Origin of the sequence: Vibrio sp. 10N.261.46.E11 (assembly GCF_041472735.1) — a bacterium.
In the GTDB taxonomy this organism is placed as follows: domain Bacteria; phylum Pseudomonadota; class Gammaproteobacteria; order Enterobacterales; family Vibrionaceae; genus Vibrio.
In genome coordinates this window covers 1-57,671 of the sequence record NZ_JBFRQW010000002.1, presented here as the reverse complement: position 1 = coordinate 57,671, position 57,671 = coordinate 1, and the positions used below count along the sequence as shown (strand labels likewise).

The 57,671-nt window shown below is 43.6% G+C and carries 44 protein-coding genes and 3 pseudogenes; 17 read left to right on the top strand and 30 right to left on the bottom strand.

The window, feature by feature from the left end; translation table 11 throughout:
* Positions 1 to 157: 157 nt before the first annotated feature.
* Together AB4407_RS00665 and AB4407_RS00660 are read right to left on the bottom strand one after the other, a co-directional pair.
* Positions 158 to 1,987, bottom strand: coding sequence for an SUMF1/EgtB/PvdO family nonheme iron enzyme (locus tag AB4407_RS00665; RefSeq protein WP_372117613.1), 1,830 nt, complete (start codon positions 1,985 to 1,987; stop codon positions 158 to 160).
* Between the two features lie 157 nt (positions 1,988 to 2,144).
* Positions 2,145 to 3,254: a PEGA domain-containing protein gene (locus tag AB4407_RS00660; RefSeq protein WP_372117611.1), complete on the bottom strand. Its 1,110-nt coding sequence runs from the start codon at positions 3,252 to 3,254 to the stop codon at positions 2,145 to 2,147.
* Between the two features lie 498 nt (positions 3,255 to 3,752).
* Here AB4407_RS00660 and AB4407_RS00655 point away from each other — a divergent pair, with 498 nt between their 5' ends.
* From AB4407_RS00655 to putP, 4 genes are all read left to right on the top strand, one after another.
* On the top strand, positions 3,753 to 4,577 hold the full coding sequence (locus AB4407_RS00655; protein ID WP_372117609.1) for a helix-turn-helix domain-containing protein: 825 nt from the start codon (positions 3,753 to 3,755) through the stop codon (positions 4,575 to 4,577).
* Positions 4,578 to 4,758: 181 nt separating this feature from the next.
* Positions 4,759 to 7,914 (top strand): bifunctional proline dehydrogenase/L-glutamate gamma-semialdehyde dehydrogenase PutA, encoded by a 3,156-nt coding sequence (putA, locus tag AB4407_RS00650; RefSeq protein ID WP_372117607.1) that lies wholly within the window; start codon positions 4,759 to 4,761, stop codon positions 7,912 to 7,914.
* 11 nt (positions 7,915 to 7,925) lie between these two features.
* Complete coding sequence (locus tag AB4407_RS00645) at positions 7,926 to 8,630, top strand: 1-pyrroline-5-carboxylate dehydrogenase (RefSeq protein ID WP_372117605.1); 705 nt, start codon at positions 7,926 to 7,928, stop codon at positions 8,628 to 8,630.
* Between the two features lie 187 nt (positions 8,631 to 8,817).
* Complete coding sequence (putP, locus tag AB4407_RS00640; RefSeq protein ID WP_372118027.1) at positions 8,818 to 10,308, top strand: sodium/proline symporter PutP; 1,491 nt, start codon at positions 8,818 to 8,820, stop codon at positions 10,306 to 10,308.
* A gap of 661 nt (positions 10,309 to 10,969) precedes the next feature.
* On the opposite strand, the gene AB4407_RS00635 is transcribed toward putP, so the two are convergent.
* Positions 10,970 to 11,140, bottom strand: coding sequence for a hypothetical protein (locus AB4407_RS00635; RefSeq protein WP_372117603.1), 171 nt, complete (start codon positions 11,138 to 11,140; stop codon positions 10,970 to 10,972).
* Between the two features lie 279 nt (positions 11,141 to 11,419).
* On the opposite strand from AB4407_RS00635, the gene AB4407_RS00630 reads away from it, so the two are divergent.
* Positions 11,420 to 11,908, top strand: a complete 489-nt coding sequence (locus tag AB4407_RS00630) for an Lrp/AsnC family transcriptional regulator (protein WP_372117600.1) — start codon at positions 11,420 to 11,422, stop codon at positions 11,906 to 11,908.
* A gap of 111 nt (positions 11,909 to 12,019) precedes the next feature.
* Here AB4407_RS00630 and AB4407_RS00625 read toward each other — a convergent pair whose 3' ends face one another.
* Positions 12,020 to 12,724, bottom strand: a complete 705-nt coding sequence (locus tag AB4407_RS00625) for a DUF445 domain-containing protein (RefSeq protein WP_372117597.1) — start codon at positions 12,722 to 12,724, stop codon at positions 12,020 to 12,022.
* A gap of 297 nt (positions 12,725 to 13,021) precedes the next feature.
* Positions 13,022 to 14,872, bottom strand: a complete 1,851-nt coding sequence (locus AB4407_RS00620; protein ID WP_372117594.1) for an ABC transporter ATP-binding protein — start codon at positions 14,870 to 14,872, stop codon at positions 13,022 to 13,024.
* Between the two features lie 566 nt (positions 14,873 to 15,438).
* Here AB4407_RS00620 and AB4407_RS00615 point away from each other — a divergent pair.
* Complete coding sequence (locus AB4407_RS00615) at positions 15,439 to 16,413, top strand: arginine deiminase-related protein (RefSeq protein ID WP_372117591.1); 975 nt, start codon at positions 15,439 to 15,441, stop codon at positions 16,411 to 16,413.
* Positions 16,414 to 16,563: 150 nt separating this feature from the next.
* On the opposite strand, the gene AB4407_RS00610 is transcribed toward AB4407_RS00615, so the two are convergent.
* The 10 genes and pseudogenes from AB4407_RS00610 to AB4407_RS00565 all read right to left on the bottom strand — a co-directional run bounded on the left by AB4407_RS00610 (position 16,564) and on the right by AB4407_RS00565 (position 28,940).
* The gene (locus AB4407_RS00610; RefSeq protein ID WP_372117588.1) at positions 16,564 to 17,196 is read right to left on the bottom strand and encodes an esterase/lipase family protein; all 633 of its coding nucleotides are present in this window, start codon (positions 17,194 to 17,196) and stop codon (positions 16,564 to 16,566) included.
* 133 nt (positions 17,197 to 17,329) lie between these two features.
* Positions 17,330 to 17,419, bottom strand: a pseudogene (locus tag AB4407_RS00605) (AraC family transcriptional regulator); the annotation flags it as partial.
* The gene (locus tag AB4407_RS00600; protein ID WP_372117586.1) at positions 17,412 to 17,951 is read right to left on the bottom strand and encodes a mechanosensitive ion channel domain-containing protein; all 540 of its coding nucleotides are present in this window, start codon (positions 17,949 to 17,951) and stop codon (positions 17,412 to 17,414) included. The gene AB4407_RS00600 and the pseudogene AB4407_RS00605, both read right to left, overlap by 8 nt.
* A complete protein-coding gene (locus tag AB4407_RS00595) occupies positions 17,951 to 18,886 on the bottom strand; it encodes a CorA family divalent cation transporter (RefSeq protein ID WP_372117582.1) in 936 nt (311 codons plus the stop codon). The genes AB4407_RS00600 and AB4407_RS00595 overlap by 1 nt, the downstream gene beginning before the upstream one ends.
* Before the next feature lie 327 nt (positions 18,887 to 19,213).
* Positions 19,214 to 20,836 carry a phosphoethanolamine transferase gene (locus AB4407_RS00590; RefSeq protein ID WP_372117580.1) on the bottom strand — a complete coding sequence of 541 codons (1,623 nt, stop codon included), beginning with the start codon at positions 20,834 to 20,836 and terminating at the stop codon, positions 19,214 to 19,216.
* 232 nt (positions 20,837 to 21,068) lie between these two features.
* On the bottom strand, positions 21,069 to 21,644 hold the full coding sequence (locus AB4407_RS00585; protein ID WP_372117577.1) for a porin family protein: 576 nt from the start codon (positions 21,642 to 21,644) through the stop codon (positions 21,069 to 21,071).
* 675 nt (positions 21,645 to 22,319) lie between these two features.
* The gene (locus tag AB4407_RS00580) at positions 22,320 to 23,990 is read right to left on the bottom strand and encodes a FapA family protein (RefSeq protein ID WP_372117575.1); all 1,671 of its coding nucleotides are present in this window, start codon (positions 23,988 to 23,990) and stop codon (positions 22,320 to 22,322) included.
* Between the two features lie 526 nt (positions 23,991 to 24,516).
* Complete coding sequence (locus tag AB4407_RS00575; protein WP_372117573.1) at positions 24,517 to 26,649, bottom strand: tRNA(Met) cytidine acetyltransferase TmcA; 2,133 nt, start codon at positions 26,647 to 26,649, stop codon at positions 24,517 to 24,519.
* A gap of 93 nt (positions 26,650 to 26,742) precedes the next feature.
* Positions 26,743 to 27,717 (bottom strand): ParB/RepB/Spo0J family partition protein, encoded by a 975-nt coding sequence (locus AB4407_RS00570; RefSeq protein ID WP_372117570.1) that lies wholly within the window; start codon positions 27,715 to 27,717, stop codon positions 26,743 to 26,745.
* Between the two features lie 5 nt (positions 27,718 to 27,722).
* Positions 27,723 to 28,940 carry a ParA family protein gene (locus AB4407_RS00565; protein ID WP_372117568.1) on the bottom strand — a complete coding sequence of 406 codons (1,218 nt, stop codon included), beginning with the start codon at positions 28,938 to 28,940 and terminating at the stop codon, positions 27,723 to 27,725.
* A gap of 1,250 nt (positions 28,941 to 30,190) precedes the next feature.
* Between AB4407_RS00565 and AB4407_RS00560 the strand changes: the two genes are divergently transcribed.
* On the top strand, positions 30,191 to 32,170 hold the full coding sequence (locus tag AB4407_RS00560) for a replication initiator protein RctB domain-containing protein (protein ID WP_372117565.1): 1,980 nt from the start codon (positions 30,191 to 30,193) through the stop codon (positions 32,168 to 32,170).
* A gap of 402 nt (positions 32,171 to 32,572) precedes the next feature.
* Here the strand turns inward: AB4407_RS00560 and AB4407_RS00555 are convergent, their stop codons facing one another.
* From AB4407_RS00555 to AB4407_RS00545, 3 genes are read right to left on the bottom strand one after another with little or no spacing between them, the layout of a single operon-like run.
* Positions 32,573 to 33,118, bottom strand: coding sequence for a transcriptional regulator (locus AB4407_RS00555; RefSeq protein ID WP_372117562.1), 546 nt, complete (start codon positions 33,116 to 33,118; stop codon positions 32,573 to 32,575).
* Complete coding sequence (locus tag AB4407_RS00550; protein WP_372117560.1) at positions 33,115 to 34,047, bottom strand: ATP-binding cassette domain-containing protein; 933 nt, start codon at positions 34,045 to 34,047, stop codon at positions 33,115 to 33,117. Before AB4407_RS00550 ends, AB4407_RS00555 begins: the two co-directional genes overlap by 4 nt.
* A gap of 9 nt (positions 34,048 to 34,056) precedes the next feature.
* Positions 34,057 to 34,881, bottom strand: a complete 825-nt coding sequence (locus AB4407_RS00545) for an ABC transporter ATP-binding protein (protein ID WP_009846021.1) — start codon at positions 34,879 to 34,881, stop codon at positions 34,057 to 34,059.
* Positions 34,882 to 35,242: 361 nt separating this feature from the next.
* Here AB4407_RS00545 and AB4407_RS00540 point away from each other — a divergent pair, with 361 nt between their 5' ends.
* Both AB4407_RS00540 and AB4407_RS00535 read left to right on the top strand, forming a co-directional pair.
* Positions 35,243 to 35,437: a PA3496 family putative envelope integrity protein gene (locus AB4407_RS00540; protein WP_004732575.1), complete on the top strand. Its 195-nt coding sequence runs from the start codon at positions 35,243 to 35,245 to the stop codon at positions 35,435 to 35,437.
* 190 nt (positions 35,438 to 35,627) lie between these two features.
* Positions 35,628 to 36,188 (top strand): NADAR family protein, encoded by a 561-nt coding sequence (locus AB4407_RS00535; RefSeq protein ID WP_372117559.1) that lies wholly within the window; start codon positions 35,628 to 35,630, stop codon positions 36,186 to 36,188.
* 180 nt (positions 36,189 to 36,368) lie between these two features.
* On the opposite strand, the gene AB4407_RS00530 is transcribed toward AB4407_RS00535, so the two are convergent.
* On the bottom strand, positions 36,369 to 37,127 hold the full coding sequence (locus tag AB4407_RS00530; RefSeq protein WP_372117557.1) for a substrate-binding periplasmic protein: 759 nt from the start codon (positions 37,125 to 37,127) through the stop codon (positions 36,369 to 36,371).
* 88 nt (positions 37,128 to 37,215) lie between these two features.
* On the opposite strand from AB4407_RS00530, the gene AB4407_RS00525 reads away from it, so the two are divergent.
* A complete protein-coding gene (locus tag AB4407_RS00525; RefSeq protein ID WP_372117555.1) occupies positions 37,216 to 39,624 on the top strand; it encodes a response regulator in 2,409 nt (802 codons plus the stop codon).
* 349 nt (positions 39,625 to 39,973) lie between these two features.
* Positions 39,974 to 40,633, top strand: coding sequence for an HAD family hydrolase (locus AB4407_RS00520; protein ID WP_372117551.1), 660 nt, complete (start codon positions 39,974 to 39,976; stop codon positions 40,631 to 40,633).
* Between the two features lie 94 nt (positions 40,634 to 40,727).
* Here the strand turns inward: AB4407_RS00520 and AB4407_RS00515 are convergent, their stop codons facing one another.
* Positions 40,728 to 40,910: a hypothetical protein gene (locus AB4407_RS00515; protein ID WP_372117549.1), complete on the bottom strand. Its 183-nt coding sequence runs from the start codon at positions 40,908 to 40,910 to the stop codon at positions 40,728 to 40,730.
* A 99-nt stretch (positions 40,911 to 41,009) separates the two neighbouring features.
* Between AB4407_RS00515 and hppD the strand changes: the two genes are divergently transcribed.
* Genes hppD through maiA form a run of 4 tightly spaced genes read left to right on the top strand, consistent with a single transcriptional unit; the run spans position 41,010 to position 45,009 of the window.
* Positions 41,010 to 42,083, top strand: a complete 1,074-nt coding sequence (gene hppD / locus AB4407_RS00510) for a 4-hydroxyphenylpyruvate dioxygenase (protein ID WP_372117546.1) — start codon at positions 41,010 to 41,012, stop codon at positions 42,081 to 42,083.
* Positions 42,076 to 43,236: a homogentisate 1,2-dioxygenase gene (locus AB4407_RS00505; RefSeq protein WP_076667470.1), complete on the top strand. Its 1,161-nt coding sequence runs from the start codon at positions 42,076 to 42,078 to the stop codon at positions 43,234 to 43,236. The genes hppD and AB4407_RS00505 overlap by 8 nt, the downstream gene beginning before the upstream one ends.
* Positions 43,237 to 43,245: 9 nt before the next feature.
* Positions 43,246 to 44,283: a fumarylacetoacetate hydrolase family protein gene (locus tag AB4407_RS00500; protein WP_372117543.1), complete on the top strand. Its 1,038-nt coding sequence runs from the start codon at positions 43,246 to 43,248 to the stop codon at positions 44,281 to 44,283.
* A 21-nt stretch (positions 44,284 to 44,304) separates the two neighbouring features.
* Positions 44,305 to 45,009 (top strand): maleylacetoacetate isomerase, encoded by a 705-nt coding sequence (gene maiA, locus AB4407_RS00495; RefSeq protein WP_372117540.1) that lies wholly within the window; start codon positions 44,305 to 44,307, stop codon positions 45,007 to 45,009.
* 783 nt (positions 45,010 to 45,792) lie between these two features.
* On the opposite strand, the gene AB4407_RS00490 is transcribed toward maiA, so the two are convergent.
* The 6 genes from AB4407_RS00490 to AB4407_RS00465 are packed head-to-tail and all read right to left on the bottom strand — an operon-like array spanning position 45,793 to position 51,385.
* Positions 45,793 to 47,061: an acetyl-CoA carboxylase biotin carboxylase subunit family protein gene (locus tag AB4407_RS00490; RefSeq protein ID WP_372117538.1), complete on the bottom strand. Its 1,269-nt coding sequence runs from the start codon at positions 47,059 to 47,061 to the stop codon at positions 45,793 to 45,795.
* Positions 47,058 to 48,233, bottom strand: a complete 1,176-nt coding sequence (locus AB4407_RS00485; RefSeq protein ID WP_372117535.1) for an acetyl-CoA carboxylase biotin carboxylase subunit family protein — start codon at positions 48,231 to 48,233, stop codon at positions 47,058 to 47,060. Before AB4407_RS00485 ends, AB4407_RS00490 begins: the two co-directional genes overlap by 4 nt.
* Complete coding sequence (locus AB4407_RS00480; protein ID WP_372117533.1) at positions 48,205 to 49,473, bottom strand: acetyl-CoA carboxylase biotin carboxylase subunit family protein; 1,269 nt, start codon at positions 49,471 to 49,473, stop codon at positions 48,205 to 48,207. The genes AB4407_RS00485 and AB4407_RS00480 overlap by 29 nt, the downstream gene beginning before the upstream one ends.
* Positions 49,474 to 49,489: 16 nt before the next feature.
* The gene (locus tag AB4407_RS00475; RefSeq protein ID WP_372117531.1) at positions 49,490 to 50,233 is read right to left on the bottom strand and encodes a hypothetical protein; all 744 of its coding nucleotides are present in this window, start codon (positions 50,231 to 50,233) and stop codon (positions 49,490 to 49,492) included.
* A gap of 22 nt (positions 50,234 to 50,255) precedes the next feature.
* On the bottom strand, positions 50,256 to 50,522 hold the full coding sequence (locus AB4407_RS00470) for a 2Fe-2S iron-sulfur cluster-binding protein (RefSeq protein WP_372117529.1): 267 nt from the start codon (positions 50,520 to 50,522) through the stop codon (positions 50,256 to 50,258).
* On the bottom strand, positions 50,510 to 51,385 hold the full coding sequence (locus AB4407_RS00465; RefSeq protein WP_372117527.1) for a hypothetical protein: 876 nt from the start codon (positions 51,383 to 51,385) through the stop codon (positions 50,510 to 50,512). The genes AB4407_RS00470 and AB4407_RS00465 overlap by 13 nt, the downstream gene beginning before the upstream one ends.
* A gap of 374 nt (positions 51,386 to 51,759) precedes the next feature.
* On the opposite strand from AB4407_RS00465, the gene AB4407_RS00460 reads away from it, so the two are divergent.
* Complete coding sequence (locus AB4407_RS00460) at positions 51,760 to 53,211, top strand: PLP-dependent aminotransferase family protein (RefSeq protein ID WP_372117525.1); 1,452 nt, start codon at positions 51,760 to 51,762, stop codon at positions 53,209 to 53,211.
* 122 nt (positions 53,212 to 53,333) lie between these two features.
* Here AB4407_RS00460 and AB4407_RS00455 read toward each other — a convergent pair.
* Positions 53,334 to 54,232, bottom strand: a pseudogene (locus tag AB4407_RS00455) (IS5 family transposase).
* A gap of 149 nt (positions 54,233 to 54,381) precedes the next feature.
* On the opposite strand from AB4407_RS00455, the pseudogene AB4407_RS00450 reads away from it, so the two are divergent.
* A pseudogene (locus tag AB4407_RS00450) lies at positions 54,382 to 54,462 on the top strand (maleylacetoacetate isomerase); the annotation flags it as partial.
* Between the two features lie 234 nt (positions 54,463 to 54,696).
* Here AB4407_RS00450 and AB4407_RS00445 read toward each other — a convergent pair.
* The 3 genes from AB4407_RS00445 to AB4407_RS00435 all read right to left on the bottom strand — a co-directional run.
* Positions 54,697 to 55,626 carry a carbamate kinase gene (locus AB4407_RS00445; protein ID WP_012601290.1) on the bottom strand — a complete coding sequence of 310 codons (930 nt, stop codon included), beginning with the start codon at positions 55,624 to 55,626 and terminating at the stop codon, positions 54,697 to 54,699.
* Positions 55,627 to 56,501: 875 nt separating this feature from the next.
* Complete coding sequence (locus AB4407_RS00440; protein ID WP_372117523.1) at positions 56,502 to 57,122, bottom strand: imm11 family protein; 621 nt, start codon at positions 57,120 to 57,122, stop codon at positions 56,502 to 56,504.
* Positions 57,123 to 57,204: 82 nt separating this feature from the next.
* A partial coding sequence (locus tag AB4407_RS00435; RefSeq protein ID WP_372117521.1) for a hypothetical protein occupies positions 57,205 to 57,671 on the bottom strand: 467 nt, incomplete at its 5' end.

Sequence of the window (57,671 nt, the reverse complement as noted above, 5' to 3'; positions counted from 1 at the left end):
ATCAGATAGATACCCAGAGTGACTTACTACTCTATCGACGAATTTACTCCTAGGCGAGATCGAATATAAGGAGGGAATTCCCCTATAAACACTGACTCAACCTGATACTAGGAGAATCTAAGGTCAATATTTGAGGGCTTTGAGTAATACCAAGAGCTTATAGCTCTCGTAATACTCGGAATCCTAAGTAGTTAGCGGCAGTAGAAGGTGAAACGTACAGTTCAGCAAACACTTTTGCCTCTTCAGGAGAGAAGCTCCACGCGCCCCCCTTAGCGATGCCTTTTGGGGTTGCAGTCCATTCCCAAACGTTACCTACCATGTCGTAGAAACCCGTTGGCGTTGGCAAGAATGATTTAACAGGAGAAGTACTGACGTTTGACCACTGTGTGCCAGACCAACCAGTATTAGCTCTACCTGAACGGAATTTGTTGCCCCACCAGAAGCTGGTATCTTGACCCGCTCTTGCCGCTGCTTCCCACTCTTGTTGTGTTGGTAGACGGTAAGTAAATCCTGTTTTTTTAGATAACCAACGTGTGTACGCTTTCGCATCGCTTTGGCTGACGCATACAACGGGCGAGCTATCGACTTGCTTGAAACCTGGATCTTTCCAGTCATTGTCTGACACAGTCGTGATCTCTGCATTGACGAAGGTGTCACAGGTGTTCATCAACTCAGCGTCTGTCTGGTAACCCGTATTTTTCACAAATGCTCTAAAATCTTGAACACGAGTTGGGGTTGCCGCTAATGCAAATGGCTGTTTGATCGTGACTTGCTCAGCGTTATTTTCACCGAGTAGATAAGTCCCGGATCCGACCACAATCATTTCTGGACTTTGAGTACCACTGCCCATTGGGTCGGCAAATTTGGTACCCACATTCAGTGAATTCTGCTTCGCTTGTAATACTGCTCTTAGGTTGTGGTCTCGGGCTATTTTCAGCTCTTGGTGGAAAGAAAGGTAACCTTCTTTCTCAATCGTAACCATGTGCTGCCCTGTAGGTAACATCACTTCAACCGGAGTGCTGCCATAGTTCACACCATTGATAGAAACCTTGTCATTATATTGATTTGAACGAACCACCAAGTTAACCCATGCAACTTCTTTCTGCTGATCATCGGCTTGCAGATCGCTCTGATCGAAACAATTTGAAGATTGAATGCCAAGTAAGCGGCAAGGAGTGTTCTTATCTGGACGAGTTTCTAAATTCGCAGCAATCACGGCTCGGTAACGGTTATCTTCGGAGAAGCCAGATGATTTCACGCTGTGTTGCAGAACATGAATATTCAAAGAAGCTGACGCCAGGTGTTCTTTTACTATTTTTGATTCTGTCGCGTTGTCTACAAGGCTATTTTGAAATTGTTTTACTGCTTTTTGAAGTGTCAAAGCCACCGTTTGTTCTGAACATTGAGCTAACGTCATGTCGCTGCTACAGCGGTTGGTAAAGCTAACGGTATGTTCTTGTGTTTGAGTGACCTCGCTTCTCAACCTTTCGGCTCTTGCTCTTAGTTTGTCTTGATTTAAATGGGCGATTGAAGTTTCTACAGCCGATTTTTCTGCTTCGATGACTTCTAGCTCCATCACTAAGCTTTGAAGCTTTTGGTCAGAATCCGAAATCGTAAGCTTGTGCTCTTTTACCGATTTCCAGGCATCTTGAAAATGGTTTTGAGCCGGTGAGATATCGAAACCTGGCTCATCAATCATGCGAGTGTAATCTTGCTCTAGGCTAGTTTTCGCCGTTGCGAGTTTTTGCTCTGATTGAGCTAATAACTTGGCTTGACGTGCCATTTGCTCTGCTTGGTTATCGACTTGATTTTGTTTGTCCGCCATCTTCTTCTCGATAGCCGTTAAACTGGCATGTTTTTCGAAAAGAGAGCTTTCAATGTCGATGACTGATGACGTGATTACTGGAGATGTCGCTTCAGCGAAAACAGCAGGCGTCATTAAGCATGGAGCAAGTGCAAATAATAGAGTAGGAAAACCTTGGCGCATGTTGGGCTACTTCAGTCGTAATTTAGGTTAATTGAATATTCTAACGAAAACGCCATTTCGTTTGAAGCTACTTTCTATAACTACAACAAGATGGCGAGTATTCATTCAGCTTTGTGAAATAGGCACGGCTATTTATATCAGGCTTAGCTTTATATATTTAGAGTTCATTTTCTTTACTAGGAAGGAGTTTCACCCAAATAGTATCGCTGCCGTTGATAGTCACTGTGCGGTTGTATGACTCGTAACCTTCTTTTGAGATGGTTACTTGATGACGACCGCTCGGTAGCGAAACCTCTAGGGGTGTGCTGCCGTATTTAATGCCGTTGATAGTGACTGAGTCATTATATTGATCAGAACGTACCATCACGTTTGCCCACTGCTTATCGCTCTTCTTTGCAACCTTAACGTCGCTGTCTGTTAAACAGTAGCGAGTTGAAACGTTCAATAAGTTACATGCTGCAATCGCTTCAGGCTTGGCTTGAAGTTGAGCTTGCATCTGCACAAAGTAAGAGTTGTTACCAGAGAAACCACTTTTGATTGATTGGCTATCTTGAACATGGATGTTCAATTGAACACCTTGTAAGTTTTGCTTAGCTAGCGTGCTTTCTGTGAGCTGTTCAAGTAATCTGCTCTTGAAGTTTTGTACTGCTTTCTGCTTCGTCAGGTGTTTACCTTGAGCAATACACTCACCCAGTGTCATTGTTGATGAACATGTGGTGGTGTAGCTCGTTTCAAGAACCGCACTTTCACGAAGTTCTGTTGCAATACGTTTAACGCGAGCTTCAACTTTTGATTCTTTCAAGTTAGCCAGCTCATTGTTCAAACGAGCTTGCTTTTGCTTGATTTGAGAAAGATAGATTTCGTTCTCATTCATCGCTTGCTGGTTATCTAGTAGAGACGATTGATTCTCTTTAACCGCAGCCCAAGCATCTTGGTATCCTTTCTGAAAAGAAACCAGATCCGTTTCTGGGTCGTCAAGTAAACGACTGTACTGTTTGTCGAGTACAGATTTAGCTCGGTTACGTTTTGCCTTTAACTCTTCACCTTCACGTAACAACTTACTGTTCTGGTTTTGTAGTTGTTTTAAGGTCTCAGTTGCCGATACTTTGGTCGCTGAAATTCGCTCAATATCTGAGTTTTTCTCTGTTAGCTTTGCATCGATAGCTGAAACGGGATCGACTTGATTCAGTTCTTCAGCAGATAACGATGCAGATACCCAAAGTGGGGATAGCGCAAGTAAAAGCGCTGAAATTCGAAAGTTAGTCATAGGTCCCTGCAACTTGTATATTTAAAATTGGCTCGTTAATAAAGTGTCTACTTCCTAGTTGTCAGTCACTAGTTATTAGCAATTAACACAGTACCCGTCTTTATACCGTTTTATTGCCCTCCAATCTACTCAAAAGCTAAGTTTCGGTACTTCGGATACACTTTTTACATATTTAGACTGAAATAATTGAGCTATATAAGAAAATATTGTCGTTATGGTGTGGTCATTTGGTTTCCATTTGTGACTTGCTTTGACTTTTGGTGTTCAGATTTATTTGCTATTGGAACAAGGAAGAGTGACCTAAAGATTGGAAGGTTGACTTTACAAAGCCCGTAGTTTGGGACCACTTGATCATACTTCCGGAGACATGATCACGAGGTTATCAATAATGATCTTTCTTTGAAAAAGAGAAAACAACTCTCATGATCATTTACAAATTCATCTTGTGCAGATTTCAGAGTATTATTCTTATCATGTCGACCTAAGTACTTTGCTGTCATGCCAAAACCTTTACCCTTTCCAAACCTAGATTTGTCTCCGCTAGGCCTTACTGGCCCTCGTCCCGCAGAGATCATTACCTTGCCTTCGCACATGGATTGTCACGATCATCATTATTCGCAGGTCGTGATAGGTTTAAAAGGTCAGGCTGAATTTGAAGTCAGCGGTAAAGGCAATCTTGTCGGCCCCGGTCAAGGTTGTGTGGTAACGGCGAGCTCTGATCATGCTTTCGGTGGTGTGGTTGGCCAGTCGGACATCCTAGTACTTAATATGCCAGTGCCAACGGATGATGACCCTCTGATGTTAGAGAAGATCAACCAGTTAGAATCATCGAATGTCTATTTTCAATTAGACGCGCAGATTCAAAAGCTTATCCATATGTTGGTGCAGGAGATGCAGGCCAGTCCTGATGATCTTCTACTAAGCCGAGCCTGTAATGACACGGTGATCGCGCTGATGCAAAGACACATCTCGGCGTTTGAAACCTCGATTAAAGACTCGCGTTTTGATCTGGAGGCATTGGATCGCTACATTGAGCAACATCTCGCGAATAAGATCTCAGTCGCTCAGCTTGCTGGCAGCGTGTTCTTGGGCGAAAGCCAGTTCCACATGTTGTTCAAAGATCAAATGGGCATTACCCCTCATCAGTACGTGCTAGGTAAGCGTATCGATCGATCTCGTCGTTTAATCGAACAAGGTAACCTCAGCCTTGGTCAGGTCGCTGAGTTAGCTGGTTTCTCTGGTCAATCTTCCTTTACTCACACCTTTTCACGCCTTCAAGGCATGTCACCATCTCAATACAAAAAACAAATTTCTGTTAAATAATGAAACAAAACGGCATATTATATTAAAGTTTCATATGTGACCTTGTTTTTGTTTTGTTAATAAAGCGAGTTTTTAGCAAAAAACTCGGAGTTTTTGACAAGTATTCCTTATATACTCTAAATACACTGCAGCCATTGTAGAGAGCCCGGGCTAATTCCGGGTGTGAGATTAAGGAAAACGCATGTTTACAGCTACTGATGTGTTAAAGCCAGAATTCAACGAGCAGTCGCTTGCTGATCTATGGTCGCTTATCTCACCATTATATATGGTGGATGAAACCCAATGGCTAGAGCAACTCCTGCCGCTAGCTACCCCTTCTGAGTCAGAAAAGCAGCAAATTACAGACAAAACGACGTCGTTGATTGAGTCTATCCGTGCGGATAAAACATCTATTCAGATGATCGACGCCTTGTTGCTTGAATACAGTTTAGATACTCAAGAAGGCATCTTGCTAATGTGTCTGGCGGAAGCCTTGATGCGTATTCCTGATTCGGCAACGGCTGATGCACTGATTCGCGACAAACTTAGCGTTGCGGATTGGAAATCTCACCTGAAGAATTCTGACTCAGTGTTTGTTAACGCATCAACTTGGGGCCTAATGCTAACAGGCAAGGTGGTTGGGCTTTCATCTAACGAGCAGAGTGCAGGTCAAGCGGTTAACCGTTTAGTGAACAAGCTTTCTGAGCCAGTAATTCGCAAAGCGATGCACCAAGCAATGAAGGTGATGGGTCACCAATTCGTTCTTGGCCGCAGTATTGCTGAAGCGCAGAAGAACGGTAAGTCTATGCGTGACAAAGGTTTTACCTATTCTTACGATATGCTAGGTGAAGCGGCACTGACTACAGCTGACGCAAACAAATACTTCAAAGATTACCTAATGGCGATTGAAGCCGTAGGTCGAGACAGCTATGTTTCTCCAAAATCGAATGTTTCTTCAAAATCGAGCCCTGCGCCATCGGTATCTATCAAGCTTTCTGCGCTTCACCCACGTTATGAAGTGGCGAACGAAGACCGCGTACTGACTGAACTTTGCGACACGCTAGAGCAGCTATTGCGCCGTGCAGTAGAGCTCGATGTTGCGATTACGATTGATGCGGAAGAAGCGGATCGCCTAGAGCTTTCTCTTAAATTATTCGAAAAACTGTACCGTACTGATCTTGTAAAAGGTTGGGGTAAATTTGGTCTGGTTATTCAAGCATACTCAAAGCGTGCACTTCCGGTTCTAGTATGGCTAAACCGCCTAGCGAAAGAGCAGGGTGATTTGATCCCGCTTCGCTTAGTTAAAGGTGCTTACTGGGACAGCGAAATCAAATGGTCGCAACAAGCTGGCTTTACTGATTACCCAGTTTACACACGTAAAGAAGCGACAGACGTAGCTTACCTTGCATGTGCGCGTTACCTATTGAGCCCAAGTGTTCGCGGCAATATCTTCCCGCAGTTTGCGAGCCACAATGCTCATACGGTTTCTGCTATTGCCGTCATGACCGACCATAAAGACTTTGAATTCCAACGCTTACACGGCATGGGTGATTCTCTGTACAACCATGCGATGGAAGCTTACCAACAGTCGGTACGTATATACGCACCGGTTGGCAGCCATAAAGATCTACTGCCATACCTAGTACGTCGCTTGCTAGAAAATGGTGCAAACAGCTCGTTTGTCCACCGTCTAGTTGATGCGCGTTGCCCTGTGTCAGAGCTGACGCAACACCCTGTCGATATGCTTCTGGCATTCGATACGCTGAACAATACTAAGATTCCTCTGCCTCCAGCGGTATTCCCTGAGCGTAAGAACTCTTACGGTGTGAACATTGATATTGAAAGCGAAGCCCATCAATTTGAAGAGCAAGTCAAAAGCTTCTTAAACAATCAATGGACTGCGGGTCCTGTGATCAACGGTGAATCTCTTGCCGAAAGCATGATCAAGGCTGATCAGAACGTTGAGCAAGTGACGGCACCTTATGATCGTCGTATTAATGTGGGTCAGGTGGCTTTCGCTAACCTTGATCATGTTTCCGCAGCGATCACTGGCGCAGACGCAGCATTCGCTGATTGGAACGCAACTTCGGTTGAAACCAAAGCGGCTGCACTTGATAAGTTGGCTGACTTGATGGAAGACAACCTCGCTGAGCTGGTGGCGATTTGTCATCAAGAAGCGGGTAAGACAATTCACGATAGTGTTGATGAAGTACGTGAAGCAGTCGATTTCTGTCGTTACTACGCAAAACAAGCGGACAACCTACAAGGTTTCGAACTAAAAGGTTTTGATGGCCAAACACGAATCGCTTCTCGACAAGGTCGTGGTGTGTTCGTTTGTATCAGCCCTTGGAACTTCCCTCTAGCGATCTTCCTTGGCCAAATTACAGCGGCACTAGTCGCGGGTAACACGGTTGTGGCGAAGCCTGCCGAGCAAACAAGCTTGATTGCAGCTCGCGCGGTTGAACTGATGAACGAAGCGGGTTTCCCTGCTGGCACCATTCAGTTACTACCGGGTCGCGGTGCTGAGATCGGCAGTGCACTAACAAGCCATGATGCGATTGCGGGCGTTGCCTTTACTGGTTCAACTCCAACAGCGCAACGCATCAATGTGTCATTGGCAAGCCGTAACGCTAAACCCGTTCCGTTTATCGCGGAAACCGGCGGCCAGAACGCAATGATCGTCGACAGTACCGCACTGCCTGAGCAAGTGGTTCGTGACGTGATTCGTTCGGCATTCGCTTCAGCAGGTCAGCGTTGTTCTGCACTGCGTGTGCTTTACATCCAAGAAGACATTGCAGACCGCGTAATTGGATTGATTCACGGTGCAATGGACGAACTGAGTGTTGGTATCCCACATCTTCATAAAACCGATGTTGGCCCTGTTATCGACCAAAACGCGAAACACAAGTTAATGGCGCATTTAGAAAACATGACCAATACCCAGAAGAAGGTGGCTCAACTTTCTCTAGGTACGGATTGTGAACATGGTGATTTTGTTCCACCAAGTGCTTTTGAAATCGATGACATCAGCTGCTTAAAAGAAGAACAGTTCGGCCCAGTGCTGCACATTGTTCGCTTCAAGGCGAGTGAGTTAGCGCAAGTGGTAGACCAAATTAACCAAACGGGCTTTGGCTTGACCATGGGTATCCACAGCCGTAACGAGACCACTTATCGTTGGATCGAAAAGCACGTGCGCGTGGGTAACTGCTACATCAACCGTGACCAAGTAGGTGCTGTTGTTGGTGTTCAACCATTTGGCGGTCAAGGCTTGTCGGGTACCGGTCCTAAAGCGGGTGGTCCTCACTACCTATATCGCTTTACTGATGTTCATTTTTCTCAATCACAAGACAAGGCATAAGGAGCAGTATCATGGTTCATCAAGTGACAGGTTTTTCTGATGCTTTTTTAGCGTGGGAACAATGGAATCTTACCGACTTTGATCATAAGAGTGCTCAGGTACTTTCATTCAAATCAGAGATCGAGAGTCAATCAAAGCCTTTGGCATCGGTGGCGACTTATCATCTAGAGCAAGCCTCAGCGCTGCTTTCTGAACATCACCTAATGGCAGGTCCTACGGGCGAAACCAATGAGTTGTATGCCGCTGGTCGCGGTGTGGCTTTGGTTATTGTTGATGATTGCGAAGAGAAAGTGCCAGCACTGCAAACTGCAATGGCTTTAATTACTGCTGCGCTATTGGCAGGTAACAGCGTTCAATTGTGCAGTGATGACGTGCAGTTCAATACCTTAGTTGCAGACGCAGCTAAGTCGGCGAACTTGCCAACTAACTTGGTGCAAGTTGCCTCGTATGACGCTGCTCAACAGTTGTTGTCTTGCGATGTACGTAGCGTGGGTTACGTAGGTAACTCGCAAACGGCACAAGCTATTAATTTACAGCTTGCTAAGCGTGACGGTGCAATCGTCGGTTTAGTCGCTGAAACGGATCTGGCGACCATGAATGTCGCTAATGATCCACACCTATCGCTGCGCTTCATTACCGAGCGTACGCGAACTATAAATATAACAGCCGTGGGCGGTAACGCGACCTTGCTCGAACTTGGAAGTGAAGCTCACTAACCTTCAGTAAAATTGGCTCTAAGTACTTTTGGTTTTTTCCATTGTTGGGTTTTATCCATCTTTGGATTTAATTCATAGTGCATTGGAGCCTCAATACCTAACTCAATGCACTCGCTTGCCTTTACGGTGAGTGTCTTGCATTGAATTAGGCATGGAAGGCTTTCTACAAAATGAGGACTATCAAATGATAGAAAACAGTTTTGCAATAACGACGACGTTCATTGCGTATCTAATTATGATGCTAGCGATCGGTGTTATTGCTTACAAACGTACATCTAACTCAACAGACTACTTCCTAGGTGGTCGTTCGTTAGGCCCATGGCCTGCTGCACTTTCTGCTGGTGCATCAGACATGAGTGGTTGGTTGCTACTTGGCCTGCCTGGTTACGCTTACGCTGCTGGCTTTGAAGCATTTTGGCTTGCTGGTGGCCTACTTGTTGGTACCTGGGCAAACTGGTTAATCAGTGCAAAACGTCTACGTACTTACAGCATTACAACTGAATCACTGACGCTGCCTGAGTTCCTATCTCGTCGTTTCAATGATAATTCTAAGCTGATCCAAACAATTTCTGCTTTCTTTATCCTTTTATTCTTTCTTTTCTACACAAGTTCAGGCTTGGTAGCAGGTGGTAAATTGTTTGAAACGGTATTCGGCCTTGATTACACAACAGCGGTAATTATCGGTACAGTCTGTGTAGTTTCGTACACTCTGTTTGGTGGTTTCCTTGCGGTATCTTGGACTGACTTGGTTCAAGGTCTACTGATGTCTGCAGCGCTATTGATTGTACCCATCGCGGCAATGAACGGTGGCCTAGGTCAGCTTTCTAGCGACCTACACAACATCAACCCAGAGCTTCTAACGCTATGGAATGATGCGAAGGGTGAGCCACTGTCTGCTATTGCGATCATCTCACTAGCGGCATGGGGTTTGGGTTACTTCGGTCAACCACACATTCTTGCGCGTTTCAAAGCAACACGCAGTAATAAAGACCTAACAGCGGCACGTCGCATTGCCGTGATTTGGACTGCACTGTCTATGGTTGGTGCAATGCTAGTCGGTCTTGTTGGTCTAATCTATGTGACGAACTCTGGCGCACCTAAGCTAGACGATGGCGAAAAGATCTTCATGCTTCTTGTGAACGCGATGTTCCACCCAGTAATCGCCGGTATCCTACTTGCTGCCATTCTAGCGGCAATCATGAGTACTGCGGATTCACAACTTCTTGTTTCTTCATCTGCAATGGCAGAAGATCTGTATAAGCAAGTTTTGAAGAAAGACGCAACGTCAGAAGAGATTGTTCGTGTCGGCCGTTTCGCGGTTGTTCTAATTTCTCTTGTTGCTCTTGTTCTGGCGATGACACCAGACAGCTCAGTACTTGGCCTTGTATCTTACGCATGGGCTGGTTTTGGTGCTGCATTCGGTCCTGCAATCGTATTAAGCCTATATTGGTCTCGTATGAACCGTAACGGCGCTCTAGCGGGTATCGTGGTTGGTGGTGTTACGATTGTACTTTGGAAACAGTTCACGGGCGGTTGGTTCGATGTATACGAAATCGTACCGGGAATCATCCTATCGACTATCTCTATCGTTATTGTAAGCCTAATCACTGGCGAGCCGGAACACGAAGTGAAAAAGCAACACGCTGAGTTCGAGAAGAACCTCGTCGAGCTAGACTAATTTACATTGTAAAACAGATGTGAATTAGCAAATGAACATTAGCTAAAAAGAAATTGTAAAATAAAAGCAATAGAGTCACTTCGGTGGCTCTATTTTTTTATATGGGTACTACCTTGGTCTTATAAAAAACCAGTAGGATACAGGAGAAGCACGGCTGTTATGAGGTTTACAATGTAAATCGAAACCAAATGATAGAAGGAAAATAAATAGAAGAGAAAGGCTTTTCATAGCGCTTGATGTCAAAAAACAACCGATAAAATGGCTATTTTTTGAACTTGGCGCTCACTTTTGTTATTAGCTCGGTGAATTATTACACTGAATTGGACATCATGTGTCAATTATCAGTAACCACTAAAGACCTATAGGACAAAGGTATGCCTGATCTCTATTGCAAAGGATGTAAAAAAACAACACTACATAAGTCTATAATGAAACGTTGTGAATCTGAGCCTGAGACAACCTCTGGCCGTATGATGCAATGGACGTCAAAGCTATTTAGTGGAAACCTGTACTACGACATGGAAACTCAGCACTTCTGTCGAACGTGCAACTGTCGTTGTGAAACAGGAACTACAGTTCCCCAAGTTGGTCTGGCTTAGATTTTAGTAAGTACTTACTAACTTAGATTTAAAAACCTCCCTAATGGAGGTTTTTTTGTTTTCTATGCCGCTTTTAGTGAAGGTTCTGCTTCGAAGACATTGCCATCAATCTTAACTTCCCAGCCATAGTTTGAGTATTCACTTGCGAGTGCTTGGGCAACATCTTTTGATACCGTTACGTGTGTCCATGACCCAATTCCGTAAGGTTTATATGCGAGTTCTTGCGTTTTCATAATAGAGTAATCCTTTCTCTTTGATAATTATATTATTCACTTTGGCCTATATCCTTTCTTTCGTTTCTAGCTCAACTTATTTGTTAATTGGGTCATTTCTATAATAATTTGTTAATAACCGGAATTTGATTTACAAGGGTTGTTATCACTCTGCGTGGTTTTATATTTAACGTGAGTGCGAATGGTCTGTTTAGTTTTCTAAATGTGTGAGCGAGGTTTTCTTCAATTGCTCTTAGTATGGAATATACTGAGCGCAATCTAGAATGTTTAAGGAATGTTATGTCTCAGCATCAACTCGATCGTATCGATAAAGAGATACTAAGAATTCTACATATGAAAGGCCGCTTGCCCGTTGTTGAACTAGCGAAACAGGTTAACTTAACGACGTCACCTTGCTCTGATAGGTTGAAGCGATTGGAAAAAGTAGGCTACATCACGGGCTACCATGCTGAGCTTTGTTCAGAAAAGCTGGGGCTCGATGTCCAAGTGTTTATCCATATTCGTCTCGATCAAACCAGCTTTTCCATTTTTGATAAATTTGCCCAAGCGGTTGAAACGATGCCTGAAGTCGAAGAGTGCTATTCGCTGTCGGGGGACTTCGACACCATGATCAAGGTTCGTGTGAAAGACATGAAGGCGTACCAAGCATTTATGGCAACTAAGTTGGGTACCCTGCCAGGGGTAATTCAGACACGCAGTGAGGTCGTGATTGAAGAGCATAAAAAGGGCTTTGGTGTTAACCCTGAATTGTTGGCAACCTTAAAGTAGGGCACCGGCTTTACTTCAAGCGTGTTTGTTTAGATATAAAAAATGGAAGCCAATAAGCTTCCATTTTTGGTGGGACGTTAGAGAAAGAGTAATCCGATAAATTTGTTCGCCTTACAGCGTAATGGCCGCAGAGATTAAGCCAATCACACCACCGAATACACCGCCCCAAACCACAAGCCAGCCAAGGTGCTTCTTGATCATGGCTTGAACCATCTCTTTCACAAGTTTTGGTGTCAGTTCATTCAAACGTTGATCGATGATCGCCTCAATGTTCTCTTTAATTTCATCCATCATGGCAGGTGATCCAAGTTCATCCTTGATGGCATTTTTTACCGAATCACTCTTGCTGATTTCAATTACAGACTCTTGCATCTTCTCTACAAATGGCGCTTTCATCGGCTGCAGGGCTTCTGTGCCGCCAACCATCGCCAACATGCCACCAAACTGTGAGTTCTCAATAACATGTACCAGTGAATCGAATGCAGGGTTAAAGTCGATCTTCTTAATCACGGGTTCTAAATTGAGCGACTTTCCAGTCATCTCGCTGCTTAGGAAGCGGTCGATGTTACTTTCAGTAAAGAACTGTTCCATCATCAGTTGCTTGATGGCTGCCTTGAACTCTTCAAAGCGTGCTGGAATAACACCAGAACCGTATAGGCCAGGAACTTTCTCGAACAACATGTGAATCGCAAGCCAGTTGGTGATGGCACCAGAAAATGCGAATAAACCTGCGTAGAGCAAGTATTGGTTTGCTGTCATATAGCCGCCAGCAAGCAGTGCTAACGCAATAACATTAGTTAAGACACTTTTGTTCATGGTTGATCTCTAAAAAGAATACTGCGCGCATTTTAAGAAAAAAACGCCAAGAAAAAAACAAAAGGATCGATGAAGTTTATAGAACCAATGAAAACAGATGAGAAAGGGGCAGAGAATAACAGGCATAAAAAAGGCTAGCCTCCCCCCGAAGTCTAGCCTTATTCCAGAACGCGCAAGCGAAGCGTCATTGCTGTTAATGTCATTATATGATTACGACATAACATTCTGCCATGTGTAATTTACCGCCAATTAACATTTTGGTGTGAATTACGCCGCACTTTTAAAATGGAATATAAATTAAGCGCTCGTTGTCTGTTCAAGATCATCACCAATAAACCCGCCTGTTTGGTGATTCCACAATTGAGCGTAGATACCGTTTTGGTGAATCAACTCTTGGTGCGTGCCTTCTTCGACGATATTACCTTGGTCGAGTACGATCAAACGGTCCATTGCTGCAATGGTCGATAGACGGTGTGCAATCGCTATAACCGTTTTGCCTTCCATTAGTTCAATCAAGCTCTCTTGAATCGCTGCTTCAACCTCAGAATCAAGTGCTGATGTTGCTTCATCCAGAACCAACAGCGGCGCATTCTTCAGAAGTACACGTGAGATAGCCACACGCTGACGTTGACCGCCAGAAAGCTTAACGCCTCTTTCACCCACTTGAGCATCGTAACCAATGTTGCCAAACGGGTCGGTTAGGGTTTCGATAAACTCATGAGCGTGTGCCTGTTTGGTTGCGGCATACACTTCTTCATCTGATGCATCAGGACGGCCGTAAAGAATGTTGTCTTTGATCGATCGGTGCAGCAGTGAGGTATCTTGAGTCACCATGCCGATATTGCTGCGCAGTGAGTCTTGTGTCACCGATGAGATCTCTTGGCCATCAATCAAAATTCGACCATTTTCTACATCGTGGAAGCGCAGTAGCAAGTTAACTAATGTCGATTTACCTGCCCCTGAACGGCCAACCAAGCCGACTTTTTCGCCCGGCTTAATGTTGAGGTTCAGGTTGTTGATCACGCCCTTGTTCTCGCCGTAGTTAAAGCTCACGTTGTCGAAGTTGATGCCGCCTTGTGGAACCTTCAATGGTTCAGCATCTTTTTTGTCTTCGATAGAGATGGGCTTAGACAGCGTTTTAATGCCATCAATCACGGTACCTAGGTTTTCAAACAGACCGCCGATTTCCCACATGATCCATTTCGACATACCGTTAATACGTAGAGCCAAGCTGACTGCAATAGCAATCGCACCGACTGTGATTGCATTATCTAGCCACAGGTAGATAGAGATACTTGCAATGCTGAACACCAATAGGTAGTTAGCAAATTCAACACAGATGTTGAAGCCAGTAACCAAGCGCATTTGGCGATGGACTGTGTCTAGAAAGCCTTCCATCCCTTCTTCAGCGTAATCGGTTTCTCTTTTGCTGTGTGAGAACAGTTTGACCGTTGCGATATTGGTGTAGCTATCCACAATGCGACCCGTCATCAACGAGCGTGCATCCGCCTGTTCTGAAGACACGTCTTTCAGCTTTGGCACGAAGTGCAGTTGAATGCCGACGTAAATGAACAACCAAATCAACATTGGAGCCATTAAGCGCCAATCCGATTCCGCGAGCATGAACAGCATTGCTGTGAAGTAAACCGTTACGTAGACAAACACATCGACCATTTTGGTCACGGTTTCACGTACCGCGAGCGATGTTTGCATCACTTTGGTGGCAACACGCCCGGCGAAGTCATCTTGATAAAAGGACAGGCTTTGCTTCAAAAGGTAGCGGTGCGCTAACCAACGAATCGACATTGGGTAGTTGCCCAGCAAAGTTTGGTGAAGCAATAGCGAATAAACACTGATCAAGATTGGCATCACGACCAACAGCAGAACGCCGAGCCCCATCAGTGTCGACTCGTTGTCTGCTAAGAAGGTGTCTGGGTTGCTTGTTGATAGCCAGTCAACCAGTTGACCCATGTAACCGAACAGCGCAACTTCGATGATCGCGATGGTCATGCTCATCAATCCGAGCAAGATCAACGGTTTTTCAAAACCACGAGTGTAATGGCGGCAGAATGCCAGTATTCCAGTAGGAGGTTGTATCGGCTCTCCCTTTGGAAAGGCTTCAGTAAAGCCTTCAAATTTCTTGTACATAGTTTTCCCTTTATAAGCTACTGCATCTTTGATGCTAGAGCATCGTGATGTGCAGCTTTGTTTTTATAGTCTTGATTTGAATTTTTCAGTTTTAGTTTGAAATTATATAAGTGCCAACGCGTTCTTATAAGTATTAAGCCATTCGATAGATTTTTGTTTAGTTCTTAAGTAAGTACTTGGTTTAAGCGACACAGAACACTTCCAAAGAGTGTCTTTAATGAAGCTAATTTTAGATTGAATTAGACAGGAAAAGTTAAGCTTATTTCAAACGTAATTGATGGTTATGCAACGATGATTATCCTAACGTTAAATGGATTAAATTGTAATCAAAACTCGTGTGGAGATGAAAAATGAAATGAGAATATTTATCCAGAAAATTCTATAACGAATATGCATACAGTTGGTTCTTTCTGATACGTTGTTATCTTGCAGTAAAAATTACCGATTAATCTAAAATCTACAGTAATTACTTGGGATAAATATTCAAATCGTTGTGATTTTCAGTGAATTTTGTCGTAACAAGTTGTTTACAATTCTGAGGTAAATAAAAGATAGGGACGGTTAAAATGTTAAACCTACACAAAAAATCACTGCATATTACTAATGTTCAAAACGCAAATTGCGTTGTTATGGTGCCGCCAAAAGAATTTAAATTTAACGAAGAAACAGCCCGTGATAACGAGTTTCAGCACAGAGTCGATCTGACTGAAGCTGAGGTAAAGTTAGAAACGATGGCTGAATTTAAGGCCATGGTGGCTTCATTGCGTAAAGAAGGTGTGCAAGTTGTAGAGTTTGATTATCCGGAACTGGGTGTTGAAACCCCTGACGCAGTGTTCCCAAACAACTGGTTCAGTACTTGTAGTGATGGAAGCCTATTCACTTTCCCTATGGCGTGTGAAAACCGTCAAAATGAAGTTAAGCCGAATGCACTTATTGAAGCGTTGGAAGCGTCTGGTCGCATTGTTAATCACAGTGAGTCTATGGAGTCGTACGTTGCTCAAGGTTCTTATCTAGAGAGCACTGGCGTGATGGTGATCGACCATATCAACAAGACCATTTATGCTGCGCTTTCACAACGTTGTGACCGCGAAGTATTGGAAGATTACGCGAAGCGCATTGGCTATTCTCGCGTGGTCTCGTTCCAAACGGCATTACCGTCTGGTCAACCGATTTACCATACCAATGTGATGATGGCGATTGGTGATAACTTCTGCGTGATCTGTGATGAAGTGATTCCAGAGTTTGAGCGCCGCTTTGTTGTGAAGTCTCTTGCCAAAGACAAGCAAGTTATCTCTATCTCAATCGATCAGATGAATCGTTTTTGTGGCAACATCCTTCAGCTTGAAACTGTGAATGGCGACAAGGTGATCGCGATGTCTCAATCGGCTTATGATGCGTTTTCTCCAGCTCAGTTAGCTCAGCTTTCGACGCATGGAAAGTTACTTCCGTTTAATGTGAAAACGATCGAAGACATCGGCGGTGGTTCGGTGCGATGCATGTTGGGTGAGGTGTTTTTACCAACGCGAGTGAATCGTCTGTAACAAGTATAGAAAGTATAACAAGCACTCACTCCCAGCATTGAATTTTTGAATACCACTCTCATCGCAGAGTGGTATTTTTGTTTTTATCTATCACAAATAAGAGAACAAGAGCTCGTTATAGGAGTCAACGCACAAAAGCTAACGCAAAAGCTATGAAGCGTTCTTGAAGGCTCTGTGCTCGATGAACTGAGTTGAGAGTGCGACCACTTCCTTAGAATACACTAGCGCCGTGTGATTGAGCTTGAGGGCGTAGGTGTCTGTTGCGCCTCGCAGGTTGGCGTCTTCAAGCGTCACCGTACCATCCCCAGGATTTCTTCCCAATACAATACGTCCTACTCCGGCGTCGTAGGTACCCGTAATCACGCCAATCGGCACATCAATATCATAATCACCCAAGCCATCGCTTAAGATCATCTTGCTCGAACCAAATATAAATCCGAGGCCATGATTCGACAGCGTTTTAGCGATAGTCGCACCATTGTGTGGAGTCCCCGCGGTAATGATGCAGGTGTCGGAAAAGTTGGGTTGGTAAAACTTAAAGTAGTGACGAATCAGCAAACCACCGAGTGAGTGACCAAAGAAATAGACCTCATCGTGCTCATCAAAGCGTGCATTCACGAAGCGGTTGAGGCGTTTAGCGGCAGAAGGGAAACGCAGCGAGTTGTAGGCGAACTTGTGCGTTGTAAAGCCGCGTTTTTTGAAGTTTCTATCCAGATATTGCATGATCAACGCAGGCATATATAGACCATGAATTAAAACTATATGTTTGTTTTTATTATTCATTTTTGTCCTCCGTCTGATGATGCCCCCAGTATATTTAGTCGCAAATTTAAACTCAATAAAACTTACGGCTTATGGGACACAATAGACAGAGGTGTGCGTTATAGACAGAGTGCTCGTTATAGATAAAGAGTGGTTACTCTGATCTCACTCCACCATATACATCTATGGTTAAGCCGCCTTGTTTGGCATAGGTATTCGGTGTTAGGCCTGTTACCTTATGAAGCTTCACTTTTAGCTTCAGGTTCAACCAAAACCTTGATTACGCCTTTTTGTAGGATCAGGTTATTAGGGTAGGTAATGATATTGCCCGAACTGTGTCGAAGAATAACGTGGAACATGGTGATATCGATGATCACACCACTGATGTCTTCGTCTTTCTCCGCGACTCTTACTCTGTCGCCAATGCGATAAGGGAATACGAAAAATATTAGTACACTGGCTGTAAGGTTACTTAGAATTGACCATTGCGCGAATAATGCAACACCTAGCACCGCAAATATGGATGATAAGAATAGCGAAATATCACCAAAACCTAAGTTAAGAACAATCGTAAACACCGCGATGAAGAGTAGAAGCAAAACAATATTGAAACACTTAATCACGAACTGCTTTCGCTTCAACTCGACTCGCTTATTTTCCGCTAATGTTTCTATCCAGTTTTTTCCCAAGCGTTTTATCACCCAATACACAGTGATAAGAAGTAGACCTAAAACCACTTGTTTAAGCCACATATTGGATTGCAAAAACTCAACCATTAAATAAACCTCAATTTTTTCAAAATAATGACCTCTGCCGCGATGACAGCGAGCAGCCCAACGCAAAATAGTGGGAATGCTATTGGGTTATCTGTTCCGGGTATTCCTGCAATATTGACACCCAGTAAACCGGTGAAAAACCCAGCAGGGAGGAAGATACCCGCAATGATTGAAAATAGGTACGTATTTCTATTCATTTTTTCAGCTTGTTGCTGACTTAGGCTCGCTAAAAATACATTGATTTGTTCGATGTAAAACTCAACAGACTCATTAATTCTCAGGATGGTATCAAGGCTGTTCTTTATATGACTGTTGTGCTTACCCAATGGAGCTGGCAATTCACTCATTAAATCCTCAAAAACGTATTTCTGTGGCTTCAAATAGCGCCTTAGTCTAAGTAACCTTGAATGCAGAGCATTGATAGACTTAATATCGATATGAGATTCAGACTCTAGCTCATCAATCAGTTGTTCGACGGGAGTCAAGAAGCTTGATATATAATGGTTAATTCCACGGATCATTCCAAGTAAGACATCTGGTAATGATGTCGGGCCTTGGTTTTGTTTGAGATCAGATATCAGATTACTGACCGCTTTTGAAGGAACTTTGCGTGTCGATATCAAAGTGCCTTTGTACCATAAGATACGTAGGCTAAGCATGTCGTCAGGGTTAGCACCTTCGTTCAGGTTAATGCCTCGCAGAATCATCAAAAAACAGTCGTGACCAAACTGCTCAAATCTAGGGCGGGTGTCATCGGTGAGTAATGAATCGATGATGGCATTTGGAACCGTATTACTGTGGAGCCATTCTCTCAAACCGTCAGCATCTCTTTGGCAGTGATACCAAGTTGATTGCTCGAATGAGGCTGGGCTGGTGGTGTGCTCATGTGCCACACCCTCAGAAAATTGCCAGCTTGAAATTATGAAAGCGTCCATTCATTTGTCCTTAATGATATGACGTAAACATTGATATTATGGCGCCATTCAGGTGCCGTATTGAACTGAGCTTAATCTTGGTAAGTTCAATGAGCGATGTGAGTGAGATAAAGTCTAATAAGACGAGTTGGTCTTTGGAGCACGACGGACTCTTCTATTATTGTCGCTATTAAATGTAGCTCATTGTTTCGTCGTTATAAATTAGCACTCTGGCTCCATGTTAGCGACGAAAAAAAGAAAAGATCGATGTCTTTTCTTTTTAGGGGAAGTTGAGGAGAGCTTGCTCAGGCAACTCGAGTTTTCCGAAGGTTTACATAAGCAAAAGCACTAGCGACACGCAACAAAGATATCTTGGCTCTCTCGGTATTCTTTGGTTTGCACGTCCATTAGGCCGAGCAGCGAGTCGAACAGGTTATCGTGAGAAAAGCTCTGCTCTTTCCCCGCCTTTCTTAAGCAGGTCTCGCTTATCCCTTTCTGCGCAGCAAAACCATGAGACATCCATAGGATCATAGGCACATGGGTTTGCTCTTTCGGGGCCAATGAATAAGGCATGCCATGCAAGTAGACGCCATTTTCTCCTAGTGACTCGCCATGGTCGGACACGTACATCAACGCCACATTGTATTTGTCGGTCAGCTTCTCAAGCTTTTGCATCGCTTGTGAGAGAAAGAAATCCGTATACAAAATCGTGTTGTCGTAGGTGTTGACCACTTGCTCTTTGGTGCAGTTTTCAATGTCTGCACGAGCGCAATCTGGCGTAAACTTCTTATGTTCGTCTGGGTAACGTTCAAAGTACGTAGGCCCGTGAGACCCCGAAATATGATAGAAAATGATGCTATCTTGCTTGAGTTCTTGAGTATCTTGTTCAAAGTTCTCTAGCATCGCAGTGTCGTAGCATATGTCGTTATTACACAATGGGTCGCTGTCTTTGGCGACGAGCGTCATCTCTTTGATTCGGTGTGCGACAGCCTTGTCTCCACCATCATGCTCCCTCCAGATAGAGTGAATGCCCGCACGGTTCATAATGTCGACCACGTTATCTTGGTTGTAGGCCTTGTCGCGATCGTAGTTGCTGCGATTCATGTTCGAAAACATACACGGCACAGAAACCGCGGTGGCGGTTCCGCACGACTGAACATCAGAGAAAAATATCGGGTTGTAAGGCTTGGTATGAGCGTTGGTTTCTCTCTCATAGCCATAATATTGGTAGTTGTATACACGTGCTGTTTCACCAAGAACAAACACCAATAACGTTGGCTTTTCTGCTTGTTTGGCTTCTGGTTTTAGCTGCGCATCTAACCCTAACTCTTGATAAGAAATAGGCTCTTTTATGTAGGTGTTATTGATGTATTTGACCGTTGATGACACATACTCGGTCGGGATAATCATCTTTTTGATGTGCGAATGATTACGACCAATTGATACGTAATCTTTGTAAAACAGTCCGGCAATAATGGCGATGACGATTAAAGAAGAGAGCAGCCCAATCGACTTCCAGACAAAGAAATCTTTCCAAGACTCTTTTTCAAGTTTGGTGAACAAGAGGGTGAACGACGGAATACCGCCCATCGCAAGTAACCATAAGATGGAGTGGGTACTTACATAGCTTGCTGCTTCACCACTATTGGTCTCGAATACGTTTTCTATCATCCCGTAGTCTACATAGATGCCGTAATTGAACATGCTGTAACTGACGAGTGTCGAGGTGATCAGCAACAAAATAAAAAACGGCTTGGAGAATATCGGCCAATTAAAAACTTGGAAGATAAAATTGAAGGCAGCAAGGAAGAAGATCGGGATAGATAGAAGAAACGCGACACTTTCAGACTTTGATGCCTGAACAATACTAAACAGTTCTAGGGAGAGAGGGATGTTGATGACAAGCAGATAATACACAGCCAACACAAAAGGCAGCTTGTTTATCGACATGTTTAAGCTTGGAAGGTTCATAGTTTTTGTTTTCCTGCGTCACTTATCCCTTTATTTTAGTCTCGCTACCAAGAAAGCTCTAATATCAATGCATAAAGCTCAAATAGACGACGCTGAGCGATAAACTGGCTAAAGTGAAATGACACTAAGGTGTGTAGATACAAAAATTCACTTTACTGTGCCGCCTGATCACAGGGCAGAGTAGCAAAGTGAATTTGATTTATTTACTTACTATGTGATCGCTAGGGACGCACTAGAAGTTGTATGAGCCGCCGAAGCTAACACTGTTGAATGCCAACGTGTGATCATCACTTTTGAACGCACCGTTACTTCCAATAGAGTAGTCATCCACACTCACCGCATCAGCTTGCGAGATCAGGCGAAGTGTTAAGTGTTCAACTGGCGTGTATTCAACGCCAACACCAAAGTGGAAACCCGTACCACTATCATCGCCATATTCTGCAGCGCTATTTGCATTAAGGTCAACAGAACTCAAACCTGCTAATACGAATGGGCGAATGGTGTTGTCGAACGTATAACCGAGGTTTGCGGATACAGAAATAGAGGTTGGAGAAAGTTCTTTTGCGCCATTTCTGTAATCTGCATAATCGTTGTAGCCAAGTTCTACGCCAACAATACGGTTGAATTGGTAACCACCGTATAGGTTATAACCCATACCATCTGAATCTAAATTACCGTGACCATCTGTATCGGAATCTTGATAGACACTAAGTCCACCACCTACATACGCTCCGCCGTCTGTACCTGCTGCAAAAGTTGGAAGTGAAACTAGACCTATTAATCCAAGTGCTAATACTGATTTTTTCATGATAATACCTTACTTACTCATCCCGTAATGCAAATCACGGTATCGCTGACGAGTGATTTATAAAACCCTCACAAATGAAACCTATTTTTTCATTGATAACGTAATTATCTGTAGCCCTTGATTTATCAAGAGGTAAGGTAATATTTGTTGGTTATATTCTTTATAAATAAATTTCACATATTGACAAAAGGTTAAACTTGCTAAATAAAACGATGTTTTTAATTATCACCTAAGATAGAGAGACGCGTTATTTACAACTGCCCTTGAGGGTTTTGAATTGGGTCATATCTGGCGAAGCAGTGACAGCATCAAAACCAAGTTGTACTAATCATCGTAGTAAGTGTTCAGAAATAGTGTAGGAATAAACCTCGGAACAAGGTGCTGCTTTTGGATAAGTCGTTTCGGAGAGTAGAATTTCTATAATCAGAAACCCTAGCAGCATGATGCCGTGTTTTTGTAAGTTTAGTGACGTGTTATCGATCTGTCTAACCGTAAATAAAGCTATCACGTGAGCAAAAAAAAGAGGCCTTATCGCTAAACGATAAGGCCTCCTAAAGTACATTTCAGTACGGGGCAGTTGATACTTAATTTACCAGCCTGAGGGTATCCCCTCCCCCTGCTAGAATTGGTTTGATTGAGTAAAAAGCACCTCCCCCCCTAATGAAAAAGGTTCAATTACAATGAAAGATCTTCTTTTTCCATTTTGAAAGAACATTGAATCTCATATTGGTTGAACGAGAAAACACTGCCGCCATGCGTCCGCTTCGTTGTCACCATCTCATCACCAAACAAAACTGATACACGGGTGTACACTTTCTCGTGCGCCTCTACTGTGCACTCAGCAAGGTTTGTCTCAAATTCAGCTTCGAGCGTTTCCAACTGCGATTTAGTATTCTCTATCGCTTGATTGTTTTTTTCTCGTTGATGTTCAATTTCCAACGCTTTCTCTTCGCTTCTTTCAGCTTTTGGTCGCTTCTTAAATTCAAGTTCTTGTCGGATGACATCCATGGTTTGTTCTTGAGCGTGTTTATAAATTTCCTTCAATTGAGCTATCTTTTTTTGATACCCATCGTAGCGTGCAAAACCATGAACCTTAGTCGCTGTATCCCCTTCAACACCTAAGAAAAGACATTCCACTTTACCGCCGACTTTAGCTTCACCGCCACTAAGTGTGCCATGCTTCTTAAAAGTATCCATCACTATGAGGTTGTTGCCACAACGAATGTCATTACTCATGCAATGTAGATTGAGTAGAATGTCATTGGCAGCTTGAAGTTCTGTATTCTGTGCATAGCTTGCGGTGATAGAGCCTTTGCTAAGTACCTTACAGCTTTTGGGCTCGTCTTCTTTAGTCGTGTGACCAATAATTCCTTTGGCGACCTTAATGTCTCCCTGAGCCTGAACTTCTGCAGATTCAATAAAACCACCAACGGTAATACTTCCGGTCGCTTTAACGATCATTCCTGGTTCTATATTTCCAGAGACAAACACATTGCCTTTGAATTTAACGTGCCCGGTAGACACATCGACATTGCTAACACATAAGGCGTCATCCACTTCGATACTTCGCTCTTTAATAATGGGCAGACCAGAGGATGAAGAGAGTAATAAATTAGGGTCGTCAGGGGAAATGTGGGTGCCTTTTCCTGGCTTAATCAAACTGTCTTGGCCCGGAAGAGGTGGGATAATTCGACCTTGGACGGTAAAGCCCGCAATACCTTTGGTGGCAGGAGTACGTTTCATTAGCGGGTCATTCTGACCGACGGTAATGGTTTCTCCGAGATCTCGCATGTCAATCTTACCGGCGTCTTTACTGCGAGGCTTCAATACTTGGTGAGTGATGTCTTCCACCAATGCTGAAAACTTAGCATCTTTACCCTTTACTGGCGGAGAACCTTTAGCTACGGGTTGAGTGAATTTTTCACCGGGCTTAAGCTTGCTACTCATCATCAAGACTTTTCTAAGTGCTAGCTTATTAATTCCTTTCGTTATGTGGGCTTGAGCCAAGCAATGAATGATGTCACTGCCACGTAGCGCCTGCCCATTATATGCTCCAGTCACAACAAGGCTTGCGAGCATCTCATCATCTGACAATTCAACAGTAACACTGGAATTGCGAACTTCAGCGATCAATATTCCTTTATAAGCTTCTCCCTTGCCTTCTTTAGCTAGAGTGACAAAACGCAGTACCTCTTCTTCGAAAACAAAGTAGTTTGATGCGTTTAAAGCTTCTAAGGTTGTTGGCAATGTCTTATTGTCAAAGCTTGCGTCGACCACAACCCCAGGAGGCAGACATGCCATCACTTGCTTCTTATCTTCCGACAATGTAACGATGCGATCCCACATTCGAATTGAATACCCTTAATAACGCTGTTTTATGCAGTCTATATAATTCGCTCTAAGCTTAGAATCACTACAGTAGAATAATCAGGGTCACATCACTTACTTTCGTTATTGCAAAGGAGACTCATAAATAAGACAGACCCATTCTAAGCTCTACTTCACCTTTACAAAAAAGATTCTTTCCCGATTTTTTCAAACCATGAGTATTGGGGGCGAGCATAAAATCGCAATACAGCGACGGAGCTCATCACCAAAGGATTCTGAATGAATGTGATAATCCGAAATCATAGCTTCCAAACAACAGCGACAATTAGATTGATAGAATTGAGATCGAAAATGAGCGTCATGGTGGATATGCTCAACAAAGGGAAAATCTACATAACGATTGGCTAATTAGAATTACTTAGATTTCTACAATCAGCGGTTCAGTTTACAGTGTAAATCCAGCATTCAAATTTACACTGTAAATCTAATTAACAGTTCAACATATGCTCTGTAGTTCCAAATTTAGTGACAACCGTTAGCCTACCTATTTACAGTGTAAATTTGATAGTAGAGCACCGACATCCTTTCTAAACTGTAGCTCAGCTTGTTTTCGGCCGATTAGATTAAACAGCTCGACACAAGTCCCCCACTCTTTCTGCTGTACGACTTTCGCGATAAGTAAGTCTGAAACAACGAAACCTGTATCGGTTACAGCGTCAGATTCAGCTATGTGAGCTTGATGACCATTACTTTGGAGAATCAAATTAAGGAGACTAAAACCAATGCTGTCATAACTATTACCACCATCGACATAATTCCTGAGGAGTTGGATTTCAGACTCAGCCATAGATTCCGCTTGCCTTGGCAATAATACGCGCACCATATCAACTTCGAGAGAAGCCAGAGAACCAGAAGCGAGGAAACAGAAACTACGCTCAAAATGACTTATCAGATTGTAGGTCCAGTTCTGAGTCTGTTCGTTAAGTGGCTTAACCATCAATACCGAGTGACAGCCACTTGCTTGATCGCGCTGGTGGCCAATATGCAAAGCGTTAAATTCACAACCACGCCAGAAAGATATCAACTCACTGGTCGCGCCAAAGCTCGTCGCAAGATAATCCGCTTGATTGGTTTGCTGAGACAACTGACCTAACATCCAGCGACCAATCCCTGAACCTTGATAACGTCTTGAAACGGCAATACGCATAACTCGAAGGCAACGACTGGTCGCCGCTTGTGTACAACCCAATTGGTTTGCGAGTAATACTGGAGCAAGGTGACCTTGAGGTCTTCGTTTTCCAACTTGAATCTGAGCAATCAGATCGCTATCCAACCCGCCTTCTTCAGTTACCAACATACAGCCTACACATTCATTTTGATGCCAAGCTGCATATAAGTGGATTGCGGGGTTATTTAAGAACTGCATTAAATCGTTTGGTGACGTCTGATAATGGGCATCCACAAGCAGAGAAAAACATTGCTGTAGCTGACCAGGGTTAGTCAAGCATTCTGCTTTTGATAACTCGACCAGATTTAATTGGTTAATTACATCAGCAGAAAAGCCATTTAATTCATTAACCGCGGAGTCACTTAGTGATGCGTTATTACCAAGTAGAAAGCAATCAAACAACCAAGCCTCTAGCAGATCGTTTTTATTCCAACGAATCGGTTGGTCAAGCTTAAACCCTTTCCACCCCGGACGATGCTCTGAAAGCCAAGATTCAAACTTGATACCAAAACCACGTCCACTGCCCTCGTAACCGTGTACCGTAGTTGAAAAAACCATGCGATGATAACTACCGACCATAGATTTAAGCATTGGAATTGGAATGGCAGCCGCTTCATCAACCAATAACAAATCGCAATCAGGCTTAGATTTAAGTAATTCATCTGGAGCGATGAACCTTAAACTTCCGCCTTGATAGCGAATGTGAGTAGCGTTAATCATTTCGTTGGATTTGAGTCGCTGACCCGCATGGAAAAAAACCGGCTCAATGGCCTTTGCTGAAGGCGCAGTCACAATGATATTTAACCCAACACGCTCAACCAAAAGTTGTGCGGCTGCAATACCCAATGTCGAGCTTTTACCGCGCCCTCTATCCGCAGTGATGATCAAAGGACGCTTACGATGACCAGACACCACTTTTTTAACTAACTCAACAGCCAGATTTTGCTGTTCAAATTTGTCCAAACCATTTTCAAAATTTTTCTTCAGAGGAAGTGCGTGAGTCGCTTGAACAATATCGTCAGCTTCATTGCATTGTGAAATAGAAATGAGCTTATCGAAATACCCCCTTAACCAACGTTGGCCAAAGCTCTCGCTATCTTCGGAGTCATCAACTTTTGGTGGCAACACAAGCATCAGCCCGCCGCCGACTAACGAACCTAGTGCGGCGCTAAAACCATTCGCATCAAACTGCTCTCTAAAATCACAAACAAGAACTTGGCACTCACGACCAAGCAATTGTTGGCCTTTTTTGACTGGAGCATGAATCACACCTTCAAATGGAGTACCGCCAATCTGGAAGATGCTCGGAGTGTACGAATTTTGAAGGAAGGTGAAAACAGCAGAGTTTTGCCAATCAAAGTCACCATCAAAGGCCACACCGTAACGGTGACCATTATGTTGGGCAATTTTAGAAAGTGTATGCAGAAAAGTATTGGTTGGGTTTGTCATAGTTAGCGTCCAGATTCATCTAGACACAGTTTATCACAGCCAAATAAAAAGCCGCATAAAGCGGCTTTAGAGGAGCAATGAAAAGTCGTCGACTTAGTCGAGCTTAGATTGAACAAATGCGAGGATTTCTTGCATTGTTGCATCATCAACTTTCTTAAGATTCAGCGCCAAGTTTGAACCCTTACGGCTATATGATGCTCGACCTTTAATAAGTTCAACTTTTGGAGAAGCTTTCTTCACGGGTGCTGGTGCTAATTCAAGAACCCAACCTTCTAAAGTCTCTGTAACGTCTTTGGTTAAACGAGTTACACCTTGAGCTTCGCTGCGCTGCCACACAAAACCTTCAGAAGCATCACACTTGGTCAGTAATGTTTGTTGCTGCTCACTCGTAAGACCGCTGAATTGTTTGTGTAGCTTAACAATTGTCGGACGGCCAAGGTCGCTCACATTTGGGTAAGCTTGTAATAATTCAAGCGGCAGAGCGGCCGCTTTCAACGCTCCACTCACCAAAGCTTCACTGCACTGGAACATTTTCGCGAGTGCTTTTTGGTCTTCAGCTTCGCCTTTATCAAGCTTTGCTTGCATCTCTTTACCCTTCTCATAGAGAGAAAGTGGTTTATGAGCGTTAGCGACATCGGATAAAAACTTAGCGTGCTCACCATTAATGTTTTCAGCGACATAGATTAGGAACTCTTTATCAGCCAAAATACATGACATACGACGACGGCTACCATCAAGAACTTCAATCTTGCCGTCTTTGTTCTTACGACCAACCGCCGGGTATTGCTGACCGCGCTCTTTAAGCGTAGTCAGTACGTCGGAAAGCGCGTGCTCATTTAAGAAAGATTGCTCACGCGCATTCTCTTCGAAAACAACCGTTCGTGTTGCTACATCAGCCGCAGGAATTCGAACTAATTCAAATGAAACTAAGTCTTCGCCCGCAACAGAAAGCTCGATCACTTGAGCTTGTTCTTTTGCCGCTGTTTGAGCTTCTTGTGGCGTAGCTACGCGACGTTTGTTTGCTTTACCAAATAGCTTTGCATTTAAGTCAGATGTTTTAATTGCCATTCTTGTTATCCCTGATTAAGTGAAGGCCAGTTGCTATGTAATACACGCTCTAATTCTAGAGCACTTTTTTGTACTGCGTCTTGAGCGACAGCCAGAGTTTTCTTACCACCCTCAAAGTCGCTGACCGTGAGGTCGAAAACCGTGCTGTAAGTATCGGCACAAGTTTCAAAGGCTCGACTTCTTGGAATCGTGGCCATCATAACTTGGTCATTCAACAGGTAGTTCATCTCAGTCAGAACAGATACCTGTTTTTTGTTGTCGTCTTCAAACATGGTTGGCATTAGACGAACAAACTCAAGCCCTTTCCAATCGTCCGGGAACATCTCATAAACTGTTGGCAAATGCTGGAAGAAGTTAACCGTTGAAGCCCAATCCAAACGTTTGGCTGCACATGGAATTAAAAGTGCGTTCGACGCGTACATTGCATTCCACACTAACGGGTCAACGTGTGGCCCAGTATCAATCATTATCACATCAAAATCATCGGCGATTTTGTCGATAAGCTTTTCTTTCAAAAGACGAACGATATCAAGTGATTGGTCTCTAGACAGGCTTTGCCATGCTTCAGCGTTAAACATCGCATCTTCTGGGAACGCAGAAATAGTCTTCAAGTTTGGATACTGAGTTGGCAACAGCACGTTCTTACGTAAGAATTCTAGGTCAACATCCTGATCTTCTGGCACATTATCCAACATGATGTCGACTGCAGAATAAATACTGTCGTGCTCTGCACCACTAATTTGTGGGTTCAAGAACAGACGTAAAGAGCCTTGTGGATCCAAGTCAATCAGACAGATACGGTAACGCTTATCTAAATTCAGAGACAAACAAGCAGCCAAGTGAACTGCCGTCATCGATTTCCCCGTACCACCCTTTTGGTTTTGTACATTGATAATCCATGGTTTGTTGTCAGCATGCTGTTTACGTTGATGGAACTTTGGCACTTCTGCCGCGTCCATCAACATATGAGCTTCTGTCAATGAAATCGAGTAGTGATTGGCGTTGTTCTTTGTAAACTGATGGCCATCAGCTTCAAGTTTAGTGATCGCTTCATCGAGTTTACGACGCGTTAAACCAGAACGAGTCTCCATCATAGCTTTAGACATTGGAGGGAAATGTTCATCACTTCGCTCTTCCAAAATAATCTCAATTCGGTCAGCCTGAACTTGTTGAGTTTGTTCGGCTAGCTGATAGAGCTTATCAATCGTTTGTTCTCTTTTCATTGCCAGTTTCCGTAATGATTAACTAAGCACAAATTGTACAGCGATTAATAGAAAATACAACAAAAACATGAACATTCATTTATGAGCAAAATCACATAAAATAGACAGTGTTTTTACAATTTGATGAAACACCACATCAAAGTAATACTAAAAGTCATCATTTTTATCATGCATAATCATGCTATTTGTACCTTACATTTAAAATGTTACAGCATCACTTATTTACAATGTAAATGTAATTACAACTAAAAATCTTCGGAACGATTGAAACACAAGCATAGATTACGGTTCGTGTGATTTGCATTCGAAATTATAGATTTTCAATTCAATAAAATTTAAAAAACGCTCAATGGACAAAAAATTCAAAACATAAGAGAAGAGGAGAGGCAAAAAAACAACAAAGGATTCTAACCTGAGCGGAAGAATGATCATGGAACACATCTAATGTAAGAGAATTAATAACACCAAATTATGAAGCATGATCAAGGCGCAAACTTAGCAATATTGATCCGAGCAACTGCACATTACAAATGATCAAACTCCGGAAAAATGATCAAGTAAAAATCGTTCCGGAAGCATATAAATTTAGGGCTAACTTACGGACAAATGCTTTTGCAATGGGGATCCAAGCTCTATAAGGCCTGATTGGTTGGAAATTCAATCGACACGGAATGGAAATGCAGAAACATGACAATTTCATGATCATGCTTCCAGATTTATTATGTTGCGAGCTAAAAGTGCCCAACCACTGACTGTGTGACCAATCTCGACCGATTTTTAAACATAAAAGGAGAGGAACGCTATAAAAGCCCCATTACTTGATCATTGTTCCGAAAGAATACCTAACGGAAATATCCACATTGATGATTTAAAACTCGTCGATCAATTCTGGACTGTGGATAAGCTGTATAAGTACAATGATCATGCTTTCGAACCAATAATGATCATGCTTACAATGACTTAATGATCATAGTTCTGATGTTCTGTGATCATGCTTTCTTATCTTTTATGATCATCCTTTCGCTATCTTTATGATCATGCTTTCCAAACGGTTTTTTTTAAACACTTTAAATTCAGCAACTTAAAAGCTAATGATCGTCCGGATCATTAGATCACTTAATCATTTAAGATCATATTAATCAGAAAGATCAGTTATTTAAAAGCCAATAAATTCTCTTTATTTATGATCATTCTTTCTTTATCATTCAGGAACTATAGTGAAATTACGGTTAGTGTGATACGGATCAAAAATGAAACCAGAAGAGAAATTGTTAATTAAGGCACGAAGCCACAAAGATGGTCATTTATTTGAGGTATCTGAAACAGCCGTTGAATGGATAGAACAATATCAACACTTCAAAGGTGTCACCAAAAGCATCGTTGAACTTCTTAACCTAATTTCACTTCGTGGGTTTAGCAGCAAAGACGGTTACGTTTCAACTACCGAGATTATTGAATCCACCGATGGCCAAGTTACTCGTGCAGCCTTACAGCAAAGATTAAGAGCTGCGGTAAGTATAGGTCTTTTCAGACAAATTCCGGTTCGCTTTGAAGAAGGTCTTGCTGGTAAAACTATGCTGCATCGCTTCGTGAACCCAAACCAATTGATATCGGTACTGGGTGCGACTAGCTTAATGACAGAAAGCGTGAAACAAAACGAAAAGCAAAAGCGTTCTAAAGCCCTCGCTCAAACCAAAGTAAACAAACGTTTATTGAATGAACACGGTCTTAATACTCCACCAACGATGAAAGATGAAGCGGATCAATTCATTGTCTCACCAACCAATTGGGCTGGTATTATTGATCAAGCGTTAGCGCCACCTAGAACACGTAAGAGCTACCAGAAATCGATGGTTTCGATCTCGGGAACTCGAGCGGTGATCGAAACACGATCTTCAAAAAACATTATGACGGTTGATGATCTGATGACGCTATTCGCGTTATTCACGCTTACTGTTCAGTATCATGATCATCACCAAGATGATTACCATCTAGACGCGAAACACACACCGAACAAAACACCACTTTACATAACGGATATTTTGTCTTTGCGTGGCAAGAAAGATAGCGGACCGGCACGTGATTCGATTCGCGATAGTATTGATCGTATCGAATTTACTGACTTCCAATTGCATGAGCTCACAGGCCGTTGGCTTAGCGAGAATATGCCAGAAGGCTTTAAGAGTGATCGTTTCCGATTCCTAGCTAGAACCATTACCGCATCGGAAGAAGCGCCTACAGAAGGCTCTGACGGCGAAATTCGCATTAAACCGAACCTGTATATCCTTGTTTGGGAACCGTCGTTCTACGAAGAGCTGCTCACTCGTGATTATTTCTTCCTATTTCCGCCAGAAATCCTGAAGCAACATACCTTGGTTTTCCAAATGTATTCGTACTTTAGAAGCCGTATGGCACGTCGCCATTCAGATTGTATGCTGCTCAGCGAGCTCAACCAGAAGTTAGCTCGTAACATTGATTGGCGTCGTTTTTCGATGGATCTGATCCGCGAGCTCAGAAAACTAGGTGAGGTAGGGGAGCAAGAAGATACTTTCCTGGTTAATCTTTGGGGTTATCACTTGACGATCACCGCGTTGATCGAAAAAGGCAAAACGACTGATTATCAGGTTGATATCAAATGTAATGTGGAAGAAGTCTTACGTTACTCACGAGCACGCACGACCAACGCTGGTAAACGTAACATGGCGCCAACGCTGCCAAACCCACTTCGTAACGAGATGGTATCTAAGCAGAAGCTGGAAGAGCTGTCTGAGATTATCGATGGTGAGTTTGAACCCATTCAGCGTAAGGCACCGTCGCCAAGAGGTAAATTAGGGCGTAGAGTTAAGCAACGTAAGCACTCTGTTGAGATCAATGCTGACGAGATCATGATAACGCTCTCTAAATATACCTCTGCAGAGGCTCTAGAACGCAGTATAACGGCTTTATCTGCTATGACCGGGCATTCACATGCCTCAATCAAAGAAGAGTGCTCAGAGCTCATTGAGAAGCTTGATTGGTTGAGAGTAGGGGAGGACGTTATCCCATACGAAACACTGAGTCGCTTGATTGAGCTGTACAACGACCGTGACAGCACCAGTAATCGACACTTGTCTATTGAGCGTTTGATCTCTGGCTTAGCTGTGCGTCGTAAAGTGTGTAAACAAGTTCACGAAGGTCATTTAGACGAAAACGTGTTCTTAGCGCTCGATGAAATGGCGATTGGCCACTAGTTTTTACGCCGCTTTCACTGTTATGAATAGGTCATTTAATCATCATTAGGTGCTGATAATAATCGCACCTAACGCTGACAAAGTGATGACAATGTAACGCATCCAGTTGATTATTATTTATCCCGAATAGACAACCTTTTGTCCTTTCTTATGATTAATAGATTGGCTCATATTTTGTTACATCATACTGAATAGATTTTTGCGAGTTCCCCAAGGGACTCGCTTTTTTTTGCCTGTAATTTGGCTAATCATTAACATTCAAAAGCTTACCATTTAAATTCTACAGATTTTGAAGTCCGTTCCTGAAGCATGATCAAGGTGAGATCATGCTTTCTACGGTGCTTATTTTTGATGGGGTTCAGCTTTGATGCTTGATCGAACAGGGGTTGAACAAGGAGTGGATCAGTGCAGTTGACGTAGAGCCATACCTTGATCATCGTTCTGATGTTGATTTGCCATAAAGCGTACATGCGATTCGATCAATTTTTCTGATTCTTCTTTCCAGCGCGGTTCTTGTTGTTGGTTGGTAAACTCCAAAGCCAATACACACAAGTGCTGTAGCCGCTGTGTACACCACTCTTGTAAGTCAGGTTCTGATTTTGGATTACAAGACACAGCTTGAAGCTTGCTATAGGCAAACATCAGGTATTGGAAAGCTTTTTCCTGATGGTGCGAGCCACTAAGTTCGTTTGAGATAGATGGTGGGCTTTGTGGTGGAAGCTTTGTCGATGCCGTCAGAATTTCATCTTTATATCGATAAAACGTAAAGATTCTCAAGCATCCGTCTAACCAACATGCGATGCCTTTGCTCTGTTCATCCGTGATCAAAGGCCCCCAGAGTGCATCTGGAGGCGTTAAGATCAAAGGCTCTAACTTCTCCACTTGATCATGCTTTCGGTCTTTATACCAATTTCCGATCCGCTCTAACCAAGTGTCTAGTTCATTCATGCAACGTTATCCCACTGTTTAACATAGTGATTATCTGAAACTTGCTTTATCTCATGCTGTATTTCACTGCTTTGTTCACGAATACGATCAGCGTCTATTGAATAGTTTGGCTCATTTTTCACGAGTTCGCCAAATGGTAGGTCTGGATCGGGCACAGCAGAGATCAACAACTTAGTGTAAGGGTGTTGTGGGTTGGTTAAGATCGACTGGGTTGATCCCCACTCAACGATCTGTCCCTTGTACATAACAGCCGTCTCTTCTGCGATGTAGTGTGCTGTTGCGAGATCATGCGTAATGTACAAAAAACCTATCCCTAACTCTTTCTTCATCCTCTGCATTAGGTTCAAAACACCGAGTCGTATTGAAACATCCAACATCGAGGTGGGTTCATCGGCAAGGATAACTTCAGCACCAACTGCAAGTGCTCTTGCTAAGTTAATCCGCTGTCTTTGGCCGCCACTGAGCTCATGAGGGTATTTAGCGAGAGTTTCGATGGGCAACTCCACCAGCGTTAATAACTCTTTGAGACGCTCTGTGAGAGCTTGTTTAGTCGCTACTTGCTTGTGGATCTTAAGCGGTCGCGTTAAGTGGTGCTCAATGGTGTGGGTTGGATTGAGTGAGCCAAATGGGTCTTGAAATATCATTTGCACGCGGCTTCGGTAATCCAAGATATCTTTACGACTTTTTAAGGTAGAAATATCTCTGCCATTGAACAGTATCTCTCCCTCTGTTGGCGGATACACCTTGGTCATCAATCGGGCGCAGGTACTTTTCCCGCAGCCTGATTCACCAACCAGCGCCAATGTTCTACCTGCATGTAAATCAAAGCTCACCCCATGCAGTGCTCTAAAGATCTCTTCTTTGCCAAATCCACCACCAACAGTGAACTCTTTGACGAGGTTTCTTACTTGAAAAATAGGTTGTGACATAGAGCTCTCCTAGCACGCTGTTGCGTGAGCGTGTTCGTGAATATTGGGGAAGGAACTCCATAGCTTTTGGGTGTAGGAGTGCTGAGGGTTATTACGAATCTCATGGGCTTGGTTGACTTCAACTATCTGTCCATGACGCATGATGGCAATGCGATCGCACAGTTGGCTCATTAGTGCGAGGTCGTGAGTGATAAACAATATTGAGAAACCAAACTCTTCTCTGAGTTGATGTATCTGCTGCAGAATTTCGCGTTGTACAACCACATCCAGTGCTGTTGTCGGCTCATCCATGATAATCAGCTTAGGGTTGAGCGCGAGAGCTATCGCAATCACCAAACGTTGACGCATCCCACCACTAAACTGGTGCGGGTACTCGGTTAGACGGTGGCGAGGGATATTGACTAGATCGAGTAACTTTTCGGCGCGATCTTTGGCTTGCTCGTTGTTCATACCCTTGTGGTGGCGCAATACATCGGCAAACTGTTCTTCAATGGTCAGTACAGGGTTAAGCGAGTTCATCGCGCTCTGGAACACCATTGCGATCTCACTCCAGCGTAAGGTGTTCAAGTGGCTGTCCGATAAGCTCAGCAGATCTTGCCCGCCAAACAGTATTTGCCCGCCAGAGATGAAAGCCGGTGGCTTATGCAGGCGATTAATGGCAAATGCGATGGTACTTTTGCCACACCCTGACTCTCCCGCTAAACCAAAAATCTCGCCTTGGCCTATGTTAAAACTTACGGATTTTACGGCATTAAAATCGCCGTCATCGGTAATGTAATCGACACATAGATTCTTCACTTCGAGAAGAGGTGTCTCTGAATTTTCTCTAGACATGATAAACACTCATTTATGATATTGATAACTATTATCATTAACATGTGTTGAATTTAGTGAAAGAGAAGAGCACAAAAAGAATGAAGTGACTCGAATTATTTTTTGGTTATTTCATGAAGTTTCAGCGGGAAATAGGAAATGAGAACGAGGAAAATGAGAGGTGGATCAAACCACATTTCTTATGGGGAATCTTTTAAATGTAATGGCAGAAAATGGCTTTGGCAAAGTTTAAATGAGGCATTTATTAATTAGCTTTGTGAAGCGTCGGAATCATCACATTTCAGTACAGAATTGCTTAACAAGCGAAATAGCATTTGCTACAGATTACCTGTCCATTACATGGTGCTTTTCGGAGGAAAACATGTCCATTAATTCTATCAACCATGATGAAATGACAAATATTGCAAATAAGTGGGATGCTGAAGAAGAAGTATCTTTCAAACCAGAAAAGAAAATGAAGTCTGCTGAAGCTCGTCGTCGTATTGAAGCTCTAAGAGAAATTAGAGAAAGCGGTTTTAGTCTGGAAGAAGCGAGGGAGCTAGGTCTAATTCATTAACAATCCCCATTGCATTTAGAAGGGTGGTGCACCACCACCCTTTGATTTATATACCTTTTTTAAAGAAATCTGTGCTTTTTATAAGTAAACCATGCTCCTTGCCTCTCACCATTTAAATCCATTGTCCTTCCTCTACATTACTTGTTCTCGACTAAAAACATGCCCTTGGCATACTCTTTAACTAAGTTGTTTGACAGTTATATGCAACGCCACTAATTTTAAAGTTAAAGCAAAAATATGTGATGTTGTTGGTAAGGAGAAGGCTATGTCTAATTCTGTGGCTCAAGCCAAAGAAGTGCTGTTCTATGAACCTGAAGATCCAAACGGGTACTTGTCAAATTTTGCTGCTTGTCCTATAAAAGTTGACGATCAAGTTTGGGCAACCAGCGAACACTATTATCAAGCTATGAAGTTCTCCTGCGAAGTACTTCGCAATACTATTCTGCAAGCTAGCACACCTGCTGAAGCATTCTCTTTGAGCCGTGACCACGAAGACCAAGTTCGTGAGGATTGGTATGACATTCGTGTTGAAGTGATGCAGTTCATTGTCACAGAGAAGTTCAGGCAGAACCCACAGTTTGCGTTGTTTCTTACTAATACCGGAGATTCGGTGATCAAAGAACATTCGCACAAAGACCACTTCTGGGGGGATGGTGGCGATGGAACCGGCGAGAACCATTTAGGCAAGATTCTGATGGCAGTACGACAAGAGCTTCGTACTCAGGAGCTGAATTTGATCGTTTCGCATTGAATTAATCGACTCGAGCTCTATGGATACGTTTGTGATCTATCACTAATAAATTAAGGCCGCTCTGTAAGCTTACAGAACGGCCTTTTTATTGTCAGTTTTCTAAGGTTGACCCAAAGTACAAAAACGTGTCGCGAAGTCATTCATGGGCAATTGACTAATCAAGTTAGAGCTAGCCAAGTGCTATAGATAGTTTTGTACAATGTCTTGGAGCTGACCATCGTCTTTCATTTGGTCTAGACGTTGGTTAATAAAGCTTTGCAGCTTAGGATCCATCTCTGGGTCAAATGCCAAATGGATGGGGTAGTTATTGATCACTGAGCCAAACTCTAGCATTTGGTAATCATCAATACTGAGTTTCTGCTCATTTAGGTTGTATTTGATTCGAGATTCCATTTCAACAAAAACGGTATCACCCGGAGTTCGGTTTAATACACGAAAAGCCGCGCTGTAATCTTTCACTCGAATCTCGTTCAGCTTACCTTGTTTGATGTATGGCTCTAGATTCGGATATTCAAACCCCACCAGCAATACCACTGCTTTTCCGTTTAAATCATCGATAGTGTTGAACTCAAATGGCTTCTTACCGCTGCTGAGCAACACGTGTTTTACATTGTAAATCGGATCTTTAGACAGATTAACAGATTGGATATTTCCCCAGCTCGGACTGCCATAGGTGACCCAGTTTGGGTTCTCTCTCGCATCGAGCTTGTCGATCATTCGGTTGAAAGGGTAGGTGTGGTAATCGATCTCGTATTGGCTGTCGTCAAATACGGCTTCAACAATATCCGAAACCATTCCTCTGTGAGATGACCCGTCAGTTTCGATCTGAAAAGGTTGCGCTTGGCTTGCAATAATGTAGTAGTGAACAGGTTCGCTTGAAAAAGCATAACTGCTTGAAAACAAACTGACTATGGATGCAACTATTAGATGTTTTTTCATAACCTTCCCTAGTTATTTGATGAATGACTACTATTATACTAGTTGAGTAATTGTAGTTTGCTAGGATAACAATAATGGTAATTTTTGTATGGTGAATAAAGGAAAACGATATATTGGACTCTCCCGACAGTTGATCGGGGTAATCATCGCAATCAGTACCTTATTCACAGTGATAGTGACAGGTCTAGGTTTGTATGTGGAGTACCAAAGTCGAGTTTCTTTTATCAGTTCTCAGATCGAACAGGTTAAGGATGGTTATCTTTCCGGCTTAACCGCCAGTTTGTGGGTTGAAGACAGAGAGCAACTGTTTGTGCAAGCTGAAGGTATCTCCCGCTTACCCTCGGTCAGTTATCTGTTAATAGAAAGTCCCGATGAAAAAATTTTAGAATTAGGTCAGCAGGCGCCCGGTCAGTCTTATTCTCAATCTTGGGATATGGTGCATCAGATGGGAGGCTCAGAGTTCGAATTGGCGACGCTCACGGTGCAGTCTGATCTGAGTATGATTCTCAACGACTTTGAAGATCGGGTCTTATTATTGCTTGCCTTTGAAGCGGTTAAAATCTTCTTCTTGTCTTTGGTATGTTTAACCATCGTCTATCGTCTAGTAGTAAAGCGCTTAATGACCATGTCTTCTCAGATCAACCATCAACAGGTTGAAGACAACAAGCCGCGATTCTTAACACCGACCGATTCTACATACAGAGATGAGATCTCGACACTAGAGAGTAGCTATAATCAGTCGATTGAACGTATTCGTCAACAATACCAAGAATTGGAAAAAGCCAAAGATACTGCTGAGGTGGCTAACCGTAACAAGAGTGAATTTCTTGCCAACATGAGCCACGAAATCCGCACTCCAATGAACGGGATTATCGGGTTATCGTCTCTGCTTTCTGAAATGGATATGCCGAAAGAGCAAAAAGAGTATGTCGACATGCTCAACACCTCTTCGCTTACTCTACTTGATTTAATCAATGACATTCTCGACTACTCGAAGATTGAAGCGGGTCGTTTAGAGCTTCAGCAAGAGCCGATGAAAATGATGGGTATTGCTGCCGATGTAGAGTCGACCTTCAGAGTTAAAGCCGAGCAAAAAGGGCTCAAATTCCAACTGGCGATTGATCCTAAGATCCCAACCATGGTGATTGGCGATGGCACTCAGCTAAGACAAGTGCTGAATAACCTAGTCGGCAATGCCATCAAATTTACCGAACATGGTCATGTCATGCTCTCACTTCGTTTAGAAGAAGTCATAGAGCCGGAACAAAAGCTCAGAGTGAAATTTGAGGTGACCGATAGTGGTATTGGTATCGCAGAAGACAAGCAACAATCGGTATTCGATAAGTTTCAACAAGCCGACGGCAGCACCACCCGCATCTACGGAGGCTCGGGACTTGGTCTTACGATATGCGATAAGATCGTGACCTTAATGGGCAGCAAGCTTGAACTAACCAGTGTCGTAGGTAAGGGAAGTACATTCTACTTTACCGCTGACTTTGACCCGAGCTTAGACGTTGACGAGAGCAACATCGATTTTAATAAAGTCTCGGTACTTCTGGTTGATGACAGCCAGCTGAACATGCGTATTACCTCAACACAACTTCAATCATTCGGCGTTAAGTCCGAGTGCTGTGAAACCGCCACTCAAGCGTTAGAGCTTGTTTCAGAGTCTGTGGCGAAGTCGTTGCCTTATGATCTGGTGCTGATTGATAAAGTGATGCCGTCTATTGATGGATTCCAATTAGCAAGAAGTTTGATTGAGCGTTTTGACAAAGCTTGTCCGAAGCTAGTGATGATTTCTGCCGACCCACGAAAACAAGATGAAGCACGCGCCAAGCAAGTGGGTTTTGTTGCCTACATTGCTCGCCCTTATCAAGATAATCAGCTTAAATGGACGCTGAGTGAAGTTCTGGCGAGAGCGGCTGATACCTCAACCTTTACCTATCCAAATAGAGGTGAGGTCGCGTTTAAAGACAACGAGCCAGTGCCACTCACCACATCAGCGACCTCTGTTCAAACCAAACAATCCGGTCAACAAGCTCCAATCAAAGAAGAATCAAAACCTGTCGCGGTTGCCAAGGAATTTAGCGGCAAAGTCTTGGTCGTTGAAGATTCTAGAGTGAACCAACAAGTTGCCAAAATGATGCTTAAGAAGTTGGGGTTTGAGGTGGATATTGCAGACAACGGTGAAATTGGTGTCGAGAAATTTAAGGTCAATGACTATGTGATGATTTTCATGGATTGCCAGATGCCAGTTCTTGATGGTTTCGAAGCGACCAAGCAGATCCGAGCGCTCGAAGAAGGAACCTCTAAACACATTCCGATCGTTGCGCTGACGGCCAACGTCGTGCAGCGAGACAAGCACCTGTGCTTCGATGTGGGTATGGATGAATTTTTACCAAAACCCGTCAATCAAGGGAAACTGAGAGAGATCGTTGCCAGTTTCTTGTCGAAAGGAACTGAGTCGAGCAAGGAACATGAGCAGAAAATCGTTTAGGTTCAATTAGCTGATGTCTCGCTAAAGCATATCCAACTCTATAAGAAACTCCGACAGCATCAGTCGGAGTTTCTTTTTTTTGCTAACGAGTACTTGGTTAGCTAATACATCTAGTTATCTAAATATATCAGTTAATTAAATACATATAGCTAAACACGTCGCGTATCAATACTGATTGAATCCATAAGCTGTTGTATTTAAAAAACAAGCATGTGGTGATTGTTATAGCCGTGAAATACAACTGCCACGAAAATACGCTTTAACTGTCACAATCCCGTTATAGCATGCAGCCAACTAGAACTATGGTTTAGTTTTAACCTTAACGAAATTCAACCTGTGAGAGTCTAAGATGTTCAAACCTTTGTATGTATTTGATATGGACGAAACGCTGATCAATGCTGATGCCGCGATGCTCTGGAATGAGTTCTTGGTTGAAAAGGGCATTGCGACAGCACCCAACTTTATCGAAGAAGATAAGCGCTTAATGGGCTTATACTCGGAAGGTAAATTGAACATGGAAGATTACCTAACATTCTCCATGCAACCACTGGCCGATATGCCAACAGAGCAAGTCACCGCATTGGTCGAAGAGTGTGTTGAACAGCATATTTTGCCTAGACAGTTTAAGCAGTCGAAATCTTTGATTGAGCAGCTGGATAATGATGACATCGACATGTTGATCATCTCAGCCAGCGTGACTTTCTTAGTGGAAGCGGTCGGTCGTAAGATGGGTATTGAGAACGCACTCGGTATCGATTTGATTGAAAACCAAGGCCGCTTCACGTCTCAGATCTTAGGTGTGCCAAGCTACCGTGAAGGTAAAGTCACCCGTTTAAAAGAGTGGTTAGACAATCAAGAAATCAACTACTTAGACATTCACTTTTATACGGATTCAATCAACGACTTACCTTTGTGTGAGCATGCTGATTTTGCCTATCTGGTGAATCCGTGTCCGCGTTTAAAAGCACTGGCTGATCAACCTAACTGGTCGATTCTTAACTGGGATTAACGCGAATCTTATATTCGAATTAGCTTCGCTCTAGAACTCATCAAGCCGCTGACTACAGCGGCTTTTTTGCATCATCAGTCTAATGTTCGATTTATTACCTTAGCTGATAAAAGGATAAATGTAACAATTCAATAACATCTTTTGCTCTGCTGTAAATCAAACCACCACCTTTCAATCCCTTGATAGCACTCATTTTCTTGTCTTGATGGTTTGTGTGTAACAAATATTTTACAAGTTGACAGGGTTTCATCGAAATTGCCCATTTTCTTCCACCCATTCCATTATCTCGGCTTGTGGGCCAAATTTAATTAAGGACAAAAAACAATCATTTCACAAAAAACGTAACACAAAACCAATAGGTACAAGGAGAAAGTTCATGGTGGAGTCATACAACCCGCTTGGTACGGATGGATTCGAGTTTGTTGAATACACAGCTGTCGACCACAAGGGAATTGAGCAACTTAAAGCGCTGTTTGTGTCACTTGGTTTTGCTGAGATCGCCAAGCATCGCTCAAAAGAGGCTTGGCTGTATCGACAAGGTGACATCAACTTTATCGTCAATGAACAGCCTCACAGCCAAGCGGAAGCGTTCGCTAAAGTGCATGGGCCATCGGTCTGTGGCATGGCTTTTCGTGTCAACGAAGCAACCGCTGCAATGGAGCAAGCGTTTAAGGGCGGTGGTGAAGAGTACAAGACAGAAATAGGGCCGATGGAACTGAGCATTCCTGCCATTTACGGCATCGGTGAAAGCTTGCTCTATTTTGTGGATCGTTATGGCAAGCAGAGCATCTATGATGTTGACTTCCGATTTTATGACGATGCGGAACAGCGCATGGCGGAAGCCAATGTTGGCTTGTATGAAATCGACCACCTCACGCACAACGTGAAGCAAGGCAATATGGATCTGTGGTCGGGGTTTTATGAGCGCATCGGTAACTTCCGCGAAATTCGCTACTTCGACATTGAAGGTAAGCTGACAGGCCTTGTGAGCCGTGCTATGACTTCACCTTGCGGCAAGATTCGAATCCCAATCAATGAGTCTTCTGACGACAAATCACAAATCGAAGAGTTCATTCGTGAATACAACGGCGAAGGCATCCAACATATCGCGCTGGCAACGGATGATATCTACAAAACCGTCAAAACCCTGCGTGATCGCGGCATGGACTTTATGCCAACCCCAGATACCTACTATGAGAAAGTTGACGATCGTGTGAAAGGACACGGTGAAGACACTGATCTGTTGCGTGACCTACGCGTTCTGATTGATGGCGCACCGACCAAAGACGGCATCTTGCTGCAAATTTTCACGCAGACGGTAATCGGGCCTGTGTTCTTTGAAATCATTCAGCGTAAAGGCAACGAAGGCTTTGGCGAAGGTAACTTCAAGGCGCTGTTTGAATCGATTGAAGAGGACCAGATTCGTCGAGGAGTATTAGACGATGCATAAATGGATCTCGTTTCCTCATCGGGAGGGTGTGTGCTCTAAACAAGCGCATGCCGACTTCCCCGAAGAGGCAATTTATGAGCGAGAGGCGGGCCGAAGTGGATTCTTCGGCCCTGCCGCTCATTTTCACCACCAACATGCCCCAACAGGTTGGTCGGAGTGGGAGGGCGATTTACGCCCTCGCGCTTTTGATTTTACGCTGGTGGAGAAAGCCAGCCAGATAACGCCTTGGGCGGTGCCTCATCTTTTGCACAATGCGGACTGCAAAATTCGTGTGTGGCGCATGGATGAGAAGATGGATTTCTTAGTGCGTAATTCCGATGGTGATGAGCTGCTGTTCATTCATCAAGGCAGCGCCGATCTCTATTGTGACTATGGTCATCTAGCGGTGAGTGAAGGGGATTACGTGATGATCCCGCGCTCGACCAACTGGCGCTTAGAGCCAAGCGAGCCGATGTTTATCTTGATGATTGAGAACACTGACGCGGCTTACTCCTTGCCAGAGAAAGGCATGGTCGGTAATCACGCGGTGTTTGATCCGGCGGTGCTCGACATCCCTTCAATCAATGATCAATTCCGCGCTCAGTATTCAGAAAACCAGACTCAGGTTCAGGTGAAGCGCCACGACAAAGTCAGCGTGATCACCTATCCGTTCAATCCATTGGATGCAATTGGTTGGCATGGCGACTTAGCGGTGGTGAAAGTGAATTGGCGCGATATCAGACCGCTGATGTCACATCGCTACCACTTACCACCTTCTGCGCACACGACGTTTGTTGGCGCAGGCTTTGTAGTGTGCACCTTTGTACCACGCCCGATTGAGAGCGACCCAGGTGCATTGAAAGTGCCGTTCTACCACAACAATGATGACTACGACGAAGTGCTGTTCTATCACGCTGGTGACTTCTTCAGTCGCGACAATATTGAAGCGGGCATGGTGACTTTCCACCCCGCGGGTTTCACGCATGGGCCTCATCCAAAGGCTTTTAAAGCGGGTCAGGCGCATAAGAAGAAGTTTACCGACGAAGTGGCGGTGATGATCGATACTCGCCATGCGCTGCAGTTCTCTGATGAACTCGATAGCGTTGAAAACAAAGAATATGTCTACAGTTGGCAAGACTCTGGTTTGAAAGAAATGGCTGACGATAAGAAATAAGGGACAAGGATGAAATTAGCAACCAAGAAAAATGGCACTCGCGATGGTCTATTGATGGTCGTAAGTAAAGATCTCAAACAGTGCGTGTCTGCCACCGAAATCTTCCACGCGATGCATCTGGCGCCAACCATGCAGGTAGCCTTGGATAACTGGGACAGCGTTGCACCTCAGTTAGAAGAGTTATACACCTCGTTAAATAACGGGCATGTGACGGGCAGTGAAGTGTTTGCCACTCAGTATTGTGAATCGCCATTGCCACGCGCTTATCAATGGGCAGATGGCAGCGCCTATGTAAACCACGTTGAGCTGGTGCGTAAGGCACGTGGTGCTGAAATGCCAGAAAGTTTCTGGGTTGACCCGCTCATGTATCAAGGCGGCTCAGATGCGTTTATCGGCCCTCGTGACAATATTGAATTTGCCAGCGACGAGTGGGGTATCGATTTTGAGGGCGAAGTCGCAGTTGTTACCGGAGATGTGCCAATGGGTGCCAGTGCTAAACAAGCGCATGATTCGATTCGTCTGCTGATGTTGGTGAACGATGTGTCGCTGCGTGGCTTGATTCCGGCAGAGCTCGCAAAGGGTTTTGGCTTCTTCCAATCTAAACCCTCTTCTGCGTTCTCCCCGGTCGCAGTTACACCCGACGAGCTTGGTGAACAGTGGAGAGGCAGTAAGGTGCATCTACCGTTGATATCGACCTACAACGATAAGCCTTTTGGTTGTCCGAATGCGGGCGTCGATATGACTTTCAACTTTGCTGAACTAGTAGTTCATGCTGCGAAAACTCGCCCACTCTCGGCCGGTGCAATCATTGGCTCGGGTACGGTATCGAATAAGCAAGGCACTGACCATGGCACCTCAATTGCCGAGGGCGGTGTGGGTTATTCATGCATTGCCGAAGTTCGCATGATTGAGGCGATTAGAGATGGCAAACCGTCGACTCAATTCATGTCGTTTGGTGACTCGATCAAGCTTGAGATGTTTGATGCGGCGGGTGATTCCATTTTTGGTGCGATAGACCAAAAAGTGAGCCAGTATCGAGCGGTATAATCCACGAAATAGGGTTTCAGTATGAGCGAGAGCATCGTGAACAAGAACATTGTACTTTACGGTTACTGGCGCTCGTCCGCAGCCTATCGAGTGCGTATCGGATTGAACCTAAAGCAACTCAACTATGAGTCGAAGTCGGTGCATTTGGTGTGTAATGGCGGCGAACAGCATGATCCACAATATCGCGAGATCAACGCCAGTGAATTAGTGCCTGTGCTGGTGGATGGCGACGTTCAACTCAATCAGTCTCTGACGATCTTGCAATACTTGGACGAAAGCTATTTGTGTGAGAGCAGCCCAGACTCCTTGTTGATTCCTGAGCAAACACCATTGCGCTATCAAGCGTTGGCGATGGCTCAGGACATTGCGATGGAAATCCACCCTCTGAACAACCTGCGCGTATTGCAGTATTTGGAGCGAGAGTTGTCGTGTGAGCAAGAGGCGAAAATGGATTGGCTTCACTATTGGATGAGTCAAGGCTTCAGTGCACTAGAAGAGAAGTTCGCGAAGCACAGAAAAGCACATGGCGACTCGGTGTATAGCCTCACTGATTCACCATGCATTGTCGATATCTGCTTGGTGCCGCAAGTTTACAACGCGCTGCGCTTTGGCGTTGATATGTCGCCTTATCCGTTGATTAATTCGATAGTCGATGTATGCAATCAGCTACCCGAGTTCATCAAGGCAATGCCAGAGAATCAAGCGGATGCGGATGCACCCTTGTAAACAAACAACAAGTTGAGTCCAAATTAAACCAAGTGGGTTTATATCATCGGGGGAGCATGACCGAGTCGCTATTGCTCGCTGTGCGGCCCTAATTTCATTTTTAGAGTTAACTATTGGATTCGATAGCGCTAGATCGCCTCTGCCTGTGAAAAAAATCCCCTTGAAGTATTAAATGGTTCGATGTGTCCTTAAACGCCATACAATACCAACTTTTTTTTTGTATGATGATCGAGTTATTTGCGTTTTTGGGATATCGTCGAGAGGCGTATAGTGATAGAGATTACACCCGCCTAATTGATAGCTTTAATAAGGTATTGCGATTACAAACATATTTTTAGGTGGGTTCATAAATAGGTTAAAAGATTTCGCTTAGTTTGATGTTTAGATGCAGATTGTACGTAGTATTTGTAACAAGCCTTAATTTTAACATGTAGCCAAATTTTAAGGTTCTTAAGAGCCCAGTGCTTTTATCGACATCGATAGGCTTGTTTGGCAGTCGTTAAAGCTATAAATTTTCATTAGTGCGATACTGACTTAGCTAATTCTCTCTTTTGTGTTTTTTCTCAAAAAAGCATAATGTATTTTTATTGGATTTCTGGCTGTAAGTGGCTAATTTGCTACATAGCAGTATAAAACTAGAAATGTAGAATTTAGTGGGAGCTTTCTTGCCTATTGCTCTGCCTCCCACTAATTATCTTCAATCATTAATGTCAGTGCATCATAGGTAACTAATAGAATTTCCTGCGGTCCTGTAATTACAAACGATCCTGACAGTGGTAACCACTACACGATTTCAACTGACGCTTCAATGCCCTTGGCAATGCGGTCAAGCATTCTACGCAGTTCCTCATAAGACTCATGTGACAGCATGATATGGCCAATAAACTGACTATTATCAACAGGAGAGTCAATGACGTTGTCCCCCTCGGAACAGTAGAACTCAGCACTGTGCAGCAGACCTTGTTCACTGCCAGTATTCACACTCATCAGGTCGGGCAGTTTAACTACTCTCCCCGATTTTTGACCTTTGAGCATTCTTATTCCGCTGTATCTGATAACGGTTGGCTGTAGGTTGTGTTCTTTTCCTGATTTCGCCCAGTCAAGCCAATAAAGCCATGGGTTGAAATTTTTGAATGAGATATTCGCCAGATCCCAAATCCGCATACCCGCCGGACGCATGTTTGGCTCGACCGCACAGGTCGTATCATCACTTCGAAGAAAGACTTCGTTGTGCCAGCAGCCGTAATTGGGGGCAGTAACTGATTTAATGCGAAGTCCTGCGGCAGTTAGGCGAGCCTTGTGCAAGGCAGACAGTTTAGCGGGGACGATTTGTTGATACTCGGCACTAAAATCACCGCCTACCGTAAACTTCTCCGTTAACCAACATACGTTGGCCACCGAGTCAAAACTATATTCTCTGGCGTCATCGATGAGCGCTTCAACAATTACCCCATCTTCTACGTAGGGTTTAACTAGGTTCCAGGCATTGTCACTATCTTGCTCACTATGGATCGCTATGCAACCACGAGAGTTACCTTCCTGGGCAGGTTTAATGAATGCTTTACCCCCTAACTCATCGACTAACTGCTTAAGCTCGGGAACGCTACAAACCTGCCTATACGGGATTGACTGATAGCCCAAGGGTGTATTTGGCGTGTCATTATCACGCTCTCGGAACAGCCGCTTATCGAGTCCGATCTCGGCCTCGCTTGGTGTTGGGCCATTCAGTTGATAGTATTGAGCAAGTTCAGCCCCGAGTAACAGCCCTTTTTCCGAAAACGGTAACACGCCTACTGGTTTCAATGTCAGTCGCTCAATGACGTTTTGCACGTTGGCCAAAGAGACCGAAATGGCCTGCTCATTAAGTGAGGTGATAATGGTGTGGAGCGATGCGCTATCATCATGCTTGGAGACGATATCGTTCACCAATATCAGCTCAGCATGATGATGTTGCCGGCACAAACGACGCAGCTTGCGGACATCATAAATACGTGTGTTGTTGTAACCCACAACGATGAAACAAGGGGTTAGTTGGTTTTGATGGTGACTCATGCGGCTGCCTCATTTCTCTCGCAGAATTTGAAAAGTGTATCTAATGTGTTCGTCATCTGTTCCACACTTCCCACTGTTACACCTGTTAATAGATTCGCCTCTTCCGCGTAGCTATTTTGGTGCGCAAAACTGACGTAGTTTGGGGTGTACGTATAGCTGTGCAGATGAGGCTCAGCGTGTTTAAGCGCAGCTTCAACCTTCCTTTTTTGAGGTGTAATGGTCGGCGTATAAACAAACCAGCCATAAAAGGGAGCTTTGTCCGTCAATACATCATATGTAATAGTTTGCCCGAGCGCTAAACAGAGATCGACATGGTATAAGTTCACACCGGTTCGCAACGCGAACGTCTGCGCCACCCCGGCGCCACCAACCCGACTTGCTACCTCCAAAAAGTGATAGTGACCAGCTTCGACCTCAATTAGCTCAAGGTGGAAGCTTCCATTGCTTCCTCCAAGGGCATCCAATATGTTCTGAGTTAGCGTGAGCAGGGTTTCGGTCAATGGTTGTTGGATTGAGCCAAGGGGGGCTCCTTCGGCATGCTCCAAACAGTTGCCCAGGTAAAGGCTTGGGACACAGCCTTGCACTTCCCCTTGGTAACGCCAGCCATCGATGTGCCATATATTTCCAGTCGTAAAGCGCTCAACCAAGTAGGAGCTAGGAGCGGTTAACTGAGCTATAGCTTGCTGTATTTCCGATATATGGCCTACAACGATACCATTGCTTGCCGCTTCGCTATGCGGCTTCAATACAAATAGGCCTGTCAAACCCTCGCGCTCGGAGAACTCGGACACTGTAAAAAAATCAGGTTGAACAATACCGGCCTGATCTGCTAGCTCTCTCATCATCAACTTGTTGCGATATGGCATCACATCCTTTGTGTGCTCGCCACAAATCCCAAAGCGTTCTCTCAAGCGAGCCCCGACTATGAGATCGAACTCAGACCGTGCGATAAGAACGTCCGATGAGCGTAAAAGGTGCTCGTATTGTTCCACAAGTAGCGCTTCATCGAAATGGTTTCCGGGTATGACGATGCAGCGTGCATAGGGTGGAAGTGATGCATCAGCCTTACTCAGACAAAGGTATATGACCTCGTGCTCTCGATGACACAGTACCTGTTCATATTGTAACTTTTTGTTGCTTATTCTATGCAAAACAATGATTTTCACGCTCATACTCCAAATCCAAATTCTCTGTAGACTGCTTTACGAGTGTTTTAAGCTCCCAGTTTGTTAAATGTGAGACGTCATGCCATAGTGCCTGACCTAAAAAGATTTCGCGCTCGGTATGGGGTAACTGACTCCCCTTAGCCACCGAAAGCCGGGTCTCTGAGGGGGGGAAATGGTTGCTGTTGAAACCTATGGTTTCGACTGTCTTCCCCGCGTCGCCAAAATACACTCGGAAAAAGGTTCGCTCAGACCCGATACTTTTATGTGTAATGGGCAGGCCCAGCAACTGTTCAATCCAGGCTTGCAATAGGTTGACGCCGGAGAGTAACGTCGTTGATGGCACGATGTACGCCCCGCCAATCCGAGGATTAATTTCGATGATTTCCCAATGGCCGGCTTTATCGCACTTGGCTTCAATGTGATAAGCCCCTGCATCGAGTTTCAAAGCGCTGATGCATGACGAGACGAATTGCTCACCGAGCTCTTTCTGCTCTTGTGACAAAGATATTGGCGGAGAAACACAGGCCCCTTCCTGAACATAATTCTGAGCATGAGTCACACAGACTTTTTCGTGAACTGCGAGCACCTGGTGTTCCCCGTGTGCAACGAGCACTTCAAAACTGCACTCCGTCCCGTCGATGTATTCTTCCAACATGAAGTTCGGCTGTGGCGAAAAGACGCCTGCATAGTTTTGATCAGAGTAAGCAGTTGCCCACAGCGCTTTGAGCTGTTTCCACCCAGTCAAAGAGGTGGCTCTAAAGGTTCCCATCGATGCTAACCCCGTAACAGGTTTGACGAACCAACGTTTTTTATCACTGAGCGTTTCCGCAATGTCTTGCGTCAGCAGCATAGCATTAACGTTCGACAAACCACGCAGTTGCAGTGTTTGTCGCAACGTAAACTTATCGCGCATTAGGTCGACTTGTTCTGAACTGATATCAGGAGCCCCAAGCCACTTATTGATGTCACTCATCAAAGTTCGATACCCATCCCAAACGCTGATACATGCAGCAATATCAACGTCGCTTGGAAGCGTAGCGATAAACGTTGTGACGTCTTTCAGATTCAGTGATGGGGCTGAGGCAACTGCGTATCCATCAACTGCAAGGGACCAGCTAGCTTCAACATCTCGGCTTGGCTTAGATGATACAACATAGCATTTTAATCCCAAAGAATGCGCATACGAACAAATCGGTTCAACCATCGACAGCATTTGATGTGCTAAAACTACTATTCCCTGATACATACTTGTCTCTCCCTACTTACGCCGCTTTTGCGGTGTCAGTGTACTTGTCGTAAAGGTCAACGAAGAACAATTTCAGGATCTCCTGAATCTCGGATAAGTATTGTTTTAGCATCACAACATCGTCATGGCTAGTGAGCAGTAGAGCTAGGATATCGAACATCTCCTGAGAATGGTCCTCGACAAGGTCCGTGTTCAGGTGAGACTGCTGACCTAATGTCATGTCATCACCCATAGACTTCTTCAAAGACTCGACTTGTTTTGGTGTAAGCTTTTGCGTGGTGTATTCCACTAGGTATGAGTATGCGACGACGCCAATCACGTTTTCATGATTGGCAACTTGGTATAAAAAGCCCGTTAGCATACGAGTGTAAAAGCTTGGCTCGGTCGCAAACAGCTGTTCTTCGGTAATACCTGCCGCTTTCGCATCCTGCATGTACAGCAAGTCATGCAACATCTCTTCACCCTCATACTCAGCGTACAACTGGGCTGCTTCCGCATTGACCTGAGCCATTTTATGTAGTGCATAAGTTTGTACCGTTCTCATTGAGCGAATGCGCCAACAATGTTCGATCAACGTCTGACGATAGTAGTCCATATTGATGTTATCTTCTTCCAAGTGCTTAGCGTATGGCACTGTATCTCGCCACTCGACAATCTTCCCATCTAGAAAAACGTCAATGTCTTTCTTAATTTCTACCAGTTGCTCTGCTGAGAAAAAAGGGGTCTTACGCTCCATTGCGCCTGGTTGTAGTCGATTCATATCATTACTTCTCCATGTGTATTTATTTACAAGTTTCTATTGTTAGATCGTTATGTGCTTTAAACTGGCACGCTAAACGGATCTGAGGGTCATCAATTGATAACATTTCCTTTAACTTGGTCTCTCGCTCGGTTTCAGGCGTAACAGCACTTAGGTCGCTTACTCGCACCTTGCACATTCCGCACTTCCCTTGCCTGCATGCCAGCTTAAACATTGTTTCGTAGTGCAACGGCGAAAAAGTCTGCTCCAACTCCACAGCCTGGTGTTCGTCAACGGTCACTTTTGGCATTTAGTCTCCTTTAATGTATTTCTGCGATGTATCAGTAGAGCCCATGTGCAAAGCATGAGCACGCCACTACCTGCAATAATTAACGCATTAAATTGCACTGGGAATGCGCGCATACAAAGCACCGCATAGCCCGCGCCGAAACCGACAAACAGTTCTTTCAGCAACAACCCATCCGCTTGTTTTGCCGCATGGTCAATAAACGATAAGGCACATTCAGACAGAGAAAGCACTGCGACCCATATCAATGCGCCCCACAATGTATGCACTTCGAACCAGTGGGGGACGGCCAAGGTCAACATCCCCACGAATAGCAGTGTCATGTAGGATAGCGTGTTAGAAACTGGTAGCCATTTAATGAGACTAGTAACCGGTAACTGGAAAACCGTTAGCAGAAGTCCATTTGCAATGATCAAAGCCCCGTACCAGCGCGGTAATTCACCTAATGCGTTGATTAGGTATTGAGGTAAAATTGAGAAGACAGCAAACAGTTTTATTCCTGTGATCAACCCGGCCAGCACCCAAATAGGCTTTTGTTCGATACGAAAAAGCCCTTGTAACCGCTTATCGCTAGATGAAGCGCGATCGACCTCTAAGCCCCATGCCGCAGGTAAGATAGAGAGCAGCAAGATCACCATACTCACGTAAAATGCACTTTGGTGTTCAAAGTTCAGTATCAACAGCGCGCCTGCAACTAAACTGCCAACATTAAGCATGATTTTGTTTAAGCTGGCGCCCTCTTCGGTCACTGCAGCTTGTGTTTTTGTTAGATAACCAAGAATCGAGATACCAATGGAGAAGCTGATGATCCCCAACCACTCTACGTAGATGTGCTCAGCCGACCACAACACGACAATTCCTGTCATCGACAAAAACACGCAAACTGTTAGCGTTTGTCTCTGGAACCAAAACAATAAGACAGGAACGAGAACTAATAAGGCCCGATAACCTACGGCCAACAGCACATTTGAAGAGGGCGATAGCCAGACATTGGCTTGCCCGAGAAGGGCAAATAACGCTATCGCACTCGCAAATCTAATAGACAGTAGGCGAAATAAACCCTGTTGAGCATTGAGTTGAATAATAGAATCTAATCGATTGATAGTAATCACCTTAATTGCGGTATTGCATTGGTATTTACTCTATTTCGTTAGAAAAAAACTGTACATGTACAGTATGATACTATTTGCAATTTACTGTACTGGTTAAATAAACGATACAGTCTTATTAAGGAGTTAAGATGCTGGAAGCTGTAGGTAAAAAAAGAAGTGTAAGTGACGAGTTGCAAGGCTCTAAAGTGACCGTGATTGTAGACTTGATAAAACAAGGAATAGAGAAACGCCATTACCTACCAGGAAGTAAACTTCCTTCGATTCGTAAAATTGCTAGCCTCTCATCTTTTAGTAATTTTACTGTAGTAGAAGCTTTAGAAATGCTCAAAGCTGAAAGTTACATCACCTCAAAACCGGGGAAAGGTTTTTTTGTTTGTGAGTCATACGGGCAACATGATTTGAATGTCGCTCCTCCCGTACAATATAGCGATGATATTAAACAAATATTACTGCATGAATTGGTGACATCGACAGAGGAGTTTAAACCTGGATGCGGATTTTTACCGGAAAGCTGGCTTCCAGGAGAAGAAGTGCGTCAAGCGTTCCGCGCGGCATTTCGGCAAGACAATTTAAATCTATCAAGCTACGGAAGTGTCTACGGCAGTAATCTACTTCGAGGTCAAATTCGTCAAAGAAGCATCAACCAAGGTTCTTTGATCAAAGATAATCAAATTATCACATGTAATAGCACACTCAATGCCATCGACCTACTCATGCGCCACTTACTTATCCCTGGTGACAAAGTCATTATCGATTGCCCGTCATATTTTAACTTAAAGGCATTGGCGTCTTACCATAAGGTCGAGGTTGTTGAATTTCCTCGTCGAGGCGATAGTGTGAACTTAGAGACATTTCGCGAGCTTGTGGATCTACATAAACCTAAGATTTACCTGACCAGTTCCGTGGCTCATAACCCGACAGGCCATAGCTTCTCAAAGGAGGCGTTATACCCTCTATTTTCTATTCTGGAAGAGCACAACGTGCATCTCGTCGAAGATGGCTTATACGATGAACTGGTTGATGGCAAACACTATCGAATGAGCGCGTTTTTTGGTTTTGATAACGCAAGCTACATTAGTGGATTTTCAAAGTTGCTTACTGCTAATACGCGGACATCTTACATCATCAGCAACCAAAAACTGATTGAAGAAATTGCTACAATAAAACGTCAAACAGGTGGGCTTACCTCGGATACAACCGAGACTGCAATCTACCGAATTTTGCAAACCGGTGCATTCGATAGACATCTACGGCGCTTACGAAGTAAATTGGCTATGTGCAAAGGCCAGGCTTTACAATGGCTGCAAGCACAAGGGTTTGAACCGAAAGTAAAGAATTCTTCCGGCCTCTTCCTTTGGGTAAAGAGCCCGGTAAACCCTGAATTATTTGCAGAAATGGCTTTGGAGAAAGGCATTATCCTAGCCCCGGGCTCGATGTTCAGTGAACATCCTGAAGATCAGCAATGCATGAGGTTCAATATTCCTCATACCGCCAGCCAAGAGATTCAGAATGCGTTGAGTTTAATTCTGACGGATATACAAAACAACTCGTTAAATCAATACGGCTTAGTCACACGTTAAAAGTGGTATTAGTCCATACGAAAGCGCCTCCACTTATCGGGGCGTAGATTGGTACAACACAGGCAATTGGCGTTGTTGATCAAATCAGCTTGAAGATCAACGACGCCATATATGACTAGCCGTTAGCTTCTAACAGGCATACCTAGTCCTATGACTTTGTTCATTGCTTTGACATTTGCCAGTGCCTCACCAACTTGAGCGTTATAACATCTCAAGCTTAATTTACCGCTTGTTAGTACTTTATAACGGGACATTGCCGTCTCAGATATTGAGCGATAGTGATAACCTGATTCGGCTTTCCAATCCGCTATAGGCCCATTTTTCAGAGCTGTTACTGCTTCGTTTCAGGGATGGTCGTCTTCCCAAAGTGCTGAATTTTTTCGAGGTGCTATCAACGACGTACAGCCTTTATTTCTCCGAGTCTCGTGGCAATTTTTTGTGTTATATGCTCCATCGGCAGATACGGAAGTGACCTTTCTTCGTAGTGGGTTAAGCAACGTCGGTAGCACTTCACTATCGCCTACATTTACAAGGTTGACTTCCGCACTAATAGCTTCGTGAGTATCCACATCTACAGCTAAATGCAGTTTGCGCCATGTTCTGCGTTTTTCTACACCATGCTTTTTCACTTTCCATTCACCCTCACCAAAGACTTTGAGGCCAGTCGAATCAATGGCTATATGGCGAATAGCACCTTTGGACTTATTGCGATATTTGACCTGAACTGTCTTCGAGCGTTTGCTGATACAGGTGTAGTCAGTGGAACATCCAATAGCTCAAAGATAGAATCAATAAAGCCTTGAAGAGCACGTAATGGCAGAGAGAAGGTCCCCTTAATTATCAACGCAGTTTCAATTGCGGTATCAGAATACTGGAAACCTTTACCACGCTTACCATGATGGGTTGTACATCGCCATGCATCTATGGCTGAATCATCTATCCAGAATGTAACCGAGCCACGCTTGCACAGAGCCTTATTGTATTCCGCCCAGTTAGTTATCTTCTTTTCCGCTTTACCCATGTCACCACCGTTCTAACCACCATAAAGGATCAGATCACAGGACTTGGAAAAGGTTTAACTGATTTAAGCAACAGCGCCCAGTCAATTCACACGCTCCTTCCTCATCACTTCCTTTCATAAATTAACAAGCTATATGGCGTGACAGTTTGATTGTCGATGCTTGTAACCAGTTACCCGCTTTTATCGAGGCAATGCCAGAGAAACAGGCTGATGCGGATTCACCGATGTGAACGTATTGAATTGTTTTTTATGAACTGGAAACGTTATTTGGATTAAGTCTCGTTATAATTATTATTTGGTATATTTAAAGATATTATGTATTCATTCTTTTCAGGTTTAATTTCCAATTTTATGAATATTTATCTCATCTAGCATTAAATGGTCCTAATAAAATAAGCCTCATTATAATTAAATAAGAGGCTTGTAATATAATTTATATTAGTAGTATCTATCACTCGATAAGATTAGTAATAAACAATACCTTCACCTTTCGTTATCAGAGTGCCAGCTTCATTGGTGATTATTTTATCTAAATCAAATAATGAACCAATCGCCGCATTACCCAATCCAGCTTCAACGAACTTACAAACGGCATCAATTTTTGGCCCCATAGAACCAGCAGGGAATGAAAACTCTGCTAAACCAGCAGGCGTTGCTTGCTTCATTTCTGCTTGGTCTTCTTTACCATAGTTACGGAAAATCGAACCATCGGTTAAGATAATAAATAAGTCGGCATGGATTTTTTCAGCGAGTAGTTCAGCCGTAAGATCTTTGTCAATGACGCACTCTACGCCAGTACTCTTACCTTGCTCAATACTCACGGGAACACCGCCGCCGCCACAAGCGATAACAAGGTTTTCAGTATCTAGAAGAGTTTCAATTTGCTGGATTTCAACAATGCTTTTTGGCATAGGAGAAGGCACAACGCGACGGTAGTACTCGCCATCAGCTTTAAACTGCATTGTGCTTTGAGCCATTAACTCTTTAGCTCGTTGCTCTGTATATACAGGGCCAACAAATTTGGTCGGGTTAGCAAACGCAGGGTCTTTTTTGCATACTTCAGTTTGCGTGACTAGCGTAGCTACGTCTAATTCAGGGTCAATGTTTCTGAGCTCTTGTTGTAACATGTAGCCCACCATGCCACAGGTTTGAGAGCCGAGTACATCCATTGGGTATGGGGTCGTCTCTGGTGAGTATTCGCTATAAGCTGCGTTTTGCTCCATCAACAAACCCACTTGTGGGCCATTACCATGAACGATAACAATCTCATGCTCGCGTGCTATCGCAGCAATACTCGCCGCTGATTTGATTATATTTTCACGTTGGTTCTCAGCCGTTAATGCTTGGCCTCTTGCTAAAAGAGCGTTACCGCCTAAAGCTAATACTATGCGCATGATAATGTCTCCGATCATTTAATAATGATTTTATTTATTTTACGTAGGGATTAACCGCTTGTTTATAATTAAATTCAAGCTTATTAATAACAATGACTGGTTGTTAATTGCTCATAAGTAATTAACATGCCGAGATAGTATGAGAAAATAAAGTTTATAAATGTGATAGCTATCAAATTATCATTTGACTAGAAATGGAGGTGTGGATTTGTACAAAATTAAATTTCGATTAAATATCCGCAAGCTTGTGTGTAATCTAGCGGTGGCGTCTTTTTTGGTATAAATGATTCGTCTTTAGTGAATATTATCTCTGGCTATAAAATGGTCATTTCTATATTTTTGTTTTAAATATGACGGTCAGATCGCATTAAGAGCTTTAGAAAAGGTATGAAACCAAACAGGCAAGATGGTTCGTTAGTTTAAATAGTGGCTTCGATTTGGTTTAAATCGGGGAGGGTTACAATAGCTCGCCACGTTTTAGGTGGTCAGGAGTCATAAATAGCGCTACATCCATGAACCCTGATGTGTCGCTTGGGAAGTTGTCAAATTCGCTGGCTGTTCGCAAAACCGTTTACGGGGTACTAACCGAAAGGGGGATTTTGAACCAGAAAATACTAAGGGTTAAAAATCAGATGTTAACCCTTAGTATTTGGAAAATTGTTTGCCAGAACATTTCTCAAATGTAGTCGTTATTGAATTACTACAGGTATGGAAAGTTGTTTAATCATTGGGGACGTATTGGCAATGACAATTGTTAAATTTGGGGTCACATTTACATATACGCAGGAACAGCAAATAAAATTACAGGCTCTGAATACCTAGTTTTGAGCTAGAAACGTAGATCTCCCCAATGCCTTCAGCGGCCAACTGGTCTATTAAGACTCTACAAACTGAAGACCCATTACCCAATCAGACACTTTTACAAAGTTCAAAGTATCTACGTTATGTTTCTTGAATGCTTTCACTACTTTCTCGTGAACAATAATATGGGGGTAACTGCTGAATTTAGGCATAAAGACCAAACGCTCTTTCTCTGGAATCGCTTCTAACTTTTCATCACTCAAACAGTATTGTTGAATTTTCTGCCCCTCTCTATTGGGGTTTCTTTTCCTAATGGCACACCTTTCCATATCCAACACATCCATTTTTTCAAATACGTTAAACACCCAGTAGTGGTCATGACTGTTACCGTTATCATCTACAATCACACCGGGGTAAACCTGACAACATGCATTGTCTATATGGCCAAGAGATTGCTTAATTTCATCAGAAAATACGGGGTAGGTTGAGTCTAAGTGTGCCTGTTTAATTGGCCTAGAAACCCCTCGCGCTAGGTCTGTATCGCGGTAGCCGTTTTCAAAAAACATTGGCTCACCACCACTTAGCTTGGTGTATTCGTAATCCCTCATTGCAGAATGTTTTTGAGGCTTTAGATATAGAGTGTTTTCATCATAATTTTCGAAAACAATATAGTATTGGTCGTTGTATTGGCTCATTGTCCTACCTTAGGTATCCATCTGGTGCTTTGGTAAGTGATTGTTTTGATTTCCCCAATGCCTTCAGCGGCCAACTGGTCTATTAAGATTCTACGAACTGGAGACCCATTACCCAGTCAGACACTTTTACGAAGTTAAGCGTATCCACGTCGTGTTTTTTGAATGCCTTGACTACTTTTTCATGAGCCATTACATGCGGATAATCTGTGTATTTAGGCATAAACACCAAACGCTCTTTTTCTGGCATCGCTGACAACTTTTCGTCATCTAAGTAGTATTGAGATATTGGATGTTCCTCGTCTTCAGGATCAAAATCATCAATATGGCACTTCTCTAGATCCAATGTATCCATTTCTTCAAAAATGTTAAAAACCCAGTAGTTATCATGATACTTGTCGCTGTCATCAATTATCACTGCAGGATAAAGTTGGCAGAAATCATTACTTATATCCCCTAGCGTAATCTTTACTTCATCGGATATCACAGGGTAAGCAATGCTCATATGTGCTTGCTTGATAGGCCGTGCAATGCACGGTGAGATCGTGAACG

Bases quoted from the DNA above. Each gene is read 5' to 3' on its own strand.
- AB4407_RS00550 (WP_372117560.1), bottom strand. From the start codon at position 34,047: ATGTCACAACCTATTTTTCAAGTAAGAAACCTCGTCAAAGAGTTCACT.
- AB4407_RS00585 (WP_372117577.1), bottom strand. From the start codon at position 21,644: ATGAAAAAATCAGTATTAGCACTTGGATTAATAGGTCTAGTTTCACTT.
- AB4407_RS00475 (WP_372117531.1), bottom strand. From the start codon at position 50,233: ATGAATCGACTACAACCAGGCGCAATGGAGCGTAAGACCCCTTTTTTC.
- AB4407_RS00560 (WP_372117565.1), top strand. From the start codon at position 30,191: ATGAAACCAGAAGAGAAATTGTTAATTAAGGCACGAAGCCACAAAGAT.
- AB4407_RS00635 (WP_372117603.1), bottom strand. From the start codon at position 11,140: ATGAAAACGCAAGAACTCGCATATAAACCTTACGGAATTGGGTCATGG.
- putA (WP_372117607.1), top strand. From the start codon at position 4,759: ATGTTTACAGCTACTGATGTGTTAAAGCCAGAATTCAACGAGCAGTCG.
- AB4407_RS00665 (WP_372117613.1), bottom strand. From the start codon at position 1,987: ATGCGCCAAGGTTTTCCTACTCTATTATTTGCACTTGCTCCATGCTTA.
- AB4407_RS00525 (WP_372117555.1), top strand. From the start codon at position 37,216: ATGGTGAATAAAGGAAAACGATATATTGGACTCTCCCGACAGTTGATC.
- AB4407_RS00490 (WP_372117538.1), bottom strand. From the start codon at position 47,061: ATGAGTCACCATCAAAACCAACTAACCCCTTGTTTCATCGTTGTGGGT.
- AB4407_RS00580 (WP_372117575.1), bottom strand. From the start codon at position 23,990: ATGTGGGATCGCATCGTTACATTGTCGGAAGATAAGAAGCAAGTGATG.
- AB4407_RS00480 (WP_372117533.1), bottom strand. From the start codon at position 49,473: ATGTATCAGGGAATAGTAGTTTTAGCACATCAAATGCTGTCGATGGTT.
- AB4407_RS00545 (WP_009846021.1), bottom strand. From the start codon at position 34,881: ATGTCTAGAGAAAATTCAGAGACACCTCTTCTCGAAGTGAAGAATCTA.
- AB4407_RS00445 (WP_012601290.1), bottom strand. From the start codon at position 55,626: ATGCGCATAGTATTAGCTTTAGGCGGTAACGCTCTTTTAGCAAGAGGC.
- AB4407_RS00630 (WP_372117600.1), top strand. From the start codon at position 11,420: ATGTCTCAGCATCAACTCGATCGTATCGATAAAGAGATACTAAGAATT.
- maiA (WP_372117540.1), top strand. From the start codon at position 44,305: ATGAGCGAGAGCATCGTGAACAAGAACATTGTACTTTACGGTTACTGG.
- AB4407_RS00600 (WP_372117586.1), bottom strand. From the start codon at position 17,951: ATGGTTGAGTTTTTGCAATCCAATATGTGGCTTAAACAAGTGGTTTTA.
- AB4407_RS00565 (WP_372117568.1), bottom strand. From the start codon at position 28,940: ATGAAAAGAGAACAAACGATTGATAAGCTCTATCAGCTAGCCGAACAA.
- AB4407_RS00590 (WP_372117580.1), bottom strand. From the start codon at position 20,836: ATGAACCTTCCAAGCTTAAACATGTCGATAAACAAGCTGCCTTTTGTG.
- AB4407_RS00440 (WP_372117523.1), bottom strand. From the start codon at position 57,122: ATGAGCCAATACAACGACCAATACTATATTGTTTTCGAAAATTATGAT.
- AB4407_RS00530 (WP_372117557.1), bottom strand. From the start codon at position 37,127: ATGAAAAAACATCTAATAGTTGCATCCATAGTCAGTTTGTTTTCAAGC.
- AB4407_RS00645 (WP_372117605.1), top strand. From the start codon at position 7,926: ATGGTTCATCAAGTGACAGGTTTTTCTGATGCTTTTTTAGCGTGGGAA.
- AB4407_RS00465 (WP_372117527.1), bottom strand. From the start codon at position 51,385: ATGACAGGAATTGTCGTGTTGTGGTCGGCTGAGCACATCTACGTAGAG.
- AB4407_RS00500 (WP_372117543.1), top strand. From the start codon at position 43,246: ATGAAATTAGCAACCAAGAAAAATGGCACTCGCGATGGTCTATTGATG.
- AB4407_RS00520 (WP_372117551.1), top strand. From the start codon at position 39,974: ATGTTCAAACCTTTGTATGTATTTGATATGGACGAAACGCTGATCAAT.
- hppD (WP_372117546.1), top strand. From the start codon at position 41,010: ATGGTGGAGTCATACAACCCGCTTGGTACGGATGGATTCGAGTTTGTT.
- AB4407_RS00515 (WP_372117549.1), bottom strand. From the start codon at position 40,910: ATGGGTGGAAGAAAATGGGCAATTTCGATGAAACCCTGTCAACTTGTA.
- AB4407_RS00570 (WP_372117570.1), bottom strand. From the start codon at position 27,717: ATGGCAATTAAAACATCTGACTTAAATGCAAAGCTATTTGGTAAAGCA.
- AB4407_RS00485 (WP_372117535.1), bottom strand. From the start codon at position 48,233: ATGAGCGTGAAAATCATTGTTTTGCATAGAATAAGCAACAAAAAGTTA.
- AB4407_RS00575 (WP_372117573.1), bottom strand. From the start codon at position 26,649: ATGACAAACCCAACCAATACTTTTCTGCATACACTTTCTAAAATTGCC.
- AB4407_RS00625 (WP_372117597.1), bottom strand. From the start codon at position 12,724: ATGAACAAAAGTGTCTTAACTAATGTTATTGCGTTAGCACTGCTTGCT.
- AB4407_RS00505 (WP_076667470.1), top strand. From the start codon at position 42,076: ATGCATAAATGGATCTCGTTTCCTCATCGGGAGGGTGTGTGCTCTAAA.
- AB4407_RS00660 (WP_372117611.1), bottom strand. From the start codon at position 3,254: ATGACTAACTTTCGAATTTCAGCGCTTTTACTTGCGCTATCCCCACTT.
- AB4407_RS00595 (WP_372117582.1), bottom strand. From the start codon at position 18,886: ATGGACGCTTTCATAATTTCAAGCTGGCAATTTTCTGAGGGTGTGGCA.
- AB4407_RS00655 (WP_372117609.1), top strand. From the start codon at position 3,753: ATGCCAAAACCTTTACCCTTTCCAAACCTAGATTTGTCTCCGCTAGGC.
- AB4407_RS00555 (WP_372117562.1), bottom strand. From the start codon at position 33,118: ATGAATGAACTAGACACTTGGTTAGAGCGGATCGGAAATTGGTATAAA.
- AB4407_RS00620 (WP_372117594.1), bottom strand. From the start codon at position 14,872: ATGTACAAGAAATTTGAAGGCTTTACTGAAGCCTTTCCAAAGGGAGAG.
- AB4407_RS00615 (WP_372117591.1), top strand. From the start codon at position 15,439: ATGTTAAACCTACACAAAAAATCACTGCATATTACTAATGTTCAAAAC.
- AB4407_RS00460 (WP_372117525.1), top strand. From the start codon at position 51,760: ATGCTGGAAGCTGTAGGTAAAAAAAGAAGTGTAAGTGACGAGTTGCAA.
- AB4407_RS00470 (WP_372117529.1), bottom strand. From the start codon at position 50,522: ATGCCAAAAGTGACCGTTGACGAACACCAGGCTGTGGAGTTGGAGCAG.
- AB4407_RS00540 (WP_004732575.1), top strand. From the start codon at position 35,243: ATGTCCATTAATTCTATCAACCATGATGAAATGACAAATATTGCAAAT.
- AB4407_RS00610 (WP_372117588.1), bottom strand. From the start codon at position 17,196: ATGAATAATAAAAACAAACATATAGTTTTAATTCATGGTCTATATATG.